General features: G+C 69.3%; 53 protein-coding genes, 1 pseudogene and 1 riboswitch (2 of these 55 only partly in view). Of the genes and pseudogenes, 30 read left to right on the plus strand and 24 right to left on the minus strand.

The window, feature by feature from the left end; all coding sequences use genetic code 11:
• Positions 1–465: the end of a glutathionylspermidine synthase family protein gene (locus DSC_RS00230; protein WP_014159074.1), read on the plus strand. It extends 720 nt beyond the left edge of the window; only the last 465 of its 1,185 coding nucleotides appear in the window; its start codon lies beyond the left edge, outside the window; it ends in the stop codon at positions 463–465.
• Positions 466–525: 60 nt separating this feature from the next.
• Here DSC_RS00230 and atzF read toward each other — a convergent pair whose 3' ends face one another.
• The 7 genes from atzF to DSC_RS00265 all read right to left on the minus strand — a co-directional run bounded on the left by atzF (position 526) and on the right by DSC_RS00265 (position 10,240).
• Complete coding sequence (atzF, locus tag DSC_RS00235) at positions 526–2,304, minus strand: allophanate hydrolase (protein ID WP_014159075.1); 1,779 nt, start codon at positions 2,302–2,304, stop codon at positions 526–528.
• Between the two features lie 2 nt (positions 2,305–2,306).
• The gene (gene uca / locus DSC_RS00240; RefSeq protein ID WP_043290239.1) at positions 2,307–5,894 is read right to left on the minus strand and encodes an urea carboxylase; all 3,588 of its coding nucleotides are present in this window, start codon (positions 5,892–5,894) and stop codon (positions 2,307–2,309) included.
• A gap of 152 nt (positions 5,895–6,046) precedes the next feature.
• Complete coding sequence (locus tag DSC_RS00245; RefSeq protein ID WP_014159077.1) at positions 6,047–6,685, minus strand: urea amidolyase associated protein UAAP2; 639 nt, start codon at positions 6,683–6,685, stop codon at positions 6,047–6,049.
• Entirely contained in the window at positions 6,682–7,419 is a 738-nt protein-coding gene (locus tag DSC_RS00250) for an urea amidolyase associated protein UAAP1 (RefSeq protein ID WP_014159078.1), read from the minus strand. Before DSC_RS00250 ends, DSC_RS00245 begins: the two co-directional genes overlap by 4 nt.
• Before the next feature lie 63 nt (positions 7,420–7,482).
• Complete coding sequence (locus tag DSC_RS00255; protein ID WP_014159079.1) at positions 7,483–8,214, minus strand: ABC transporter ATP-binding protein; 732 nt, start codon at positions 8,212–8,214, stop codon at positions 7,483–7,485.
• Positions 8,211–9,041 (minus strand): ABC transporter permease, encoded by an 831-nt coding sequence (locus tag DSC_RS00260; protein WP_014159080.1) that lies wholly within the window; start codon positions 9,039–9,041, stop codon positions 8,211–8,213. Before DSC_RS00260 ends, DSC_RS00255 begins: the two co-directional genes overlap by 4 nt.
• Before the next feature lie 86 nt (positions 9,042–9,127).
• Complete coding sequence (locus DSC_RS00265; protein WP_014159081.1) at positions 9,128–10,240, minus strand: putative urea ABC transporter substrate-binding protein; 1,113 nt, start codon at positions 10,238–10,240, stop codon at positions 9,128–9,130.
• Positions 10,241–10,317: 77 nt separating this feature from the next.
• Positions 10,318–10,422: riboswitch (guanidine-I (ykkC/yxkD leader) on the minus strand.
• A gap of 257 nt (positions 10,423–10,679) precedes the next feature.
• Here DSC_RS00265 and DSC_RS00270 point away from each other — a divergent pair.
• Positions 10,680–10,970: a YkgJ family cysteine cluster protein gene (locus tag DSC_RS00270; RefSeq protein ID WP_083833416.1), complete on the plus strand. Its 291-nt coding sequence runs from the start codon at positions 10,680–10,682 to the stop codon at positions 10,968–10,970.
• A gap of 79 nt (positions 10,971–11,049) precedes the next feature.
• Here DSC_RS00270 and DSC_RS00275 read toward each other — a convergent pair whose 3' ends face one another.
• Entirely contained in the window at positions 11,050–11,592 is a 543-nt protein-coding gene (locus DSC_RS00275) for a gamma carbonic anhydrase family protein (RefSeq protein WP_014159084.1), read from the minus strand.
• Between the two features lie 76 nt (positions 11,593–11,668).
• Here DSC_RS00275 and xth point away from each other — a divergent pair, with 76 nt between their 5' ends.
• Positions 11,669–12,436, plus strand: a complete 768-nt coding sequence (xth, locus tag DSC_RS00280; protein WP_014159085.1) for an exodeoxyribonuclease III — start codon at positions 11,669–11,671, stop codon at positions 12,434–12,436.
• An 85-nt stretch (positions 12,437–12,521) separates the two neighbouring features.
• On the opposite strand, the gene DSC_RS00285 is transcribed toward xth, so the two are convergent.
• A complete protein-coding gene (locus tag DSC_RS00285; protein WP_014159086.1) occupies positions 12,522–12,773 on the minus strand; it encodes a GlsB/YeaQ/YmgE family stress response membrane protein in 252 nt (83 codons plus the stop codon).
• Positions 12,774–12,988: 215 nt separating this feature from the next.
• Between DSC_RS00285 and DSC_RS00290 the strand changes: the two genes are divergently transcribed.
• From DSC_RS00290 to DSC_RS00305, 4 genes are read left to right on the plus strand one after another with little or no spacing between them, the layout of a single operon-like run.
• The gene (locus DSC_RS00290; RefSeq protein WP_014159087.1) at positions 12,989–13,618 is read left to right on the plus strand and encodes a 4'-phosphopantetheinyl transferase family protein; all 630 of its coding nucleotides are present in this window, start codon (positions 12,989–12,991) and stop codon (positions 13,616–13,618) included.
• A 43-nt stretch (positions 13,619–13,661) separates the two neighbouring features.
• Positions 13,662–14,315 carry a 16S rRNA (guanine(527)-N(7))-methyltransferase RsmG gene (gene rsmG / locus DSC_RS00295; protein ID WP_014159088.1) on the plus strand — a complete coding sequence of 218 codons (654 nt, stop codon included), beginning with the start codon at positions 13,662–13,664 and terminating at the stop codon, positions 14,313–14,315.
• Between the two features lie 37 nt (positions 14,316–14,352).
• On the plus strand, positions 14,353–15,153 hold the full coding sequence (locus DSC_RS00300; RefSeq protein WP_014159089.1) for a ParA family protein: 801 nt from the start codon (positions 14,353–14,355) through the stop codon (positions 15,151–15,153).
• Complete coding sequence (locus DSC_RS00305) at positions 15,153–16,049, plus strand: ParB/RepB/Spo0J family partition protein (RefSeq protein ID WP_014159090.1); 897 nt, start codon at positions 15,153–15,155, stop codon at positions 16,047–16,049. Before DSC_RS00300 ends, DSC_RS00305 begins: the two co-directional genes overlap by 1 nt.
• A 55-nt stretch (positions 16,050–16,104) precedes the next feature.
• Here the strand turns inward: DSC_RS00305 and DSC_RS00310 are convergent, their stop codons facing one another.
• Together DSC_RS00310 and DSC_RS00315 are read right to left on the minus strand one after the other, a co-directional pair.
• The gene (locus DSC_RS00310) at positions 16,105–16,947 is read right to left on the minus strand and encodes an alpha/beta hydrolase family protein (RefSeq protein WP_014159091.1); all 843 of its coding nucleotides are present in this window, start codon (positions 16,945–16,947) and stop codon (positions 16,105–16,107) included.
• Positions 16,931–18,076, minus strand: coding sequence for a DUF3182 family protein (locus DSC_RS00315; RefSeq protein WP_014159092.1), 1,146 nt, complete (start codon positions 18,074–18,076; stop codon positions 16,931–16,933). Before DSC_RS00315 ends, DSC_RS00310 begins: the two co-directional genes overlap by 17 nt.
• A 581-nt stretch (positions 18,077–18,657) precedes the next feature.
• On the opposite strand from DSC_RS00315, the gene DSC_RS00325 reads away from it, so the two are divergent.
• Positions 18,658–18,909, plus strand: coding sequence for a hypothetical protein (locus DSC_RS00325; protein ID WP_043290243.1), 252 nt, complete (start codon positions 18,658–18,660; stop codon positions 18,907–18,909).
• Between the two features lie 252 nt (positions 18,910–19,161).
• Here the strand turns inward: DSC_RS00325 and DSC_RS00330 are convergent, their stop codons facing one another.
• Positions 19,162–19,911, minus strand: coding sequence for a GntR family transcriptional regulator (locus DSC_RS00330; protein WP_014159095.1), 750 nt, complete (start codon positions 19,909–19,911; stop codon positions 19,162–19,164).
• A gap of 142 nt (positions 19,912–20,053) precedes the next feature.
• On the opposite strand from DSC_RS00330, the gene zwf reads away from it, so the two are divergent.
• From zwf to DSC_RS00345, 3 genes are all read left to right on the plus strand, one after another.
• Complete coding sequence (gene zwf / locus DSC_RS00335) at positions 20,054–21,538, plus strand: glucose-6-phosphate dehydrogenase (RefSeq protein WP_014159096.1); 1,485 nt, start codon at positions 20,054–20,056, stop codon at positions 21,536–21,538.
• Positions 21,535–22,251 carry a 6-phosphogluconolactonase gene (pgl, locus tag DSC_RS00340; RefSeq protein ID WP_014159097.1) on the plus strand — a complete coding sequence of 239 codons (717 nt, stop codon included), beginning with the start codon at positions 21,535–21,537 and terminating at the stop codon, positions 22,249–22,251. Before zwf ends, pgl begins: the two co-directional genes overlap by 4 nt.
• Before the next feature lie 255 nt (positions 22,252–22,506).
• On the plus strand, positions 22,507–23,025 hold the full coding sequence (locus DSC_RS00345; protein WP_014159098.1) for a c-type cytochrome: 519 nt from the start codon (positions 22,507–22,509) through the stop codon (positions 23,023–23,025).
• Positions 23,026–23,317: 292 nt separating this feature from the next.
• Here the strand turns inward: DSC_RS00345 and DSC_RS00350 are convergent, their stop codons facing one another.
• The 3 genes from DSC_RS00350 to DSC_RS00360 form a co-directional block, all read right to left on the minus strand.
• On the minus strand, positions 23,318–24,178 hold the full coding sequence (locus DSC_RS00350) for an EamA family transporter (RefSeq protein ID WP_014159099.1): 861 nt from the start codon (positions 24,176–24,178) through the stop codon (positions 23,318–23,320).
• A 132-nt stretch (positions 24,179–24,310) separates the two neighbouring features.
• Entirely contained in the window at positions 24,311–24,643 is a 333-nt protein-coding gene (locus DSC_RS00355; protein ID WP_014159100.1) for an EF-hand domain-containing protein, read from the minus strand.
• 86 nt (positions 24,644–24,729) lie between these two features.
• The gene (locus DSC_RS00360) at positions 24,730–25,929 is read right to left on the minus strand and encodes a DesA family fatty acid desaturase (RefSeq protein ID WP_014159101.1); all 1,200 of its coding nucleotides are present in this window, start codon (positions 25,927–25,929) and stop codon (positions 24,730–24,732) included.
• Between the two features lie 133 nt (positions 25,930–26,062).
• Between DSC_RS00360 and DSC_RS00365 the strand changes: the two genes are divergently transcribed.
• The 4 genes from DSC_RS00365 (at position 26,063) to DSC_RS00380 (ending at position 31,326) form a co-directional block, all read left to right on the plus strand.
• The gene (locus DSC_RS00365) at positions 26,063–26,884 is read left to right on the plus strand and encodes an ABC transporter ATP-binding protein (RefSeq protein WP_014159102.1); all 822 of its coding nucleotides are present in this window, start codon (positions 26,063–26,065) and stop codon (positions 26,882–26,884) included.
• Positions 26,885–26,953: 69 nt separating this feature from the next.
• Positions 26,954–27,766: a bifunctional DNA-formamidopyrimidine glycosylase/DNA-(apurinic or apyrimidinic site) lyase gene (gene mutM, locus DSC_RS00370; RefSeq protein ID WP_014159103.1), complete on the plus strand. Its 813-nt coding sequence runs from the start codon at positions 26,954–26,956 to the stop codon at positions 27,764–27,766.
• A gap of 93 nt (positions 27,767–27,859) precedes the next feature.
• A complete protein-coding gene (locus DSC_RS00375) occupies positions 27,860–28,429 on the plus strand; it encodes an ECF-type sigma factor (protein ID WP_014159104.1) in 570 nt (189 codons plus the stop codon).
• 17 nt (positions 28,430–28,446) lie between these two features.
• The gene (locus DSC_RS00380) at positions 28,447–31,326 is read left to right on the plus strand and encodes a serine/threonine-protein kinase (protein ID WP_014159105.1); all 2,880 of its coding nucleotides are present in this window, start codon (positions 28,447–28,449) and stop codon (positions 31,324–31,326) included.
• On the opposite strand, the gene DSC_RS00385 is transcribed toward DSC_RS00380, so the two are convergent.
• Complete coding sequence (locus tag DSC_RS00385) at positions 31,274–31,894, minus strand: thymidine kinase (protein ID WP_014159106.1); 621 nt, start codon at positions 31,892–31,894, stop codon at positions 31,274–31,276. The genes DSC_RS00380 and DSC_RS00385 overlap by 53 nt on opposite strands.
• A 180-nt stretch (positions 31,895–32,074) precedes the next feature.
• Here DSC_RS00385 and DSC_RS00390 point away from each other — a divergent pair, with 180 nt between their 5' ends.
• Together DSC_RS00390 and DSC_RS15830 are read left to right on the plus strand one after the other, a co-directional pair.
• The gene (locus tag DSC_RS00390; protein ID WP_014159107.1) at positions 32,075–34,054 is read left to right on the plus strand and encodes a UvrD-helicase domain-containing protein; all 1,980 of its coding nucleotides are present in this window, start codon (positions 32,075–32,077) and stop codon (positions 34,052–34,054) included.
• 235 nt (positions 34,055–34,289) lie between these two features.
• A pseudogene (locus tag DSC_RS15830) lies at positions 34,290–34,694 on the plus strand (IS630 family transposase); the annotation flags it as partial.
• Here DSC_RS15830 and DSC_RS16380 read toward each other — a convergent pair.
• Both DSC_RS16380 and DSC_RS00405 read right to left on the minus strand, forming a co-directional pair.
• Positions 34,603–36,054 (minus strand): MliC family protein, encoded by a 1,452-nt coding sequence (locus tag DSC_RS16380; RefSeq protein WP_014159111.1) that lies wholly within the window; start codon positions 36,052–36,054, stop codon positions 34,603–34,605. The pseudogene DSC_RS15830 and the gene DSC_RS16380 sit on opposite strands and share 92 nt — an antisense overlap.
• A gap of 61 nt (positions 36,055–36,115) precedes the next feature.
• A complete protein-coding gene (locus DSC_RS00405; protein ID WP_014159112.1) occupies positions 36,116–36,799 on the minus strand; it encodes a YceH family protein in 684 nt (227 codons plus the stop codon).
• Positions 36,800–36,978: 179 nt separating this feature from the next.
• On the opposite strand from DSC_RS00405, the gene DSC_RS00410 reads away from it, so the two are divergent.
• The 4 genes from DSC_RS00410 (at position 36,979) to plsB (ending at position 42,445) form a co-directional block, all read left to right on the plus strand.
• Complete coding sequence (locus tag DSC_RS00410) at positions 36,979–37,887, plus strand: 5'-nucleotidase, lipoprotein e(P4) family (RefSeq protein ID WP_043290246.1); 909 nt, start codon at positions 36,979–36,981, stop codon at positions 37,885–37,887.
• Positions 37,884–38,606 carry an orotidine-5'-phosphate decarboxylase gene (gene pyrF / locus DSC_RS00415; RefSeq protein WP_014159114.1) on the plus strand — a complete coding sequence of 241 codons (723 nt, stop codon included), beginning with the start codon at positions 37,884–37,886 and terminating at the stop codon, positions 38,604–38,606. The genes DSC_RS00410 and pyrF overlap by 4 nt, the downstream gene beginning before the upstream one ends.
• 181 nt (positions 38,607–38,787) lie before the next feature.
• A complete protein-coding gene (locus tag DSC_RS00420; protein ID WP_014159115.1) occupies positions 38,788–39,726 on the plus strand; it encodes a hypothetical protein in 939 nt (312 codons plus the stop codon).
• Positions 39,727–39,754: 28 nt separating this feature from the next.
• Positions 39,755–42,445: a glycerol-3-phosphate 1-O-acyltransferase PlsB gene (gene plsB / locus DSC_RS00425; RefSeq protein WP_043290247.1), complete on the plus strand. Its 2,691-nt coding sequence runs from the start codon at positions 39,755–39,757 to the stop codon at positions 42,443–42,445.
• Between the two features lie 54 nt (positions 42,446–42,499).
• On the opposite strand, the gene DSC_RS00430 is transcribed toward plsB, so the two are convergent.
• Positions 42,500–43,168: a GNAT family N-acetyltransferase gene (locus DSC_RS00430; RefSeq protein ID WP_014159117.1), complete on the minus strand. Its 669-nt coding sequence runs from the start codon at positions 43,166–43,168 to the stop codon at positions 42,500–42,502.
• Between the two features lie 199 nt (positions 43,169–43,367).
• Positions 43,368–43,574: a YdcH family protein gene (locus DSC_RS00435; RefSeq protein ID WP_043290249.1), complete on the minus strand. Its 207-nt coding sequence runs from the start codon at positions 43,572–43,574 to the stop codon at positions 43,368–43,370.
• Positions 43,575–43,870: 296 nt separating this feature from the next.
• Between DSC_RS00435 and ttcA the strand changes: the two genes are divergently transcribed.
• The 3 genes from ttcA to DSC_RS00450 all read left to right on the plus strand — a co-directional run bounded on the left by ttcA (position 43,871) and on the right by DSC_RS00450 (position 46,760).
• A complete protein-coding gene (gene ttcA, locus DSC_RS00440) occupies positions 43,871–44,749 on the plus strand; it encodes a tRNA 2-thiocytidine(32) synthetase TtcA (protein ID WP_014159119.1) in 879 nt (292 codons plus the stop codon).
• Between the two features lie 249 nt (positions 44,750–44,998).
• Positions 44,999–45,901 (plus strand): recombination-associated protein RdgC, encoded by a 903-nt coding sequence (locus DSC_RS00445; RefSeq protein WP_014159120.1) that lies wholly within the window; start codon positions 44,999–45,001, stop codon positions 45,899–45,901.
• Between the two features lie 76 nt (positions 45,902–45,977).
• Positions 45,978–46,760: a M48 family metallopeptidase gene (locus DSC_RS00450; protein WP_014159121.1), complete on the plus strand. Its 783-nt coding sequence runs from the start codon at positions 45,978–45,980 to the stop codon at positions 46,758–46,760.
• Between the two features lie 27 nt (positions 46,761–46,787).
• Here the strand turns inward: DSC_RS00450 and DSC_RS00455 are convergent, their stop codons facing one another.
• Positions 46,788–47,642 carry an alpha/beta fold hydrolase gene (locus tag DSC_RS00455; RefSeq protein ID WP_014159122.1) on the minus strand — a complete coding sequence of 285 codons (855 nt, stop codon included), beginning with the start codon at positions 47,640–47,642 and terminating at the stop codon, positions 46,788–46,790.
• Positions 47,639–48,661, minus strand: coding sequence for a ferrochelatase (gene hemH / locus DSC_RS00460; protein ID WP_014159123.1), 1,023 nt, complete (start codon positions 48,659–48,661; stop codon positions 47,639–47,641). Before hemH ends, DSC_RS00455 begins: the two co-directional genes overlap by 4 nt.
• A 160-nt stretch (positions 48,662–48,821) precedes the next feature.
• On the opposite strand from hemH, the gene DSC_RS00465 reads away from it, so the two are divergent.
• The 4 genes from DSC_RS00465 (at position 48,822) to tatC (ending at position 51,247) form a co-directional block, all read left to right on the plus strand.
• Complete coding sequence (locus DSC_RS00465; protein WP_014159124.1) at positions 48,822–49,721, plus strand: lipid-binding SYLF domain-containing protein; 900 nt, start codon at positions 48,822–48,824, stop codon at positions 49,719–49,721.
• Between the two features lie 95 nt (positions 49,722–49,816).
• Positions 49,817–50,050 carry a Sec-independent protein translocase subunit TatA gene (gene tatA / locus DSC_RS00470; protein WP_014159125.1) on the plus strand — a complete coding sequence of 78 codons (234 nt, stop codon included), beginning with the start codon at positions 49,817–49,819 and terminating at the stop codon, positions 50,048–50,050.
• Positions 50,051–50,106: 56 nt separating this feature from the next.
• Positions 50,107–50,511 carry a Sec-independent protein translocase protein TatB gene (gene tatB / locus DSC_RS17465; RefSeq protein WP_014159126.1) on the plus strand — a complete coding sequence of 135 codons (405 nt, stop codon included), beginning with the start codon at positions 50,107–50,109 and terminating at the stop codon, positions 50,509–50,511.
• A complete protein-coding gene (tatC, locus tag DSC_RS00480; RefSeq protein WP_014159127.1) occupies positions 50,492–51,247 on the plus strand; it encodes a twin-arginine translocase subunit TatC in 756 nt (251 codons plus the stop codon). The genes tatB and tatC overlap by 20 nt, the downstream gene beginning before the upstream one ends.
• A 171-nt stretch (positions 51,248–51,418) precedes the next feature.
• Here tatC and DSC_RS00485 read toward each other — a convergent pair whose 3' ends face one another.
• Both DSC_RS00485 and DSC_RS00490 read right to left on the minus strand, forming a co-directional pair.
• Positions 51,419–52,312 (minus strand): BPSS1780 family membrane protein, encoded by an 894-nt coding sequence (locus tag DSC_RS00485; protein WP_014159128.1) that lies wholly within the window; start codon positions 52,310–52,312, stop codon positions 51,419–51,421.
• A 327-nt stretch (positions 52,313–52,639) separates the two neighbouring features.
• On the minus strand, positions 52,640–54,445 hold the full coding sequence (locus DSC_RS00490) for a GspE/PulE family protein (protein ID WP_014159129.1): 1,806 nt from the start codon (positions 54,443–54,445) through the stop codon (positions 52,640–52,642).
• A gap of 92 nt (positions 54,446–54,537) precedes the next feature.
• Between DSC_RS00490 and glyQ the strand changes: the two genes are divergently transcribed.
• Together glyQ and DSC_RS00500 are read left to right on the plus strand one after the other, a co-directional pair.
• Positions 54,538–55,482, plus strand: a complete 945-nt coding sequence (gene glyQ, locus DSC_RS00495; protein WP_014159130.1) for a glycine--tRNA ligase subunit alpha — start codon at positions 54,538–54,540, stop codon at positions 55,480–55,482.
• Positions 55,479–55,514: the 5' end (the start) of a glutathione S-transferase family protein gene (locus tag DSC_RS00500; protein ID WP_014159131.1), read on the plus strand. The gene runs 600 nt beyond the window's last position; only the first 36 of its 636 coding nucleotides appear in the window; it begins with the start codon at positions 55,479–55,481; its stop codon lies off the right edge, out of view. Before glyQ ends, DSC_RS00500 begins: the two co-directional genes overlap by 4 nt.

The raw sequence follows: 55,514 nt of genomic DNA on the forward strand, positions 1-55,514 counted from the left end.
GGCGAGGCGTTCGGCCAGGCCCTGCCGGCATCGGGCCTGCAGCTGCTGGAACCGCCATGGAAGGCGGTGCTGAGCAACAAGGGCATCCTGCCGCTGCTGTGGCAGCGCCATCGCGGCCATCCCAACCTGCTGCCGGCCCACTTCGACGATGGCAGCGCCCTGCAGCCCGGCTGGGTGCGCAAGCCGCTGCACTCCCGCGAGGGCGCCAACGTGGCCCTGCACCTGGCCGACGGCAGCTGGCAGGAAAGCCAGGGGCCGTATACCGGCCCGTGCATCATCCAGGCCGCCCATCCGCTGACCGCCTTCGACGGCCGCTATCCGCTGATCGGCTGCTGGGTGATCGGCGAGAGCGCCTGCGGCATCGGCATCCGCGAGGACGACAGCCGCATCACCGGCGACAGCGCCCGCTTCGTGCCCCACGCGATCATCGATGCAGTGGGCATGCCCGGCACGCTGTACGCGTGATGATGCGGGCGGCAGGTGCCGTCAGGGGCCGCCGGCACGGTCGAGCGGCCCCGGAGGCGATCAGCGGCTGGCGCCGGCCAAGTACTGGCGCCAGCCGCCCAGGGCGGTGATGTCCGCGGCACCGCGTTCGCCGATTCCTTCGCAGATGAAGCCGCACACCCAGCGCCCGTCCTCCAGTTCGACCTTGCCGATGCCCAGCGGCGCCGGGATCTCGGCAACGAACCCGCCGAACTGTTCGAGCGGTAGCGACCACAGTTCCATTTCGATGGCAGCGCCGCGCTCGGGATCGCGGATCATGCCCGGTCGCTGCGGCGGGCCACCGGCCAGGGCCATCAGCCGGTAGCGCGGCGCACTGCGTACCTCGGCCACGCGCTGGCCGCCGCGTCCGGTCAGCTGGCCGTTCAGCGGCATCCCGGACAGGTGCGCACCGCAGACGACCACCTCGACCCGGCCCGGCAGCGGCCGGTCCTGGCAGTGCCAGGGCTCGGGGAAGCATCCACCGCCGGCGAAGCCCTCTGCCTGGAGCTGGCGCTGCGCCAGTTCCAGCAGGTAGGCATCGGACCAGGCCGGGCCGATCAGGGTCGTGCCGAACGGCAACCCAGCCGCGGTGAAGCCACTGGGTACGGCCAGTGCGGCCATGTCCAGCAGATTGACGAAGTTGGTGTAGTGCCCCAGGTGGCTGTTCAGCCGCAGCGGATCGGCCTGGACCTCGGCGATGCGGTAGTGCGTGGGCGCGGTGGGCAACAGCAGCGCGTCGATCCCGGCCATCAGCTGCTCGGCCTGGCGCCTGAGTTCCTGCAGCCGGTAGAAGGCGGAAAACACCTGCGTGGCGGACTGGCCCTGGGCCGGGGCGAGAATCTGCCGGATCACCGGCAGCACCGCCTCCGGATCGCGCTGCAGCAGCGGCTGCACGGTCAGCAGGCGCTCGGCCACCCACGGGCCCTCATAGAGCAGCGCCGCGGTCTCGCGCAGCGGCGCCAAATCGATCTCGACCAGTTCGTGCCCCTGCAACTGCCAGCGTTCCAGCGTGCATTGGTATTGCTCGGCATAGGCCCGATCGCCATGGAACTGGCGCTGCTGCTCGCCGGGCACGCCGATGCGCGCCCGCTGCAAGCGTCCGGCCGCAGTACGCCCCGGGCGCGAATAGGGGTCTTCCGGATCCAAGCCATCGAGCACGGCCGCGACCCGCGCAGCATCGTCTGGGTTCAGTGCGAACAGCGAAGGGCAATCCAGCGTGCGACAGGCTGGCACGATGCCGCGGGTGGACCAGCGCCCAGGCGTGGGCTTGACCCCCAGCAGGTTGTTGAAGCCGGCCGGCACCCGCCCGGAACCGGCGGTGTCGGTCCCGAGTGAGAAAGTGACCATGCCGCGCGCCACCGCCACTGCCGATCCGGAACTGGACCCACCACTGACGTACGCCGGATCAAAGGCGTTGGCAACCGCGCCCCAGGGCGAGCGGACGCCAACCAAGCCGGTGGCGAACTGGTCCAGGTTGGTCTTGCCCATGGGCACCGCGCCGGCCGCGACCAGCCGTTCGACCACCCCGGCATGGCGGCCCGGGGTGTAGGCATAGGCCGGGCAGCCCGCGCTGGTGGGTACGCCGGTCAGGTCGATGTTGTCCTTGATCGCAAACGGCACCCCGTACAGCGGCAGGTCGTCTGGGCCCCTGCCTTCCAGCGCCTGCAGATAGGGCCGCAGTTGCGCCTCATCCAGCGTCTGGATCCAGATATTGGACGCCGATTCGACTGTAATGCGCTTGCGCAGTACGGCCACCAGGGTCGCCGGGTCCAGGGCGCCGGCACGGTAGCGCCCGTGCAGGGCATTTATCGAAAGCTGCATCGTCATGGCTCCACCGCTACGATCACCAAGGGCTGCCCCGGGGCGATGGTCTGCCCCGCGGCGCATTGCACGCTGCTCACGCGGCCGCCGTAACGGCTTTCCACCGCGATCTCCATCTTCATGGACTCCAGCACCACCACCGGCTGCCCCGCGTCGACACGCTGGCCCGGCTGCACCAGCACTTTCCACACGCTGCCCGGGACCGTGCCGGCGATCGCGCGCTCGTTTCCGGCCAGTTGCAGAAGTGGCGCCTCCACCGTCTCCTCCACGCCCACCACCTCGTCGTAGCCGGCTTCGGCCCAGCGCTGGCGTTCGGCCTCGAAGGCGGCCTGCTGGCGCTGCTTGAAAGCGGCGATGCTGTCGCCATTGGCGGCCAGGAAGGCGTGGTAGTCGCGTAGCCGGAAGGTCTGTTCCTCGATGCGCAGGCGGTAGCGGCCGCGCGGGAAGTCCTCGCGGATCTGCAGCAGTTCCTCGTGCGAGACTGGGTAGAAGCGCAGCTGGTCGAAGAAGCGCAGCAACCAGGGCTTGCCCTCGGCGAACTCGGCGGTGCGGTGCCAGGCGTTCCACATTTGCAGGGTGCGGCCGACGAACTGGTAGCCACCCGGCCCTTCCATGCCGTAGACGCACAGGTAGGCGCCGCCGATGCCGACCGCATTCTCCGGCGTCCAGGTCCGCGCCGGGTTGTACTTGGTGGTCACCAGCCGGTGCCGCGGGTCCAGCGGCGTGGCCACCGGCGCACCCAGATAAACATCGCCCAGCCCCATCACCAGGTAGCTGGCATCGAAGAAGATCCGGCGGACCTCTTCCACATCGTCCAGGCCGTTGATGCGGCGGATGAACTCCAGGTTGTCCGGGCACCAGGGCGCATCGTGGCGCACCAGCTGCATGTATTTTTCCACCGCTCGCCGGCAGGCCGCATCATCCCAGGAGATCGGCAGGTGGACGATGCGGGTAGGCACTTCCATCTCGGCCACCGCCGGCAGCTGGCGTTCGGCCGCACGTAGCAATGCCAGCACCTCGCGCTGCGGCAACCGCTGATTGTCGTAATGGACCTGCAGCGAACGCACGCCGGGGGTCAATTCCAGCAAATCGCCAATGCGCTGGCGCTGCAGCCAGCTCATCAGCGCATGCACGCGGAAACGCAGGTCCAGGTCCAGCACCATCTGACCGTATTCGACCAGGACGTTGTCTTCGCCCGAGGGCCGGTACACCACCCGGATGCCATCGCGCTCGTCCTCGGCCAGCACTGGGCTGGCCGGCAATGCCCGCCGCGCACCGGCCGGTGCCGGTACGACACGCAGCGAATCGATCATCTGCTGCTGGGCCCGTTCCAGCGCATCGGCGTCATCGACCGTGACCGCGACGAAGCGCAGGCGGTCGCCCGCGCGCAGCTGGCCCAGCTGCCACAGATCGGCCTTGATGATGGTCGCCGGACAGGCGAAGCCGCCTAGGCTCGGTCCATCGGGCCCCAGGATCACCGGCATGTCGCCGGTGAAATCGACCGCGCCCACCGCATAGGCATTGTCGTGCAGGTTGGATGGGTGCAGGCCGGCCTCGCCGCCGTCGGTCCGTGCCCATTGCGGCCGCGGGCCGATCAGGCGTACGCCGGTACGACTGGAGTTGTAGTGCACTTCCCAGGCGGTGGCGAAGAAGGTCTCCACGTCCTGCGCGGTGAAGAAGTCCGGCGCGCCGTGCGGGCCGTAGACGACTCGGAAGATCCACTCAGGGGTGTAGCGCGGCAGGCAGGCCGGATCGCAGGCGGGCTCCTCGGCCACCGCCGCGGCAGCCGGGTGCAGCACGTCGCCAGGCCGCAGCGCGCGCCCACCGTGGCCGCCGAAGCCGCCCAGGGTGAAGGTGCTGGCGCTGCCCAGGTACGGCGGCACGTCAAAGCCGCCGCGTACGCACAGGTAGCAGCGCGCCCCGGCACCCAGGACACTGTCGAACGCCAGCGTCGCTCCCGCCTGGACCTCGTACGGCTGCCACGACCGGATCGCGATCCCATCAAGCGTCGGCGCCATGTCGGCGCCAGCCACCACGATCCGGGCCGCCGAGCGGAATCGCAGCACCGCGCCGGTCAGGGTCATCTCCAGCGCCGTCGCGCCCTGATCGTTGCCGAGCAGGCGATTGCCCAGGCGCAGCGCCAGCGCGTCGAAGGGGCCGGACGGCGGCACCCCGACGTCCCAATAGCCGGTCCGCCCGGGCCAGTCCTGCAACGTACTCTGGGTCCCGGCCTCGACCACCTCGATGCCGCTGGCCGCGTAGGCCAGCCCTGCCAGGGTGGCGGTGGTGTGCCGTGCCTGCACAAACTCGGGTGCAATCAGCACTTGGCGCAGATACTTGAGGTTGCTCTCGATCCCGGCCACCTGGGTCTCGTCCAGCATGGCCAGCAGCCGCGTCCGCGCCTGCTCACGGTCCTCGCCATGGGCGATGAGCTTGGCCAGCATCGGGTCGTAATAGGGCGAAACGGTCGTCCCGGTGGCGATCCAGGTATCGCAGCGCCCGACCTTCGGCATCTGGCTGTGGGTGATGCGGCCGGCCACCGGCTGGAAGTCGCGCGCGGGATCTTCCGCATACAGCCGCGCCTGGATCGCATGCCCGCGCGGGGCGTAGGCGAAGCCCTCCAGGAACCTCGACTCGCCCGCCGCGCAGCGCACCATCCATTCGACCAGGTCCACGCCGGTGGTCTGCTCGGTGACCCCGTGCTCGACCTGCAGCCGGGTGTTGACCTCGAGGAAATAGAATCGCTGTTCGCGATCGTCGTAAATGTATTCCACCGTGCCGGCCGAGCGGTAGCTCACCGTCTCGCCCAGGCGCACCGCGGTGGCCCACATGCGCTCGCGCACCTCCTGCGGCAATCCCGGCGCCGGCGTTTCTTCCACCACTTTTTGGTTGCGTCGCTGCAGCGAGCAATCGCGTTCGCCCAGCGCCACCACCCGACCTCGGCCATCGCCGAAGATCTGTACTTCGATATGGCGCGCCTGTTCTACCAGCTTCTCCAGGAACAGGCCGTCGTTACCGAAGTTGTTGCGCGAGAGCCGCTGCACCGAGGCGTAGGCCTGCTGCAGTGCCTGCGCATCGCCGCAGCGCTGCATGCCGACGCCGCCGCCGCCGGCGGTGCTCTTGAGCATCACCGGATAGCCGATCCTTTCGGCCTGGGCCAAGGCATGCGCCAGTCCCTCCAGCAGCCCGGAGCCGGGCAACATCGGCACGCCACAACTGGCGGCCAGCTCGCGCGCGGTGTGCTTGAGTCCGAAGGCCCGGATCTGCTCGGGTGAGGGCCCGATGAAGACCAGGCCTGCCGCCTCACAGGCCGCGGCGAACTCCAGACTCTCGCTGAGAAAACCGTAGCCGGGATGGATCGCCTGGGCACCGCTGACACGCGCGGCCTGGACCACCTTGGCGATGTCCAGGTAACTGGAGGCGGCCTGTGCTTGGCCCACGCAGATCGCCTGGTCGGCATCGCGCACGTGCAGGGAATCGGCATCGGCCTGGGTATGGATCGCCACCGAGGCGATGCCCATGCGGCGCAGGGTGCGCTGAATGCGGCAGGCGATGGCGCCGCGGTTGGCGATCAGGATCTTGCTGAACATGATTTGCACTACTTGCTCAAAGCGGGTCGTCCCGCTGGAAAAGATCATCCGCAGGTCGTCCTGCGGGCGATCGCACCGAATACCCTGGCCACCTGCCGCACCCTTTGCTGCGCGTGATCCAGGACAGCCGGGCAGCTGCCGTAAAGCCCCGCTCAATCCCAGATCAGCATCTCGATCGGGGTAGGGTCGTAGCCGTTGCACGGGTTGTTGAGCTGCGGGCAGTTGGACACCAGGGCGAGCACATCCATCTGCGCGCGCAGCTCCACGTACTTGCCCGGCGCGGAGATGCCGTCCTCGAAGGTCAGACCGCCGTCGCTGGTCACCGGCACGTTCATGAAGAAATTGATGTTGTGGGTGATGTCGCGCTTGCCCAGGCCGTAGTGCGCATGCTCGGCAAGCGCCAGCAGATATGAATCGCGGCAGGCGTGCATGCACCGCTTTTCCAGCGCGTAGCGCACCGTATTGCTCTCGGTGGAGCAGGCCCCGCCCAGGGTGTCGTGGCGGCCGCAGGTGTCGGCGACGATCTCCAGCAGCACGTTGCCGCCGGTGGACAGCAGCCGCGTCCCCGCGCCCAGGTAGACATTGCCCTGCTCACGGATGGTGTCCACCGCGCTGTAGCGATCAGCGACATCGTCCACGTTGTAGAACAACGTATCGGCAGCCTGGTTGCCCTTCAGGTCGACGATGCGCAGGGTCTGGCCGCGCCGGATCTCGTGCAGCCAATAGTCCCCGGCCCCCACCACCTCTCGGTAGACGGCGCGGCCCGGGTCCAGCGCACTCTCCACGATCATGCCCGGACCTCCGCCTGGCATTGGCAGTACAGCGTGTTGTTGAAGAAACCGCGCTGGTTTTCCGGGCGCGCGTCGCGGCAGCCATCGTGCTCGCCCAGCGGCGCGGCGGCCATGCGCAGTTCCCAGGCCACTGGTCTTGCCGGCCACTGCTCGGCCGGGTCCAGCGGATGCGGCGCAGTGCTCATCACCACCAGCGTGTCCATCTCGAAGCGCAGCTGCACCTGCGCTCCGGCCGGCGAGGCACCCGGGACATAGCGCAGACGGCCCTGCGCGTCGGTGGCCACCTTGCTGAAGAAATTCACATTGGCAGCCAGGTCGCGCCGGCCCAGGCCGTACTTTCCCAGTTCCACCAGGAACCCGTCGATGCCGTTGCGATGCATGTCGTTGCGCGCGCGCTGGTAGTCCAGCCGGCCCCAGCGCCGCTCCACCAGCGCGCGGCTGGCGGCGCCGCATGCGGCATCGTGCCAGCCGGCTGTATCGCGCACGATGGAGCAGAACACCCGCCCCATGTCCGAGTACAGGCAATGGCCCTGGGTCAGTCGAAAAGTGTGCTGGCACTTGAGCGTATCTGGCAGGTTCAAGCGCTCCAGCAGGTTCTCCGGGTTGTAGAGCAACATGCCGAGATTGGCCCCGCCCTCCACGTCAGTCAGCTGCAGCAGGCTGCCGCGGCGCACGTGCAGCGACCAGTGGCAGCCCGGTGCGAGGATGTCTCCATGCAGGGGGATAGTGTTCATCGTGGACCTCGTTGGTTTTCTTAGATGTAGTTGCGGTGGCCGCGCCGGGTTACGCGGGCCTCGCTATGCCGCAGCGGGCCGGGCGATCGGCAAGTCGTAGGTGATGCCGGCGCCGTAGCGTTGCGGGGCCTGCGGGTCGCGGCGCAGTTTGTCGAACACCAGCATCCGGGTCCCAAGGTGGAATGCTTCCTTCAGGTCGTGGGTGACCATGAAGATGGTCAGCCGGTGTTCGCGCCACAGTTCCAGCACCAGCGCATGCATGTCGGCGCGGATGCCCGGGTCCAGCGCGCCGAACGGCTCGTCGAGCAGCAGGATGCGTGGCCGGTTGACCAGTGCCTGGGCGATCGCCAGCCGCTGCTGCATGCCGCCGGACAATGCATCCGGATAGCGGTCCAGCGCATGCGCCAGCCCCACCCGCTCCAGCAGCGCGGCGGCCTGTTCCCTGTTGCTCCGCCGCTGCGCTCCGAACGAGCGCCCGGTCCAGCGATTGCGGGCAAACTCCAGACCCACCACCACGTTGTCCAGCACCTTCAAGTGCGGGAACACCGAATAGCGCTGGAAAACGACGCCGCGGTTCGGCCCCGGTTCGTCCGGCAGCTCGTGCTTGTCCAGTAGCAGCTGGCCGCGGCTCGGCCGCTCCTGGCCCAGCAGCAACCTCAGGAACGTGGTCTTGCCGCAGCCGGAGGCACCGACGATGGTGCAGAACTCGCCTTCCTCCACCGCGAAGTTGAGGTTCTCAAGGATGATGCTGCCGCCGTATTCCTTCCACACGTGGCGCACTTCGAGCAGGCTCATGCGCCATCCTCCCGGTGTGCCGGATGGAACCACGGGAAGGCCTTGATCGAGACCAGGCGCAAGCCGGCGTCCATCGCGAACGCCAGCAAGGTGATCCAGGCCACGTACGGCAGGATCAGATCCATGGACAGGTAGCGCCGCACCAGGAAGATCCGGTACCCCAGCCCCGACTCGGCCGAAATCGCCTCGGCCGAGATCAGGAACAGGAACGCCGAGCCCAGCGCCAGCCGCAGCGAGACCAGCAACTGCGGCAGGGCCTGCGGCAGGGCCACCCGCAACAGGATCTGCCAGGTGCCCGCACCCAGCGTCTGCGCCTTGACCAGCTGTTCGCGTGGCAGTTGCATCACCCGCAGGGTCAGCTCGCGTGTCATCGCCGGGGTGATTCCGATGACGATCAGAACGATCTTGGACAGCTCGTCCAGGCCGAAGACGATGAACAGGATCGGCAGGATCGCCATCGGCGGTACCATGGCCAAGGCCGCCAGCGCCGGGCTGAACGCCGTGTTCAACACCGGCAGCAGGCCCAGCAGCAGTCCGCACGTCAACGCCACCAACGTGGCGACCACCAGCCCCATCGCCAGGCGCCTCAGGCTGGACGCGGTGTCCTGCCAGAAAATGCGTTGCCCGCTGCGTCGATCCGGCTCGATCGCAGCCTGCTTGAACGCGCTGGCCATCATCGACGGCGTCGGCAGCAGCTTCTCGCTCGGGTTCAGCGCGTGCCGGTGCGAGGAGGCCAGCAGATAGACCAGGGCCAGCAGCGCAAACGGCAGCAGGGCCAGCCCCCAGCGCTGCCGACGCTGGGGTAGGTAATTGATCAGCCTTGGCATACGGGCTCCGTCTGCGGCGGGCCGGCTTGCGCCTGGTCGCGATGGAGAAGGGAATGGCGGCATCGGCCTTCCCGGCTCGACGCAATTCAAAGCTTGCCGTCGGCGGCCAATTCGACGTACTGCGGATCGAAGCGCAGCTTGATGTTGGCGGGATCGCCCAGCGTGCTGCCGTCGCCCAGTGCGATGCCCACGAAGTCCTTGTCCTTGGCATCGGCACCGAACAGGCCATGGTCGAAGGAGAACGTGCGCACCCGATCGATCGATTCCTTCAACGCAGGATCGCGCATGAACGCCAGCGCCTTCTGCGGCGTATCCAGCAGATAGGTGCTGCGCAGTTGCGCCTGGTATCCGTCCAGGTCGGTCCCCGACATGCGCGCCATCGCCTCGCGCGCGGCCTTGCCTTGGGGGCTGTCTGCCACCAGCAGCGCAGCGGTCTCGTACCAGATGCCGGTCAGTGCCTTGCCCAGCTCGGGATGCTGTTTCAGAGTCTCGGTATTGACCACCAGCAGATCGAGGATTTCACCGGGGATCTTCGATGAATCGAACACCAGCTTCGCATCGGGCGATGCGAGGATCGCGGCAAGCTGGGGGTTCCAGGTCGACACCGCGGTGGTGCCCTGCGCCTGGTAGGCGGCGACGATGTCGGCATCAGAGGTGTTGACCACCGTCACATCGCGCTCACTCAGCCCTGCAGACTGCAGCGCGCGTGCCAGCAGATAATGGGAGACGGACAGTTCGGGAAGGTTGACGCGCTGGCCCTTGATGTCGGCAAGACTGGACTTGCCCTTCAACACCACGCCATCGTTGCCGTTGGAGTAGTCGCCGATGATCAGCGCCGTCGTATCCACGCCGCCGGCGGCCGGGATCGTCAGCGCATCCATGCTGGCCGCGGTGACACCGTCGAACTTGCCGGCCGTGTACTGGTTCACCGATTCGACGTAATCGTTGATCTGCACCAGTTTCAGGTCGATGCCGTACTTGCCGGCCCACTTGTCCACGATGCCGGCGTCCTGCGCATAGCCCCAGGGCATCCAGCCCACATAGATCGACCAGGCCACGCGAAAGCTGGCCCGCGAAGCGGCTTTATCGGAAGACTGCGACGGCTTGTCCGGGCCACAGGCGGACAGCCCCAACATACAGACGATCAGCACCAGGGCCCAGCCACGCGCCACGGTCACGAAGGGGGAGAACGACTTCATCGGGGAGACCTCGCACTGTCAGTTACACGGAACGAACCAGATCATGGCCACAGGCCCTGTGGACCTGGCCTGCGCGTGTCTCCCGGGCTTTTATCCCGCCGTGTAACCTCCTATCGGAGGTCCGCCGCTCTCGGACCAGCACCGGCAATCGATGTCCGGTCGGAACCCTAGCGTCGCTTTTTCGGAAAGCTATCACAGGCCTGGCTTGTTTTGTCAACCATCGTGATCGCAAGCGCAGCAAGACCATCGATTTGCCCTTCCAAGGGCGCAGCGCCCTCGAACGACGATGCACCGGCTTGGAGCAAGTCAGGCGCATCAACGCCGCGTGAGCCTTCGTGAAAGTGATGCTGGGGTTGCGGTCCTGGGCGCACGGCCCGGTGCCTGCTCCGAGAGCGGCGGACCTCCGACAGGGTTATAACCGAGATACTAAACTGCCGCGATGTCGCCGCCTTCCACCCTGGCCTGCCGCAGCGGCTGCGCCGCCTGCTGCATCGCGCCTTCGATCAGTTCGCCGATTCCCGGCATGCCGCAAGGCAAGCCGGCCGGCGTTGCCTGCGTACAGCTGGATGCGCACCTGCGTTGCCGGCTCTTCGGCCAGCCCGAGCGCCCGGCGGTGTGCGTGCGCCTGCGTCCGGAGGCGGCCATGTGCGGGGCCTCGCGCAGCCAGGCGCTGGCCTATCTGACCGCGTTGGAAACCGCCACGCGCCCGGCCAGCCAGGGGCCCGGCTGATCTTTCAGCCGCTGGGACGACCCTGGTCGGTGTCGCCGGCGCCGGCCCCGAACCCGGTGATCGGCAACCGGGCGGCTCATCAGTCTTCGGGCTGGGCCAGGTACTGGTCCTTCAGGCGCACGTAGTGCCGGGCCGAATACAGCAGGCCCTCGATGTCCTTCTCCGAAAGTTGCCGCGCCGGGCGCGCCGGATTGCCGACCCACAGTTCGCCGCTGCCGACCTTCTTGCCCGGGCCGACCACCGCGCCGGCACCGATGAAGGCGTTCTTTTCGAGCACCGCACCATCCAGGACGCACGCGCCCATGCCGATCAGGCAGGCATCGCCGATGGTGCAGGCGTGGAGGATGGTGCCGTGGCCGACGGTCACGTCCTCGCCGATCAGGGTCGGATAGCCGCCCTTGTTGTAGGGACTTGCGTGGCTGACGTGGATGATGGTGCCGTCCTGCACGTTGCTGCGCGCACCGATGCGCACGTGGTTGACGTCGCCGCGGATCACCGTGCCCGGCCAGACCGACACGTCATCGCCCAGCACCACATCGCCAATGACCGTGCAGGCCGGGTCCACGTACACCCGTTGCCCCAGCACGGGGCGCTTGTCCAGGTAAGGGCGCAGGGCTTTCATGCGGCCAGTGTAGCGCTGCGCCTGCGCCGATCCGGCGGGTTAGGCTGTGCCGCCTTCGCACACGCCCGCCTTGCCCATGAAGATCGCCAGCTGGAACGTCAACTCGCTCAACGTGCGCCTGCCGCACCTGGAACAGTGGCTGGGCCAGTTCGGGCCGGACATCGTGGGCCTGCAGGAAACCAAGCTGGAAGACCACAGGTTTCCCGACGTGGCGCTGCTGGCGGCCGGCTATCGCAGCGTGTTCGCCGGGCAGAAGACCTACAACGGCGTGGCGCTGCTGGCGCGCAGCGCGATCGAGGATGTGCAGATCGGCATTCCCGGTTTCGAGGACGTGCAGAAGCGGGTCATCGCCGGCACCGTCGATGGCATCCGGGTGATCAACCTCTACGTGGTCAACGGCCAGGACGTGGGCAGCGAGAAATATGGCTACAAGCTGCGCTGGCTGGAGGCGGCGCGCGAATGGATCAAGGCCGAGCTGGCGTTGCATCCGCAGCTGGTGGTGCTGGGCGATTTCAACATCGCCCCCGATGCGCGCGACGTGCACGATCCGGCGCTGTGGGATGACACCCACATCCTCACCTCGGCGGCCGAGCGCGAGGCACTGCAGGCGATCCTGGACCTTGGCCTGCACGATGCCTTGCGCCTGCACCATGATCAGGCCGGGATCTTCAGCTGGTGGGATTACCGGATGGCCGGCTTCCGCCGCAACCTGGGCCTGCGCATCGACCTGACCCTGGTCTCCGATGCGTTGAAGGCGCGCGCCACTGCCGCCGGGATCGACCGGCAGCCACGCACGCTGGAACGCCCCAGCGATCACGCCCCGGCCTGGACCCAGCTCGATTAGCCAGCCACCGCATCTCGTGCCGCGCACGAAAAAGCCCGGGACATGCCCGGGCTTTGGCTTTCGATCCGCCACAACCGCTGATGCGTTAGCGCACGCTCTTGCGGGTGAACAGGTTGACGATGGCCAGCAGGACCACCGCGCCAAGCAGCGACCACAGGAACGTGCCGACGGTGACGGCCTGGTTGATGCTGCCGCCGCCGAGGAAACCGGCGATGGCGGCACCGACGATGCCGACCACGATGTTGAGGATGATGCCCTGCTGGGCGTCACGACGCATGATGATGCTGGCCAGCCAGCCAACCACGCCACCCACGATCAACCAGATGATGATGCCCATAGCCGTTCTCCTTGTTCGATGATTCGGATGCCCCGCGCTTTGGGGTGCGCGATGATTTGGCCGGTCACGCCGTGAAACCGCCGTATACACAACCGGCCGGTACATGATGAAGACCGCTCCAGCAAAGACGTGTCTCGCCCGCATGGCGGCGCCGCCTTCACGCGCGCAAGGCCACCTGGCCGGCACCTGCTTGGCTCACCCGGTGCCACCTGCACATGACTGAACTGCGCGAAACCTTTTCCGCGTCCCAGCGCATCGGACCGCTGCAGGTGTGGTGGACGACCCATCCGCCGCGCAGTTCAGGCGAACTCACCGCCCGTCCGCTGCTGGAATCGTGGTTCCAGCTGGCCCCGGGCACGCTGCCGCTGCAGCGCGATGCGCGCGGCAAGCCGCACCTGGAAGGCGCGCTGCAACGCCATGACGTCAGCTGGAGCCACAGCGGGCAGGCGCTGCTGCTGACCACCGGGCCGGACGTGCAAGTCGGTGCCGACATCGAGCGCCTGCGCCCGCGGCCGCGCGCGCTGGAGCTGGCCCAGCGCTATTTCGCGCCGGAGGAAACAACGGCCCTGCGCGCCCTGCCCGAAGCCGGGCGCCCGCTGGCCTTCCTGCGCCTGTGGTGCGCCAAGGAAGCGGTGCTCAAGGCGCACGGGCACGGGATCTCGTTCGGGCTGCAGCGGCTGGTGTTCGCGCCAGCGGCGGCGATGCACACCCAAGCCTGGGGCCCGTTGCGACTGGTGGCCTGCGACCGGCGCCTGGGCGCGCCGCCCGATTGGACCCTGCACCAGTGGCAGCCGCACCCGAAATACCTGGCCGCGGTGGCCTGGCGCGCGCGGCCGCCGGGCTGAAAGCCCAAGCGACCCCGCGCCGGGCTGCGCTAAGCTGCGGCCAATGACCCACGATGCCCTGCCCCCTGGCCTGGACGCGCCACTGCGCCACGGGCTGGCCGAACTCGGCCTGTCGCCGGACCTGGCGCCGCCGCTGCTGGCCTACCTGGCCCTGCTGGTGCGCTGGAACGGCACCTACAACCTCACCGCCGTGCGTGACCCGCGGCAGATGGTCACCCGCCACCTGCTCGATTCGCTGGCCATGCACCGTTTCGTGTCCACCGGCACCCTGGCCGACCTGGGCTCCGGTCCCGGCCTGCCCGGCATCCCGCTGGCCATCGCCCACCCGCAGCTGCAGGTGACCCTGGTGGAGAGCAACGGCAAGAAGGCCCGCTTCCTGCGCCAGGCCGTGCGCCAGCTCGGGCTGGACAATGCGGAAGTGGCCGAAAGCCGCGCCGAGGCGCTGGACGCACCGGCTGCCTACGACCACCTGACCGCGCGCGCGCTGGACACCCTGGCCGGCATCGTCGCCGTCGGCGGACACCTGCTCAAGCCCGGCGGCACGTTGCTGGCGATGAAGGGCGTGATCCCGCACGAGGAGATCGCCGCGCTGCCGCCGGGCTGGGCCCTGGTCCAGGCCACGCCGCTGTCGGTGCCCGGCCTGGACGGCCAGCGCCACCTGGTCACGGTGGGACGGGTCGCGGCGAAACCCGCATAATCCCCGGTCCCGCCCCTTTCCCCAAAGAGCCGACTGCATGGCCCGCATCATCGCCATCGCCAACCAGAAAGGGGGCGTCGGCAAGACCACCACCGCCGTCAACCTGGCCGCCGCGCTCGCCCGCACGCCCCAGCGCGTGCTGCTGGTGGACCTGGATGCCCAGGGCAACGCCACCATGGGCAGCGGGGTGGACAAGCGCCAGATCGAGACCTCCACCTTCGAGGTGCTGCTGCAGGAAAGCCAGGCGCGCGCGGCGATCGTGCGCACCGCAGAAGATTTCGACCTGATGCCGGCCAACATCGACCTGACCGCTGCCGAGATCCAGCTGATGGATGCACCGGCGCGCGAGCAGCGCCTGAAGTCCGCGCTGGAGCCACTGCGCCCGGACTACGACTGGATCCTCATCGACTGCCCGCCGGCGCTGTCGGTGATGACCCTCAACGCGCTGACCGCGGCCGATTCGGTGCTGATCCCGATGCAGTGCGAGTACTACGCGCTGGAGGGCTTGAGCGCGCTGATGGAGACGGTCTCGGCCATCCGCGGCCGGCTCAACCCGACGCTGGAGATCGAAGGCGTGCTGCGGACCATGTTCGATGTGCGCAACAACCTGGCCAACGCGGTCTCGGCCGAGCTGACCGAGCACTTCGGCGAGCAGGTGTTCCGCACCATCGTGCCGCGCAACGTGCGCGTGGCCGAAGCGCCCAGCCATGGCCAGAGCATCGTCGGCTACGACCGGGCCTCGCGCGGGGGCGTGGCCTACCTGGGCCTGGCCGGCGAGCTCATCCGCCGCCAGCAGGAACGCAGCCGACCCGCGCCCCCCCGCATGGAGACCCATTGATGCCCGCCCCGAAGAAGCGCGGCCTCGGCCGCGGCCTGGAAGCGCTGCTCGGCCCCAAGGGCGCCGAAACCCCGCCGACCGAAGCCCAGCCCGGTGAAGCCCTGCGCAACGTCCCGGTTGGCCAGCTGCAGCCTGGCAAGTACCAGCCGCGCATGGCGATGGACCCGGCCAAGCTGGACGAGCTGGCCGACTCGATCCGCGCCCAGGGTGTGATCCAGCCGATCGTGGTGCGCGCCAGCGGCAGCGGCGGTTACGAGATCGTCGCCGGCGAACGCCGCTGGCGCGCCGCCCAGCTGGCCGGCCTGGCCCAGGTGCCGGTGGTGGTGCGCGAACTGGACGACCGCACCGTCATCGCCATGGCGCTGATCGAGAATATCCAGCGCGAGGACCTCAACCCGCTGGAAGAAGCGCAATCGCTGCAGCGGCTGATCAGCGAATTCTCCCTGACCCACGGCCAGGCCGCCGAAGCGGTCGGCCGCTCGCGCGCGGCGGTGTCCAACCTGCTGCGCCTGCTGGAACTGCCGCCGGCCATCCGCGCCCTGCTCGAGGCGCGCCGCCTGGAAATGGGCCACGCCCGCGCCCTGCTCACGCTCTCGCCGGAACTGGCCAGCAAGCTGGCCGGCGAAGCGGCCGACGGCGGCTGGTCGGTGCGCGAGGTCGAACACCGCGCCTCGCAGTTCGCCGCCGGCCGCGTCCCGGTCAATGGCAAGCACAAACCCGCCAGGGCCGCGCCGCAGGCCGACATCGCCTCGCTGCAGACCGAGCTGTCCGAGACCCTGGGCACCACCGTCAACATCGCCCACGGCCGCAACGGCAAGGGCAAGCTGGTGATCCATTACACCGATCTGGATACGCTGGATGGCGTGCTGGAGCGGTTGCGGGGCAAGCGCGCATAAACCGGCAGGATCGGCCGATGGCCGCGATGGGCATCACCGGGAATGCCCATCGCTCCTACCGCGTCATCGCATCGCCCGCCGCCACCGCGTGTGCCGACGGCGCCGAGGATTGCCCATCGCGCGCGCGCTTGCGTTCGGAGACCTTTTCGCGCGCAGCGTGTTCGCGGGCACCGACCACCATCTCGGTCAGCCACCTGACCAGCACCGCGGTGTAGGTGCGCTGCGCCGGCTTTTCCGAAAACGCATGGTCCGCCCCGGCGATCACCCGCGCGGTGCGCGAGCGGGCGCGGGTGAAGGCGGCCACGTAGTTCTCGATGACCTGGTGCGGAATGATCTGGTCCAGCTCGGCTTCGACGATCAGCGCATCGCCGGTGAATTCGGCGCAGGCGCGCAGCGCGCGGTTGTCCTTCCATGCCACCTGGCGATGGCGGAAGGGAATCAGGTCCGGGTCCTGGTGCAGCTGGCGCTTGGGCAGTTCCCAGCCCTGGTCCTTGTACAGCGCCGGGGTCCGCAGCGCCAGCCAGCGCACCGGCCGCAACGAGGACAGGATCGCCGCCAGATAGGCGCCATAGCTGATGCCGACCACGGCAATGGCGTTCTCATCGACATTGGGCTGCTGCACGAACCAGTCATAGGCGGCCAGCAGATCGTCCAGGTTCTGCTGGCGACTGACGCGTTCGAGCATCTGCGCATCGCCTTCATGGCCGCGCAGGTCGAAGGTCAGGCAGACGCAGCCCAGGCCCGCGGCGTCGCGGGCCCGCGCCAGGTCATGGTCCTGGCTGCCGCCCCAGCCATGCACGAACAGCACGCCGGGCAGCGCGCGCGCCGGTGCCAGCAAAGTGCCGGACAGCTGAACGCTTTCGACCGGAAAACCGATGTGTTCAAGGGTCACGTCCATCAGCGGTGACCCTAGCGTATTTGGTCAGACGGCCAAGTGAAGCCACCTGATCCTGGAAATACACCAGCGCATCGCCGGGCACCGGTTCGTCCTCGTAGGTTTCGTAGGTCATCGCATCCAGCCACGGCACCTCCGGCTCGGCGCAAAGCACTTCCAGCGCGAGGATTTCGGCCGGGCTGGCACCACCGAAGCGCCAGGATTGCTCGAGCACACCGCAGCGCTCAATGCCTTTCGCATCGCGGCCATGGACCACGTCGTAATTGCGGCGCGAGGCGAAGAAGCCCGGATAGGCCTGCACGATCGTGCTTTCGTAATGCTGCACCCTGGCGATGGCATCGCCGGCATGGCGCGGCAATGGTACGTGCCGGAGCTGGTCCAGGCCCCCGCGTGCCACGCGCAGGACCGAGCCGCCGTAGACCACCTCGCCGCTGGGCGTGCCGATGGTGCGCTGGGTGCCGAAGTAGGCGATCGACGCGCCGCCCACCTCCACGCAGCCGATGCTGAAGGTCAGTGCCGACTCCAGGTTCAGCTCGATCACCACCCCGTCGGCGATTTCCGCGTCGCTGACCTGCGCCAGCCAGGCCTCGAGGTCTGCCTGCGAGGCCATCACCCGCTGGCCGTGACCGCCGCGGGCATGGGCCAGCTTGCCGCGCACCTTGCCCAGCGGCAGCAGCGCCGCCAGCGCGCGGCGCGCATCATCGGCGCTGAAGACCGAATACCCAGGCAATACCGCATCGCCGAGCGCGGCGCCCAGCTGCGGCGCCCAGCCCTGTGGCGCGCCCGCACCGTCTGCGACCAGGCCGTGGCTGACCAGCTTGCTGGCCACGAACGCATGCGGCACCACGCCGCCAAACAGATCCTGCGCGCAGGTGATGCCGCGCATCGCCGCTTCCTCGCAGGTCAGTGTGTCCAGCGGAATGAAATAGCCTGGCAGGCCAGGCAGCGCCTGATCGCGGAATGGGCGGCCCAGCAGCGTGGCCAGGCGCCTCCCGAAGTACTCGACGCTGGCGCACTCGTGGCGCGCGCGCGCAGGGTCGGTATACAGCGGCGTCACCGCAGGTGGGGCCAGCGGTACAAGGCTGGTGGGATTGCCGGTCGGCAGCGGTTGAAGGTCGAGGATGGCGGCCATGTGTGGGTTCCCCTTGCTGCGCGGATGGAACGGCGGTGCGGACACGCGCGAGGCGGTCCGAGGCGTTTGGTTCGACAGGACGCAGGGCATCGCGGGACTGCATGCAGCGCTTGCAGGTGATTGCCGGATGGGCCGGCACATGGGCGCAACGGGTGGCTGCGGTAGGGCTTACAGCGTCATGCGGGGATGCTGGGTCGCCGGCTGGTACGGCCGGCTGCACCAGCAGCCAATTGATGGCGGTCTGCAGGTGCGGTGAGACCACCCAACTGCGTTTCAAGTTTCATGAACAGCGCCGGGCAATTCGTGATCAGCGGTCCTTGCTGACCTGGCGGTGGTGCCCGGCGCGCCGTCATGGACGAGTCTTAGCACGCCGCCGTGAATCCGGCGCGAAACAATCGTTTCCCGGCCGCTCACGATGCCGCAACGCCGGCGCCGGCACCTTGGTCCCTGCATGCGATGGGCATGGCGCCTGATCATGACCGTCCTGTGCGGACTGTGCGACCCATTCCAGCCCGCCCGCCGATTGCGGACAGGCATTCGCAGCAGTGCCCTTCCTGCCGGGCACGATCGAGAGGCGCGCCATGCACCAGAAACTTCTTGAGCAGCAGCTGAACCAGCTGCAGGACAAGGTCACCGCCGGCGTAGAGGTGCCGCTGGAGCAGGCCTTCTTCGACGATTGCGCCGCCGATGCCGCGGCGATCCTGGCGCAGGTGCGCGATGCCACGCAGGCGCGCCATGCGATCGAGCGGATCGGCGAGATCTTCGATGCGGTGGGCGTGGACGCGCAGCGTCTGCTGTCGGCTGGACAGCGCGGACCACTGGCGGTCGACTGAGAGGCTGAGAAAAAATCGCCCGCCTACTGCGACCGTCGCCAAACGCCCGTGCCGGCGGCGCGCTGCGGGCAAATCCGGGTCATTTGGCCCACCAAACTCCCCGGATTTGCCCCCAACGCACCTTGTCACGAACGCTTGGCGGCGCTCTCGCTACGGCGGTCGAATTTTTCTCAGCCTCTGAGCACGATGCCCGCGGGCGTCGCACCGATCGCGCGATGGGGTGAAGGCGCCAGTTGGTGGCTTTGCTGACGCTCAATCGCTCTGCAGTTCTGCCACGAAATCGTAGGCATCGCCGCGATAGAACGAGCGGGTGAATTCCACCACGCGGCCATCGGCTAGGAACGCACGCCGCTCGACCAGCAGGCCGGGGGCGCCGGCTTCCAGCTGCAACAGTTGCGCCGCTTCCTGTTCCAGCGCCACCGCGCGCAGGCGCTGCAGGGCGCGGCGCGGGCGATGGCCGTAGGTATCCAGTGCTTCGTAAAGCGAGCCGCCGATGCACTGCGGATCGGGCAGCAGGCTGTGCGGCACCAGGGTGCGTTCGGCCGCGATCGGCGCGCCATCGACATGGCGCAGGCGGGACAGGCGTACCACCCCGCTGCCGGGCGAAAGATTCAGCGCCATCGCCTCTTCCGGCGTGACCTCGCCGATGCCGCGTTCCAGGAAGGTCACCTGCGGATTGAGCCCGCGCTCGCGCAGGTCGTCGGTGAAGCTGGTCAGGCGCGAGAAGCTGCGCACGATCCGCTCGGACACGAACGTCCCTGCGCCCTGGCGCTGGCTGAGCAGGCCCTGGTCGATCAGACCGGACAACGCCTTGCGCACGGTCACCCGCGACAGTTGCAGGCCACCGGCCAGGTCGCGCTCGCTGGGCAGGCCGTGGCCAGGGCCGAGCACGCCGGTGTCGATCAGGTGCTGGATGGCGCGGCGCAGGCGCAGGTAGGCCAGGGTACGGCTGGTTTCGGCCGACTGCAGGCGCAGGTATTCGGTGGCGATGGCGGAAAGCATGCCCGTGAAAGTACCAATGAGATACCAAAGTTGCAATGTACGCGCCATGGTGGGCACGGTCAGGTGCAGGACTGGGAGGCGTGGTAGCGCGGTGGTATCGTCTTGCCCGTTTCCCCAACCGCTTCCGACGAGGCCTTGCCCCGTGACAGCCAAGACCGTTCCCGTGGACAGCTTCGACCTGGTGATCTTCGGCGGCACCGGAGACCTGGCCCTGCGCAAGCTGCTGCCTGGCCTGCTGCGCCGTTATGCCGACGGGCAGATTCCCCAGGACAGCCGCATCATCGGCGTGGCCCGCGACCGGCAGAACGGCGCCGAGTACCGCGCCCGGATCGGCGAGGCGCTGGAAAAAATCACCGAAGCCGAGCCACTGCTGCGCGCGCGGCTGCCGGCTTTCCTGCAGCTGCTGGACTACCGCCCGCTGGATGCAACCAGAGAAGAGGGCTGGGAGGAGTTCGGCGAGCTGCTCAAGACCACCGGCCCGGACCGTATTCGCGTGTTCTACCTGTCCACCAGCCCCAACCTGTTCGTGGACCTGTGCTCGCGCCTGCGCGATGCCGGGCTGAACACCGGCAACGCACGGGTGGTGGTGGAAAAGCCGATCGGCCGGGATTCGGCCAGCGCCGCGGCGATCAACGATGCCGTCGGCGCGGCCTTCGCCGAACACCAGACCTTCCGCATCGACCACTACCTGGGCAAGGAGACGGTGCAGAACCTGTTGGCGCTGCGTTTTGCCAACATCCTGTTCGAGCCGCTGTGGAACGCCGGCCGGATCGACCACGTGCAGATCACCGTGGCCGAAACCGTTGGACTGGAAAAGCGCGCCGGCTACTACGACAGCTCCGGCGCACTGCGCGACATGGTCCAGAACCACCTGCTGCAGCTGCTGTGCATGGTGGCGATGGAGCCGCCGGCCACGCTGCAGGCCGACGCGCTGCGCGATGAAAAGTTGAAGGTGCTGCGTTCGCTCAAGCCGATCACCGCCACCGAGGTCAGCCATGTCACCGTGCGCGGCCAGTATCGCGCCGGCGCCTCGGGTGGCGCGGCGGTGCCGGGTTATCTGGACGAGCTGGGCCGCCCGGATTCGCGCACCGAGACCTTCGTGGCGATCAAGGCCGAGGTGGCCAACTGGCGCTGGGCCGGCGCGCCGTTCTACCTGCGCACCGGCAAGCGCCTGCCCGAGCGGGTGTCGGAGATCGTGGTGGCATTCCGCCCGGTGCCACACTCGATCTTCGATGCCAGCGCCGGCCCGGCCCAGCCCAACCGCCTGGTCCTGCGCCTGCAGCCGGACGAGGGCGTCAAGCTGTGGCTGATGATCAAGGATCCCGGTCCGGGCGGGCTGCGCATGAAGTACGTGCCGCTGGACATGAGCTTTGCCGAGGCCTTCGGCGTGCACCAGCCCGAAGCCTATGAGCGCCTGCTGATGGACGTGGTCCGCGGCAACCAGTCGCTGTTCATGCGCCGCGACGAAGTCGAGGCCGCCTGGGCCTGGATCGATCCGATCCTGGAAGCCTGGGAACAGCTGCCCGAAGCACCCAAGCCCTACACCGCCGGCTCCTGGGGACCCAATGCCGCCGTGGCCCTGATCGAACGCGACGGCCGTACCTGGCACGAGGACACCGGCACATGAGCCTGAGCCTTCCCGACGAACTCGCCCACGTCCACGCCTGTCCCAACCGCGAGCTACTGGCCCAGGCGCTGGCCGCCGCGGTCGCCGACGACCTGCGCGCGGCGCTGGCCGAGCGCGGCCGCGCGGTGCTGGCCCTGTCCGGCGGGACCACGCCGGTGCGCTTCTTCCAGGCCCTGGCCGAACAGCCGCTGCCGTGGAAGCAGGTCGCCGTGACCCTGGTCGACGAGCGCTGGGTCGACGAAACCAGCGCGCGCTCCAACGCCGCATTGGTGCGCCAGCACCTGATGTATGGCGCGGCCGCGGTCGCCAGCTTCCTGCCGCTGTACCGCGCCTACGGCCACGGCCCGGAACAGGCCCTGCCCGAACTGGAAGAGGAGCTGGCCCAGCTGCCGCTGCCGCTGGACGTGGCGGTGCTGGGCATGGGCAACGATGGCCACACCGCCTCGTTGTTCCCGGGCGGCGACTGGCTCGAACGGGCCCTGGACCCGGCCGGCAGTGCGCGCGTGCTGCCCATGCACGCCGAGGCCGCCGGCGAACCGCGCATCACCCTGACCCTGCCGGTGCTGGCAGCCGCGCGCCATCTGTACCTGCACATCGAAGGCGAGCACAAAGCCCAGGTGTTGCAGCAGGCGCTGGCTGCCGAGGCCGGTCCGCCGATCGCCACGGTGCTGCGCGCGGCCAGGACTCCGGTGCAGATCTACTGGTGTCCCTGAAGGGACATCCGCGACCCTCGGGCCGGGTGCCGGCGCGGGGCGCAGCGACGCATGTCCGGCACCGGATCGCCCGCTGCGTCTGCGCTGCCCGGCTCTCATCCCAAGGTGGGGATGCGCGTCCGGCGCTCCTGCTTATAATGCGGGCAGCCGCTTCCGGAACGGGGGCAGCGACCGGGCGCCCCCACGACCGGAACATTCGTTGGATACCCGAGTGTTTTTCAGCCACGCCGGCGACGGCGCTGCCAAAGGTGGACTGTGCGCAACTATGACCTGGAGTTTCTCAAGCGCTTCTCGATGGTGATCGGCTTGCTGCTGCTGGTCACGGTGGGGTTGGCGATCGGGGCGTTTTTCCTGTCCAAGGCGATTCCGCCGGAAGTCTCGCCGGTGGCCGCCAGGCAGACCCAGGCCCGGATCGCACCGGTCGGTGCAGTCTATGCCGGCAGCACCGGCGCCGCCGCCCAGGCCGCCGCCGCGGCGGCGGCGGCCGCTGCCCAGGCCGCCCAGGGCGCCTACGGCGGCACCCTGGACGGCAAGACGATCTACGACCAGCTGTGCACCGCCTGCCATACCACGGGCGTGGGCTTGGCCCCGATGCTGACCCCGGCGGGCCTCGGCGCGCGCCTGTCCAAGGGCAAGGACACCCTGTACAAGCATGCCATCGAAGGCTTCACCGGCCCCGATGGCGGGGTGATGCCGCCCAAGGGCGGCAATCCCGGCCTGAGCGAGGAACAGATCCGCGCCACGGTCGACTGGATGCTGGAGCAATCGAAGTAATCACCGTCACCAGCGCCTGTGCCGACGCCGCCTGCGGGCGGCGTCGTCGTTTACGCCCGTTTCCTCCCCGGCTCGGAAATGGAGCGGTGCGCATGCCCGCCAATCGCCTGCTGCGATCCTGCCGTTCTGGCCGCCGCGTGCCTGCACCAGTGCGCCCAGGCCGGCGCTGGGCAGGGCGGTACGGTCAAAGGCACAATGTCGAGGTGCCCGGCACCGACCAGGAGCGCAACGGCGAGGGCCGGTGGCGCAGCGCCGACCACGCCCCGCCGCTGCTGGGATTTGATCTTTAGGCTCAGCCCATCCCGCGCCCGATCAGGGCGATGGCCAGGATCGCCAGCGGGATCGCCAGCAGGTTGAGCCGGCCCAGGCGTTCGCCGAAGGCCAGCGCGCCGACCAGCGTGCCCAGCAGCACCACGCCGATGTTCATGCTGGCAAACACCGTGGCTGGCGCGCCTGGCAGCGCGCGGTGCGCGGCCAGGTAGAAGCCGATGTTGCCGAAGTTGAGCAGGCCCAGCAGCAGTCCGCCGGCCAGACTGCGCAGGTCCAGGTGCACGCCCCCGCGCAGCTGGCGCCACAGCTGCCAGGCCAGCATCGGCACGAAGGCGACGGTGAAGGTGGCCAGCAGCGAGGCCGACAGCGGGGCGCCGTCGGCGGCGATGCGCTTGAACAACACGTCGGTCGTGGCCCAACCCACCAGCACCACCAGCGGCAGGCGCCAGTCGGTCGCAGCGGCCGCCGCCGCGGCGCGCGGCCGCGCCAGCAGGCAGGCAATGGCCGCCAGGCCCAGCACCAGCCCGGCGATCTGCCAGCCGCCGGCGCGCTGGCCGAACAGGGTGAAGGCCGCGAGCAGCGACAGCAGCAGCGACAGGCGCTGGGCGATGTCGGTGCGCACGATCCCGGCCCGGCGCACCGAGGCGGCCAGCACCAGAAACAGGCCCGGCAGCAGCAGTCCCAGCGGCAGCCACCAGCGCCAGGGCGCATGTTCGCCGTGCAGGGCCTGCAGCGGCGGGTCCAGCAGGCCCAGCGCCAGCAGCGCGCCAACCAGGTAGTTCCAGGTCACCGCCTGCGGCAGGTCCAGCCGCAGACGCGGCGCCAGGCGGAACAGGACCGACACGGCCACGCTGCACAGCACGGCCAAGGCAACAAACCACATGGGGCGCAGACCCTTGGGCAAAGAGGACGCGCGCATTATCCCGGCCGGCGCATCGATCAGGGACGCGGGAATCGACCTCAAGAACCCGGAACCCTGGGAAGCTGCGGGCCGCAGGCCCCCCTGATTCCGGCCTCACTGCGGCGGGGCGGCCAGCTCCCTGGCATCCAGCAGGCCGTCCTGGCTGCGGTCCTGCCTGGCAAAGCGCTGGCGCAGCTGCAGGACCAGCGCGGCGCGCGTGATCGGCTTGCCGCGGCGACCCGGCAGTTCAGCGCCTTCGAGCACGCCGTTGTGGTCGCCATCGCGCTGGTCGAAGGCGTAGCTCATCCAGGCGATGTATTCGTCCACCCCGACGCGGCCGTCGTGGTCGCTGTCCATGCGGGCCAGGTAGTCGGCGGTGCCGGTCGGGACCTGCGCCAGGATCGGCGCGGCCCAGCAGCCCAGGACCAGGGCCATCAGCCAGCGCATGTGCCCGGTGTGCAGCAGGGCCCGGTCTGCGAATGACGCCGCGGACGGGCCAGGGGCAGGTGCGCCATTGCAGTGCGATCGGCAGGTCAATGCGCCAGCGCGTAACCCTTCAGGCGCTGCGAATAGGCCTGCAGCGCGGCGATTCCGCTTTCCTCGGCCTCCTTGCACCAGGCCTGCAACTGGCGCAGGCGCTCGGCCGCATCGTGCGAACGCGTCTCCAGCAGCACCGCCAGGCGCTTGCGGTGTTCGACCAGGGCCTGCATGCGCGGGCGCTGGGCGACCCAGCGGTTGAGCGCATCGCGTGCCTCGGGCTTGAGCCAGCGGCCGTCATCGACCAGGCCGCGGCGCATGCGGCCGGGCAGCAGCTGGCGCAGCTTCTGCCCGGCGATGGCCGCTTCCTCGGCCAGGGCCGGCCTGAACACGTTGCGCTGGTAGTCGGTCATGGCCTGGAAACGATGCGACAGCAGTGCCCTGAGGGTGTCGGCGTCGGGCACGGCGATGTTGGGGCGGATGTCCAGGCGCGGGGCCACCCGCAGCACCTTGGCCAGGCGCAGCGCTTCCAGGCCCTTGATCGCGGCCCAGCCGATGTCCAGCTCCCAGCGGCGCATCGCAAAGCGCGCCGAGCTGGGGAAGGCATGGTGGTTGTTGTGCAGTTCCTCACCGCCGATCCAGAACCCCCACGGGGTCAGGTTGGTCGAGGTGTCGGCCGATTCGAAGTTGCGGTAGCCCCACCAGTGGCCCAGGCCGTTGATCACGCCGGCGGCCCAGAACGGGATCCATGCCATCTGGATCGCCCACAGCGCGATGCCCGGCAGGCCGAACAGCGCGAACTGCACCGCCAGCAGCGTCACCGGGCCCCAGCTGGCCAGCGGCGTGTAGAGCCGGCGTTCGATCCAGTCTTCCGGCGCGCCGCGGCCGTACTGGGCAATATCCTCGCGCTGCCGGCGCGCTTGGCGGTACAGCTCCACGCCTTGCCAGAACACCTTGCCGATGCCCTTGGCCTGCGGGCTGTGCGGGTCCTGGTCGGTCTCGACCTTGGCGTGGTGCTTGCGATGGATGGCCACCCACTCCTTGGTGATCATGGAGGTGGTCAACCACGTCCAGAACCGGAAGAAATGGTTGAGCAGCGGGTGGAAATCCACGCCCCGGTGCGCCTGGCTGCGATGCAGGTACAGGGTCACCGAGAAGATGGTCAGCTGGGTGCATACCAGCAGCACCAGCAGCAGTTGCCACCAGCCGAACTGCAGCAGGCCACCGGTGAGCAGGTCAATCAGGGACGGATGCATGAAGTTCCCCCTCCAGGGAAGACGGCGCCGGGCAAGGACCCGCCGCACCCGGCCATAATGGCGGCTCTGCCCGCAAACTTCACCCGTGGCGCCCGATGGTGTTCAGGCGAGCGCACGGTGTGCCCAGGACCCCATGCTGCCCGTCACCGCTTCCGACCCCGCAACCGAGCCCCTGATCGAACTGGACCGCGCCACCGTGGTGCGCGGCGAAACCACCGTGCTCGACCAGCTGAGCCTGCGCATCGCGCTGGGCCAGAACACCGCGCTGCTGGGCCCCAACGGCTGCGGCAAATCCACCTTCATCAAGCTGATCAACCGCGAGCTGTATCCGCTGGCGCGCCCGGGCCAGGCGCCGGTCAAGGTGTTCGGCCAGGACCGCTGGAACGTGGCCCAGCTGCGCACGCGCCTGGGACTGGTCACCAGCGATGCCACCGGCGACCTGCAGCAGATGCCGCAGCTGCGCGTGGATGACGCGATTGTCACCGGCTTCTTCGCCAGTTTCGTCCTGCCGATCGACCAGCAGGTCACCCCCGCGATGCGCGAGCGCGCCGCCCAGGCGCTGGCGCGGGTCGGCGGACAGGGCCTGTCCGGCCGTCTGGTGGCCGAGCTGTCCACCGGCCAGATGCGCCGGGTGCTGATCGCCCGCGCGCTGGTGCACCAGCCGCAGGCGCTGCTGCTGGACGAACCCACTGCTGGCCTGGACCTGGTGGCCCAGCAGCAGTTCTGCACGCTGATGCGCGCGCTGGCCGGGCAGGGCATCACCCTGGTGCTGGTGACCCATCACTTGGAAGAAATCGTGCCGGAGATCGACCGGGTGGTGCTGCTGCAGGACGGGCGCATCGCCGGCGACGGCACGCGCGCGCAGACCCTCACCTCCAGCCTGCTCTCGCAGGTCTATGGCGGCCCGATTCACGTCCACCTGGACCAGGGCGTCTACCGCGCCGCGGCGCAGTGAGCCGGCCGCCGCGCCTGACATTCCGACCCTCGGCTCCACCCGAGCGCTGACCCCTCCAGGCCCGCCGCCATGCCCGAACTGCCCGAAGTCGAAACCACCCGCCGCGGCCTGGCCCCGCACCTGGAAGGGGTGATCGTGCGCGCAGTCCTGCAGCGCCGCGACGACCTGCGCTGGCCGATCCCCGACCAGATCCGCGCGCACCTGCCCGGGGCGCGGATCGAGGCGGTGCGTCGCCGCGCCAAGTACCTGCTGCTGGACACCCTGGCCGGCAGCGCGCTGCTGCACCTGGGCATGAGCGGCAGCCTGCGGGTGCTGCCGGCGGCCACGCCGGTGAAGGCGCACGACCATGTCGACCTGGCCCTGGATGGCGGGCGGGTGCTGCGCTTCAACGATCCGCGCCGCTTCGGCAGCCTGCTGTGGCAGGCGCCGGGCACCACCCACCCGCTGCTGCAGGGGCTGGGACCGGAGCCGCTGTCGGAGGAGTTCGATGGTGCATGGCTGTTTGCACGCAGCCGCGGCCGCAGCGCCCCGGTCAAGAGCTTCCTGATGGACCAGCGGATCGTGGTCGGGGTGGGCAACATCTACGCGGCCGAAAGCCTGTTCAGGGCCAGGATCCACCCGCTGCGCGCGGCCGGCAGGGTCTCCCGCGAACGCTATGAAGCCCTGGCGATGGCGGTAAAGGACATCCTGGCCCACGCCATCCAGCGCGGGGGCACCACCTTGCGCGATTTCATCAGCCCCGATGGCGTGCCGGGCTATTTCGAGCAGGAACTGTGGGTCTACGGCCGCGGCGGCCTGCCCTGCAAGCGGTGCGCGGCCGCCCTGAAGCAAGCCCAGGTCGGCCAGCGCACCACGGTCTGGTGCCCGCACTGCCAGCGCTGAAAGCAGTGATGCCGCATCGCACCAGCGGGAGATACACCCGTCACGTTTGCAGGCGGTATAGTCGGCCCCTGCAGCAATGCAAGGAGGGGGTTCATGGAGGGGGGGGGTGATATCACGGTCTGGTTGGATGCCGCGCGTTCGGGCGACCGCGCCGCGCTGGATCGGGTGCTGTCCACGCTCTACCAGGAACTGCATTCGATGGCCCGGCGCCAGCTGGCCGGCCACCAGGGCCACACCCTGGACGCCACCGCGCTGGTCCACGAGTCCTACCTGAAACTGCTTGGCGCCCAGGGCGGGGCCAAGTTCGACGACCGCGCGCATTTCTTCGCCTATGCCGCCTCCTCGATGCGCTCGGTGGTGGTGGACTACGCCCGCAGCCGCCTGGCCCGCAAGCGCGGCGGCGACCTCAAGCGCGTGGCGGAGATCCCCGAGGACGTGGAAAGCAACCTGCTGCGCCTGGACGAAACCACCCTGGCGCTCAATACCGCGCTGGACCAGCTCTTCGACGCCGATCCACGCCTGGCCAAGGTCGTGGAGATGCGCTATTTCGCCGGCCTGTCCGAGCTGGAGATCGCCGAGCTGATGCAGCGCTCCGAGCGCAGCGTGCGCCGCGACTGGCAGAAGGCCCGGCTGTTCCTGCTGGCCGCGATGCAGGACGAGTAAAGCGGAGCGCCTGCGCGATGGACGCCGCCCAGTGGCAACGCCTGTCGCCGATGCTGGACCTGCTGCTGGACATGAATCCGGAGCAGCGTACCTACCAGCTGCAACTGATCGCCCTTGAAGATGCCGGGCTGGCCGAGGAGATTGTCGGCCTGCTGGCGCTGGAAGCCGCCGCCGAAGGCGCCTGGCCGCCGCCCCTGCACGAAGCCCCGGCCGCGCTCTGCGAAGGCGCGCGCCTGGGTCCCTATCGCCTGGAGTGGCTGCTGGGCGAAGGCGGCATGGGCATGGTCTGGGCGGCCAAGCGCGCCGGCAGCGGCTACCAGCGCCGGGTGGCCCTGAAGCTGCTGCATGCGGGCATCGCCGATCACCGCCTGCGGGTGCGTTTCTCGCGTGAGCGCGACATCCTGGCGCGGCTGGAACACCCGCACATCGCGCGCCTGCTCGATGCCGGGGTCGGCGAGCAGGGCCAGCCCTACCTGGCGCTGGAATACGTCGAAGGCATTTCCATCACCGACTATTGCCAGCAGCATGCCCTGGCCATCGAGGCGCGGCTGGTACTGTTCCGCCAGGTCTGCCAGGCGGTCAGCCACGCGCATGCCAACCTGATCGTCCACCGCGACCTGAAGCCTTCCAACATCCTGGTCACCGCCAGCGGCGAAACCCGGCTGCTGGACTTCGGCATCGCCAAGCTGCTCGATGCGCCCGATGGCAGCGGCGCGCGCACCGAGTTGCGCGCCTTCACCCTGCACTACGCCGCGCCCGAGCAGGTCCGCGGCGAGCCGGTGACCACCCGCACCGATGTGTATTCGCTGGGCGTGGTGCTATTCGAACTGCTGGCCGGCACCAAGCCCTATCGCCTGCAGGGCGACAATGTGCTGGCCTGGGAACAGGCCATCATCGACGCCGAACCGATGCGCCCATCGCAGGCGCTGCTGCAGGGCGCGCCTGACCGGGCGGCGCAACCGGACCTGCGCCGCCAGGCCAGGCGCCTGCGCGGCGACCTGGACCGGATCGTGCTCAAGGCCCTGGCCAAGAAGCCCGAGCACCGCTATCCTTCGGTCGAAGCGCTGTCGGCTGACCTGCGCCGCTACCTGGAAGGCATGCCGGTCCAGGCACAGCGGCAGAGCGTGGGCTACCGGCTGGGCAAGTACGCGCTGCGCCATCGCTGGTGGCTGCTGGCCGGATCGATGATGTCGCTGGTGCTGCTGGGCGCGGCGGCCATCAGCCTGCGCCAGGCCCGCGAGGCGGTGCACGAGGCCCAGCGCGCGCAGGCGATGCAGGATTTCGTGATCGGCCTGTTCGACAACGCCGGCGCCGCACCGCGCGGCGATGCATTCGATAGCCGCAAGCTGCTCGACGCCGGGGTGGCGCGCGGCGCGCGCGAGCTGGCCAACCAGCCGCTGGCCCATGCCGAGCTGCTGGGCGTGGTCGCGCGGCTGCGCATCGGCCTGGGCGATTATGCGCAGGCGCTGGCGTTGCTGGAACGCGCCGACGGCCTGCTCAACGGCCGCGGCGATGTCTCCGCGCAGCTGCGCCTGCAGATCGCTGCCCAGCACGGACGCGCGCTGCGCATGCTCGATCGCGGCCAGGCCTGCGCCAGCCAGCTGGCGCCGCTGGAACCGCTGACGCGCACCCTGATTGGCCATGAGGCCGAAACCGCCGAGTTCCTGTCCCAGTACGGCCGCTGCCTGCGCCAGCAGGGCGACCTGGTGCCGGCGCATAGCCTGTTCCAGCGCGCCCTGGCGCGCCGCCAGGCGCTGGGCGACGATGCCGGTGTGGCCGAGAACATGCTGGACCTGGCCTTGCTGGACACCGACCGGGGCCGGGAACAGGACGCGCTGAACGGCTACCGCGCCGCGCTGGATTACCTGTATCGCCATGTCGGCCACGAACATCCGCTGGCGGTGGAAATCCTGCGTGCGCGGGGCGCCGCACAGCGCGCCGGCGGCGACACGATCAACGCCCAGGCCGGCTTCCGACAGGCGCTGCGGGTGTCCGAACAGATCCACGGCTCGGACCATCCCCTCACCCTGGGCCTGCGCCGGCAGCTGGTGGCGTTGCAGGTGGATCTGGGCCAGTACGCCCTGGCCGCCGAGCAGATGGAATCGCTGCTGGCGCGCACCCGCCAGGTCATGGGCGAGCGGCACCGCGAGACCGGCCTGGCCTGGAACACCACCGGCGTCATCGCCTGGGAACGTGGCGAGCTGGCCACCGCCCAGCGCGATATCGCCCGGGCCGTGGCCATCTGGCGCCAGCCCGAAGGCGCGCGGCAGCTGGCGGGCGGGCTGGCCAACTACGGCAGGGTCCTGCATGCGGCCGGCCATGACAGCCAGGCGTTGGCCGCCCTGCAGGAAGCGCGCGCGCTGCGCGTCGCCAATTTCGGTGCCTCCCACCCACTGGTCGGCGACACCGACCGCATGATCGGCGAGGTCATCGCCGACCAGGGCGATGCGCGGGGCGCGCAGCCCTGGTTCGAAACGGCGGTCGCGCTGACCCGGCGCGGCTATCCGGCCGATCATCCGCGGCGGCTGTTCGCCGAACTGTCGCTGGCCCGCAACCGCGGGCGCCTCGGCCAGCCCGACGCCGCGCTGGCCATGCTGGATCGGCTGGCGCGGCACGGCGGCGACGGCAGTGAAGCGGCCAAGCTGCGCTGGCGCGCCCGTGCCTACGCAGCCGAAACCCGCTGCACCGCCAGCCCTTCACAGGGCACGTTGCAACAGCTTGACGCCCTGCTGGCGCAGCTGGCCACCGTCCAGCCCGATGGCGGGGTGATTCCACGCGAGGTGCGGGCCATCCGCGAGCGGTGCGCCGAACGCCTGCTGGCGGCGCCCGCGGCGCGGCGACCGCTCAAAACGGCAGCAAGGCCTGCTGCGGCGCCATCGTCGACTCGCCGCGGGTGATCTTCTTGTACTCGGCGCGGCTGACCGAGACATAGCGCTGGTTGCCGCCGATCTCCACCTGCGGCCCGTCCTGGACCACGCGCCCGGCTGCATCCACGCGCACGGTCATCGTCGCCTTGGCCCCGGTATGGCAGATGGTCTTGATCTCGCTGAGTTCGTCGGCCCAGGCCAGCAGATACTGGCTGCCCTCGAACAGCTCACCGCGAAAATCGGTGCGCAACCCGTAGCACAGCACCGGGATGCCGCGCTGGTCCACCACCTCGCTCAGCTGCCAGACCTGCGCACGGCTGAGGAACTGCGCCTCGTCCACCAGCACGCAGTGCAGCCGGCCGGACTCGGCCAACTCGCCATCGACCAGGCGCAGCAGGTCATCATCGCCGGTGAAGGTGGTGCCTTCGGCCTGCAAGCCGATCCGCGAGGCCACCACGCCGGGGCCGGCGCGATCATCCAGCCCCGGGGTCAGGATCAGCACGCGCATGCCGCGTTCGCGATAGTTGTGCGCCGACTGCAGCAGCGTGGTGGTCTTGCCGGCGTTCATCGCCGAATAATAGAAATAGAGCTTGGCCATGGAGCGAGGAGTGAGAAACGAGCAGCGAGGAGTGAGAAGTGAGAAGTGAGCGCAGTGCGGAGCGGGTGCAAGTGCGCCGCGGCCAGCTGCCGGTGACAGAATACCCGCCCTGCCAGACGCAGCTGGCTTTGCTCGCTTCTCGTTTCGCATTCATTCTTCCCCCTCACTTCCCGCCTGCCGATGGATTTGCTCAACCCCCCGCAGCGCGCCGCGGTGCTGCACGTGCACGGTCCACTGCTGGTGCTGGCCGGCGCCGGCAGTGGCAAGACCCGGGTGATCATCGAGAAGATCGCGCACCTGATCGCCTCCAGGCGGATGCCGGCCAAGCGCATCGCGGCGATCACCTTCACCAACAAGTCGGCCCGGGAAATGCGCGAGCGCCTGGCCAGGCGGGTCAGGGGCGAGGCGGCCGAAGGCTTGACCCTGTGCACCTTCCACGCGCTGGGGCTGAAGTTCCTGCAGATCGAGCACGCCGCGGCCGGGCTGAAGCGCAATTTCTCGATCTTTGACGCCGACGATGCCAACGCGCAGTTCAAGGACCTGATGCCCGGGGCCAAGCCCGATGCGATCGAGCTGATGAAGTCGCTGGTCTCGCGCGCCAAGAACGCAGGCCTCTCGCCCGAACAAGCAGCCGAACGGGCGCGCAGCCCGCGCGAGCTGGAAGCGGCCGCGCTGTACGCGCGCTACCAGGCGCGGCTGGGCAGCTTCAACGCGGTGGACTTCGATGACCTGATCCGCCTGCCGGTGCAGATCCTGGAACACGATCGGCAGATCACCGCCGGCTGGCGCGAGCGGATCGGCTACCTGCTGGTGGACGAAGCGCAGGACACCAACGATGCCCAGTACCGCCTGCTCAAGGCGATCGCCGGGCCGGGCGGCCACTTCACCTGCGTGGGCGATGACGACCAGTCGATCTATTCCTGGCGCGGGGCCAACCCGGAAAACCTGCTGCAGATGGCGCAGGACTATCCGGCGCTGGAAGTGATCAAGCTGGAGCAGAACTACCGCTGCTCCAACCGCGTGCTGCGCGCGGCCAACGCGTTGATCGCCCACAACCCGCACACCCATCCCAAGCAGCTGTGGTCCGACCAGGCCGATGGCGAGCGCATCCGCGTGTGGGAGTGTCGCGACAACGAGCACGAGGCCGAAAAGGTCGCCGCCGAGATCGCCTACCTGCAGGCCGCCAGGCGGGTGCCGTGGAGCGAGTTCTGCATCCTGTTCCGCGGCAACTTCCAGTCGCGGGTGATCGAAAAGGCGCTGCAGCTGCTGCGTATTCCGTATCACCTCACCGGCGGCACCGCGTTCCTGGAGCGCCAGGAAGTCAAGGATGCCCTGAGCTGGCTGCGGCTGGTGGCCAATCCGGACGACGATGCAGCGTTCCTGCGCGCGGTGCAGAGTCCCAAGCGCGAAGTCGGCGCGACCTCGCTGGCCAGGCTCGCCGAGCTGGCCCAGGCCCGGCACCTGCCGATGGCGCGCGTGGCCGAGATTCCCGGCGCCCTGCAGGCCTTGCCGGCGCGCGCGGCCAACGGCCTGGCCGGCTTCAATGATGCGCTGCAGGAACTGCGCGCGCAGGCGCCCAGGCTGCCGGCGGCCGAGCTGGTGCGGCTGCTGGCCGAACGCTCGGGCCTGCTGGCCGAGCTTCGCGTGCAGTGCAAGGACCAAGCCTCCTTCCAGCGGCGCAAGGCCAACCTGGAGGAACTGGCCGACTGGTTCAGTGGTGGCCCGCGTGGCGCCAGCGCCGGCGACCTGGCCGCGCAGCTGGCGCTGCTGTCGCGCAATGACAAGGACGACGGCGGCAACCAGGTGCGGATGATGACCCTGCACGCGGCCAAGGGGCTGGAGTTTGGCTACGTGTTCATCGTCGGCTGCCAGGACGGCGTGCTGCCGCACGAAGCGGCGCTGGAGGAAGGTGCGCTGGAGGAGGAGCGGCGGCTGATGTACGTGGGCATCACCCGCGCCAAGCAAGGGCTTTACCTGAGCCACAGCCGGACCACGCGCAAGTTCGGCGAGCTGATGCGGCTCAAGCCCAGCCGTTTCATCGACGAGCTGCCGCAGGCCGAACTGCAGCGCGACGGCGCCGATCCGGTCCTGGACGCGGCCAGCAAGCAGGCACGTGCCAAGGCCGGGCTGGCGGCGATCCAGGCGTTGTTCGACGACTGAAGCGGTGGCTGTCCTACGCGCGGCGAAGGCCGCGCGCACAGGCCTAGTGTACTGTTCTATTCTTGATGGAACTTATATGAAATCCATCGTTCCAACACTCTACGAGGACGAAGAGTGGAGAGTGCAAGTGCGAGTTGCCCCTGACCCCTGAGATTGTGCTGAGCGACGAGGAGCGAGCCGAGAAGGTCTCGCGCGACCCGCAGTTCGTCGAGAAGCTCGAAGACATCAGATCGGGCGCCACACCCACGTCGAATGGCTGAAGTTCCTGCGCCAGATCGACCGCCAGACGCCCAAGGACAAGACGCTGCATCTGATCGCCGACAACTACGCCACCCACAAGCATCCCAATGTCCAGAAGTGGCTAGCCAAGCACCCGCGCTTCACCATGCACTTCACGCCTACCTCCGCCTCGTGGCTGAACATGGTTGAGCGCTTCTTCCGCGACATCACCGCCGAGCGGCTGCGCCGCGGGGTGTTCACCAGCGTGCCCGAATTGATCGCCGCCATCGACGAGTACCTCGCGCATCACAACACCAAACCCAAGCCGTTCATCTGGACCAGAAGCGCCCGCGACATCCTGCAGAAGGTGATCCGCGCCAATCAGCGCTTAAGTTCCAAACAGAATGGAACACTACACTAGGAGTCTGTCGGGCTTTGGCGGTCGAGGCGAAAATTCGGCTGCGCGAGGACAGATTTTCGCCGATTCGCCGCCCCATACATAGTGGTTCTATGGGGCAAGAAGCGACGGAAATATGGACCGCACAGCCGGATTTGCAGCCCGGCCGGCCAAAGTCCGACAGGCTCCTAGGGTCTGGCCTCGGCAGGCGCCGGCGCGGTGCTGGTGGGTGCGTCGGTGCGCGCAGCTGCCGGTGACCCCTGCGCGCAGGCGGCCTTGGTGCCGGCGAGAGGGTTTGCCGGACCAGCGCATCGGTGGCCTGCGCCGCGGCGTCCCTGGCGGGCGCGCCCGGGGCGACCGGCGAGCGCACCGCTGCACGCGGCGCTGGCGCTGGCGAGGCGAGCGGCCCGGTGGGCGCATCGGCCACGGGTGCGGAGGCGGTCACCGGCGCTTGGACAGAGGCGGGCCAGGGTGCAGACGTCGGCGCCGTCGGCGCGCCCTGCCTGACCGGCGCCTGCACCACCGGCGCGGCGGTCGCGACTTCTGCCGCGTTGGCAGAGCCCGACGATGGCGGCGCGTTCGGGACCGGTGATGCCGACGTGGATGCCGACGTGGTCCGGCTCACCTGTTCGACCAGCGCATCGGTGGCCTGCGCGGCGAGCCTCGTTGGCGCTTCTTCCGCGGGGCGCCAGGTCGGCGACCTGCAGGCCAGCGCGCGGCCGTAGAAGTCGGCCGTCACCTGTCCCTTGCGCACGAAGAAATCCACGCCGGTGCGGCCGTATTTGAGTCCCGAATGGGTGGGCTCGGCGAACACGATGGCCTGCTGGTCGCCGAAGCCGAGCACCGCGAAGGCCGGCTTCAGCTGGCTGTAGAAGGCCGCGGTGAGCGGGGTGGCCGTGCCCTTGCAGGCGAAATCCAGCCGGGTGCGCGCCACCGTCGCCGGATCCTGCAGGGCCAGCTCGACCAGGCGCGTGCGGCTGGTCTCGGCCGCGCAGGCGCGCGGGTCGGGCGCCTTCAGGCAAACCTTGCGATTGTCCTGCCACTGCCGTTCGGCCCTGGACAGGCCCGCGCGGTCCACGCCACGGCGCAGGCGCGCGGCCAGGTAGGCCTGGTGCGCCTGGCGGTCGAGCAGCGCCAGTTCAGGCTCGTCGCAGATCAGCTTCTGCAGGTCGGTCAGGGGCGCGTCCAGCGGCAGCTGGGGCTCGCCTTCGACCACCGGCCTGGGGCATTGGAACGAGGGTTTGATCGTGATCGGCGGGGCCGGCCCGTCCGGGGTGGTGTCCAGGGCCGAGCGCACGGCCGCCGGGGCACGCGGTGGTGGCGGGCGATCGCAGCCGGCCACCGCGGCCAGCAGCAACAGCGTGGCGGGCAAGGTCATCCGCATGGGTGGGGATCCGCGTCGGCGCCTGCAGGCTTCATCAGCGTTTACGCCGAAGGCACCGGGCTCAGGACAGCTGCGGGGCCGCCGGCGGCGCGGCACCGCCATCTTCCAGGCGCGACAGGCGGGCTTCCAGTTCGGCCACGCGCGCTTCCAGATCGGCCAGGCGGTGGTCCAGTTCGCTGCTGCCGCTCGTGGCGGGGGATGAAGAAGCGCCGGTGCGTGCGCTGATCGCTTCCACATCCACCGGGCCACACAGCAGGTGCATCCAGCGGTCCTCGCGCTGGCCGGGGCCGCGCGGGATCTGGACCACCAGCGCCGGGTTGCGCTGGGCCAGGCGTTCCAGGTGATGGCGGGCATCATCGGCATCGCTGAACCTGGCCAGCCGTTCGGCCCGGCTGAGCAGTTCGTTGACCGTCTGTGCGCCGCGCAGCAGCAGCAGGCCCAGCAGCGCGACCTGCTGGTCGGGCAGGCTGAAGGCCTTGCCCGCCAGGTGCTCGTAGCGATCGGCGCGCGAGGAGAACTGCTGGCGCGCCAGGCCCAGCTGTTCCAGCGCGCGCAGGCCGTGCTGCACGGCGCCGGCCTGCAGGTTCATGAGCGGGTCGCGCGCGGTCTTCTGGTTGGCGGCGGTGACCGCGGCATTGACCGTCAGCGGATAGACATCCGGCGTGGTGGCCTGCTTTTCGATCAGGCAGCCCAGCAGGCGCGCCTGGGTGGCGTCGAGCACGGGCAGGGCGGGGGCGTCGCTCATGAAGTCGATCCGGTACGGCGGGTGGACAGGATAGCCGCGGCTCGCCGCTGGTGCGGCATGGCCAGGAGCGGGCGCGTCATCGGCGGCATCGTCGATGCCGCACCCATGGTCGATTGAAGTCCGCCAATGACGCCCAGCCGCTAAACTGCCGCTTCCCTTCGCGTCGATTGCCTGCTTCCGTGACCCCACTTCGTGCGTTGCTCCTGAGCGTGTGCACCTTGCTGGCCCTGTCTGCCTGCAAGAGCATTGAACCGGCCACGACCGCCGGAATGCCGGCCACTTCCACCCCGGCGGCCACGCCCGCCGTCGGCGTGGTCGCCGACGACAACCTCAACGCAGTGCTGTGGGTGCAGCGCGCGGCCGAGTACAAGGCGCTGTCCGAGCAGACCTACCGCGCCGCGGCCGGCCGGCTGGATGCCGCGCTCAAGGCCAGCAGCTGGGATGCGCTGGTACCCGAGGAGCGCGGCAACGCCGCCACCGGGCTCAAGCCGGCCGTGATCCTGGACGTGGACGAAACGGTGCTGGACAACTCCCCCTACCAGGCGCGCCTGATCGCCGACCACGCCCAGTACGACCAAGTCAGCTGGGATCAGTGGGTCGCCGAGAAGAAGGCCAGGGCCGTGCCCGGCGTGGTCGCTTTTGCCAGGGCCGCCGACGCCAGGGGGGTGACCCTGCTGTACATCTCCAACCGCGCCGTGCACCTCAAGGACGCCACCATCGCCAACCTCAGGGCCGTTGGCCTGCCGGTGGCCGATGACAGCGTGTTCCTGGGCCTGGGCACCCAGGTGCCGGGCTGCGAGCAGAACGGCACCGAGAAGAACTGCCGCCGCAAGCTGGCCGGCCAGCAGTACCGCGTGCTGATGCAGTTCGGCGACCAGCTCGGCGACTTCGTCCAGGTCACCGCCAACACGCAAGCCGGCCGCCAGCAGCTGCTCGACCAGCACCACCACTGGTTCGGCGAGCGCTGGTGGATGCTGGCCGGCCCGACCTACGGCTCGTGGGAGCCGGCACTGTTCAACAACGACTGGGCGCAACCGGTCCAGGCCCGTCGCGCGGCCAAGCAGGCCGCGCTGGACCTGGCCCGATGAGCCCACGCGGGCCGCTGCGGCTGGGCGCGCACGAGCGCCTGATCGTGGCCCTGGACGAACCCACCGGCGCGCAGGCGCTGGCCTGGGTGGAGCGGCTGGGCGATGCGGTGTCCTTCTACAAGATCGGCATGGAGCTGCTGGCCTCGGGCGATTACTTCACCGTGCTCGACGCGCTGGCCCGGCGCGACAAGAAGGTCTTCGTCGACCTGAAGTTCTTCGACATCCCGGCCACCGTGGCCGGGGTGATCGCCGGGCTCTCGCGCTGGCCGGTGACTTTTGCCACCCTCCACGGCTGGCACGGCCCGATGATGGAAGCGGCCGCCGATGCCCGCAGCGGCCAGCTGCGCCTGCTGGCGGTGACGGTGCTGACCTCGATGGACCGCGGTGACCTGCAGGCCCTGGGCATCGACGCCGATCCGCGCCAGGTGGTGGTCCAGCGCGCGCTGGCCGCCCAGGCCGCCGGAATCGACGGGGTGATCTGCTCGGGCCAGGAAGCCGCGCCGGTGCGCGCGGCGACCGGCGCGGGTTTCGAGATCGTCTGCCCGGGCATCCGCCCGGCCGGCAGCGCGGTCGGCGATCAGAAGCGGGTGATGGGGGTGGCCGAGGCCTTTGCCGCTGGCGCCGATGCCATCGTGGTCGGCCGGCCGATCCGCCAGGCGCCAGATCCGCGTGCGGCGGCCGAGGCCATGCAGGCGGAAATCGCAAGGCTTTTGAAATAACACAACGCCTCGTATCGCACACCAACGTATCGCCTCGTTTCCGTTCAGGCACCAGGCGGTGCGGGTCCGGCTTCGATCGGCCTGTTCCACCACCGCTGTCCTGCAGGCCGGTCGTCGCCGGGCCGGTTTTGTTGCCGAGCCCGGCCGGCTGCGGCCAAGATGGCGCCTCACAGGGGGACCCATGCATCTGGCCCAGCGCATCACCGCCGCCGTTTTCGCCTGCGCCCTGGTGGCGCTGGTCGCCTGTCACCCAGGCCAGGCCCCGCAGGTGGCCGCCACGCCCGATGGCCCGGCCGCCACCGTGCGCCAGCTGGCGCAGCTGCTCCGGCACAACGACCTGTCCGGCTTCGCCCGTGCGGCGGTGCCGGCGCAGGACTACCGGACCTTTTCCGATGCCTGGCAGCAGGACCTGAGCCGCTGGCCGCTGAGCGAACTGCCGCTGCCGGACAAGCTGGTGCCGATGCTGGCGGCGCTGTCGGCCAACGATGCCGAACGCCAGCTCGGCCAGGACTACGACCGCCACCTGGCCGGACAGACCGCCGACCTTCGCAATGCGGCGCAGACCCTGGGCCTGTTCGTCGGCCAGTACGTGCGCAACCAGGGCGACTTCAACCCCGGCCAGCGCGCCCATCTGGCCCAGGTCGTGCCGGTGCTGGCCGCCTGGGCGCAGAGCGCCCCGCTGGCCGATGCGGCCCGCGCCCACACCGCCCTGCGCACGCTGGTGGCCGCCGCCCGCACCACCGGGATCGACAGCGATGCCGACCTGAAGGCCGCCGGCATGGAGGCCTCGCTGCGGCAGCTGCAGCCGTTCCTGGCCGCCTTCACCGGCGTGCTGTCCGACTACGGCCTGTCCCTGGCCGACAGCCTGGACAAGCTGCAGACCGGCACGGTCACCGAAAAGGACGGCCTGGCCATGGTCGCGGTGACCTATCCGCTGGCCGGCAAGCCGATCCAGCTCACTGTCACCCTGCGCCGCCAGGCGGACCGCTGGTACGTGGCCGACTACATGGACCAGGCCGAAGACCTGCGCAAACTGCTCCGGCAGACCCCGCCGCCGGCGCCCGATCCGGCCCCGCCGCAGGCCCCGCTGCAGGCTGACGGCAAGGTCGCCGCGCAATGAGGACGACCGTCAGCGGCCATTGGGCATAATGCCGACGATGCCCGAACAGAATCCCCTGCCCTTCCCGGACGGCCAAGGCCCCGACGGTTCGCGTCCGCCCGAAGGCGGGACGCCACCGCCGCCTGCGGCCGGAGCGGCGCCCGACCAGGCGACCCCGCCGCTGCCGATTCCGGTGTCCGCGCCGAACGGCCGGCCCGGCAAGACCCCGCTGTGGGCGCAGCTGATGCACAAGCTGATCGACCCGTGGGTCAACCTGGACATCGAGCCCGAGGCTCCCGGCGCGCTGATCGACAGCCGCCCGGTCTGCTACGTGCTGGAAGACTACGGCCTGTCCAACGCGCTGATCCTGGACCGCGCCTGCCAGCTGGCGGGCCTGCCCTCGCCGCTGCTGCCCCTGCCGGGTGACCCGATCCGGCGCAAGCGCGCCTACCTGGCGCTGTCGCGGCGCAACGCCAGCACCCTGATCCCCGAGGCCGGTGCTACCAAGACCCATTCGGACTCGCTGGCGCGCCTGCTCCAGGCCCACCGCCACAACCTGAGCCTGGACGTGCAGCTGGTGCCGGTGTCGATCTTCGTCGGCCGCGCGCCGGACAAGGCCAGCGGCTGGTTCGCGGTGCTGTTCTCGGAAAACTGGGCGCTGGTGGGCCGCTTCCGCCGGCTGCTGGCGATCCTGCTCAACGGCCGCAGCACGATCGTGCGGTTCTCACCGCCGGTCTCGATCCGCGATTCGATCGACGAAGCACTGCCGCCCGAGCGCACGGTGCGCAAGCTCTCGCGGGTGCTGCGCACCCACTTCCACCGCATCCGCGAATCGGTGATCGGCCCGGACCTGTCCACCCGGCGCCTGCTGGTGGACCAGGTGCTGGCCGCCGAGCCGGTCAAGGAGGCCATCGCCGACCAGGCCCGCCGCGACCACACCAGGCCCGAGGACGCCTGGAAGAAAGCCCACGCCATGGCCTGGGAAATCGCCGCGGACTATTCCAACCCGGTGGTGCGCTCGGCCAGCTTCCTGCTGAGCCATGTCTGGAACCGGATCTACGCCGGCGTGCTGATCCACCACCTGGACAGGTTCAAGGAAGCCGCGCCCGGGCACGAAGTGGTCTACGTGCCCAGCCACCGCAGCCACATGGACTACCTGCTGCTGTCCTACCTGCTGTACGAGCGCGGGATCGTGCCGCCGCACATCGCCGCCGGGATCAACCTCAACCTGCCGGTGATCGGCACGCTGCTGCGCAAGGGCGGGGCGTTCTTCATGCGCCGCTCCTTCCGCGGCAATCCGCTGTATTCGGCGGTGTTCACCGAGTACGTGGCCCAGCTGGTGTCCGGCGGCTATTCACTGGAGTACTTCATCGAAGGCGGGCGCTCGCGCACCGGCCGGCTGGTCCCGCCCAAGGGCGGCATGATCTCGATGACCGTGCGCGCCTACCTGCGCCAGCCGCGCAAGCCGGTGCTGTTCCAGCCGGTCTACATCGGCTACGAGAAGCTGATCGAGGGCAACAGCTACCTGGACGAACTCTCCGGCCGGCCCAAGCAGAAGGAATCGATCTGGGCCCTGCTGCGGAACATCCCCAGGATCCTGCGCCGCAACTACGGCCAGGTGGTGGTGAACTTCGGCGAGCCCATCGCCCTGAGCCAGGTCCTGGCCGAGCGCGCGCCGGAATGGGACGGCAAGCCGCTGAAGGAAGACGACAAGCCGGCCTGGCTGGGCGAGGTGGTGTCCTGCCTGGCCACCGACATCCACACCCGCATCAACGGCGCCGCCGACGTCAACCCGATCAACCTGCTGGCCCTGGCGCTGCTGTCCACGCCCAAGCACGCGATGGCCGAGGCCGACCTGATCGCCCAGATCGACCTGTCCAAGGCGCTGCTGGCGCAGCTGCCGTATTCGGACCGGGTCACCGTCACCCCGCACAGCCCCGAGCGGATCATCGCCCACGGCCTGGAGATCAACGTCCTGCGCCGCATCTCCCACCCGCTGGGCGATGTGCTGGACGTGGTCGACGAAGACACCGCGGTGCTGCTGAGCTACTACCGCAACAACGTGCTGCACCTGTTCACCGCCGCGGCCTGGATTGCCTGCTGCTTCCAGAACAACCGGCGCATGTCGCGCCAGCGCCTGGTCGGGCTGGGGATGCAGCTGTATCCGTTCCTGCAGGCCGAGCTGTTCCTGCCGTGGACGGCCGAACAGTTCGGCACGCGCATCGAACGCACCATCGAGGTGTTCATCGCCTCGCGCCTGCTCGAACAGAGCCTGCCCCCGGCCCGATCGGGGGTCGGCGAGGACGACGGCGGCATGCTGGCGCGCAACGCCGGCCAGACCGACGAGGTGTTCCGCCTGCGCGCGATCGGCCACTCGCTGCAGCAGGCCTTCGAGCGTTATTACATCGCCATCAGCGTGCTGGTAAAGAACGGCCCGGGCACGCTGGGCACGGCCGAGCTGGAAAGCCTGTGCCAGCAGGCCGCCCAGCGCCTGAGCCTGCTGTATGCGCCGGCCGCGCCGGAGTTCTTCGACAAGACCCTGTTCCGCGGCTTCATCCAGAAGCTGCGCGAGCTCGGGCTGGTGTGGCCGGACGAGCACAGCAAGCTGCGCTTCGATGCGCGCCTGGATGCCTGGGCGCGCGATGCCAAGGTGATCCTGGGCCGCGAACTGCGCCACACCATCGAACGGGTCAGCCCCGAGGCGGCGCGTCCGGAGCCGGTCCCCGAGCCTTCCGAATGAGCGCCAGGAGACAGCCGCCACCAGCACGCCTTTCCGGCCCGCTGTCGGACGCTCTCAGGCCAGCATCGGAAAGGCCTGCACCAGCCAGGCATGGCCCGCTTGGCCCAGCTCCGGCTGCTGGACCAGGTCCAGCAGCGGCGAGCCGCAGGCGCGAAAGCCGGTGGCGTATTCGCACACCAGCGCCATGCGCAGCACCGCGTTGCCGCCGGGCAGGATCGCCGGTGGCAGGTATTCGTGGAAACCGTAGAAGGCAAACAGCGCCTGCAGCTCCGGCGCGCAGTTGATCAGGCCGAACCGCACGCCCGAGTCGCGCACCAGTCTGTAAGTCTCGCGCAGCATCGTGTCCATCACCGGGCGGATGCGGTAATCGGCCAGCACGTTCAGGCGCGAACCGACCACGATGGTCTCGGCCGGCCAGATGCCGGCAAAGCGCTCCAGGTGCAGCAGCGTGCCCAGGTCACGGCGCAGCGGTGGGGTGTCGGCTGCATGCAGGCGCAGCGCGGCCACCGCCTGGCCGCCCTCGACCACCGCCACCGTGGTGGCGCTCATTTCCAGGGCGTCGTCCTCCACCCCGACCGGCTCGCCCTGTTCGTCGCGCAGACGCTGGCGCAGCGCGCGCAGTGCGGCACCGCCCTGGCCAGGGCCGAAACGGGCGGTTTGCAGCCCTGTGCCGGTGCTGGACGGGAACGGACTGACAGCAGCGCTGGAGACAGCGGAGTACATCGAAGACCGGTGCACCATGGCGCCCGGACAGCCCGGGTCGAATATGACTGCCCATGCAAGCATCGGGCCAACGGTGCGCCCGGGCCCAAGCCCGGGACCTGCAACGCTCATGCGCAGTCTCCAGTCGCCGGGCCGGACTGCCACGGTGACGCCAGGCGTCACAAGGCGTCAAACAGCGCCCGAACCCTGCACGCCTGGCTCAGGCCGGCTCGTCCGGGATCAGCGCGCTTTCCAGCCGGGCGATGCAATCCTTGAGCCACAGCTTGCGCTTCTTCAGGCGCTTGACGGTCAGCTCGTCGGCCTGCAGATCGGCCACGCGCTGCTCGATCTCCGCATCCAGGTCGCGGTGCTCGCGGCGCAGGGCGGCAAGCCGGGAGACGACCTCGCTTGGATTGATGGGGTCCACGCTCCCCAGCATACCCGCGGCCGGCGTCGGCGGGGAGACCGAGGCCGGCTCAAAAGACGCTCCCGGCGCTGGCCGCTCTGCGAGCGCGCCGGGCCACGCTCGGCACTGGCCCGGGCAACGACAGGCTCCTAGGAGCCTGTCGGACTTTCCAAAAGATGGGCCACGTACGTGAATTCTAGAGACCTCGCGTCCTGCAAACTCCGCTTTATGCACGTACGCGGACGGTTTTGGCGATTTTTTGACCAATTTTCGGTCCGTGCATCGAAAGCCCGACAGACTCCTAGACTAGCCAGCCCATGTCCGCCTCCCTGCCCCTGCAGCTCATCGCCGATCCGGCCCGGTCCGGGTCCGCGCGCCAGCTTGCCGCGCTCGGCGCGCGCCTGCGCCGCCAGGTGGGCCAGGCGATCGCCGACTACGCGATGATCCAGGCCGGCGACAAGGTGATGGTCTGCCTGTCCGGCGGCAAGGACAGCTACACCCTGCTGGACATGCTGCTGCAGCTGCAAAACAAGGCACCGGTGCACTTCGAACTGGTCGCGGTCAATCTGGACCAGAAGCAGCCCGGCTTTCCCGCACACGTGCTGCCTGATTACCTGCCCGCGCGCGGCGTGCCGTATCAGATCATCGAGCAGGACACCTATTCGGTGGTCAGCCGGGTGGTGCCGCAGGGCAAGGCCCTGTGCAGCCTGTGTTCGCGCCTGCGCCGCGGTGCGCTGTACGCGCATGCGGCAAGGCACCGGTTCACCAAGATCGCACTGGGCCATCACCGCGACGACCTGGTCGCGACCTTCTTCATGAACCTGTTCCACCACGCCAGGCTGGCGGCGATGGCGCCCAAGCTGCGCTCGGACGACGGCCGCCACGTGGTGATCCGGCCGCTGGCCACCGTGCGCGAGGCCGACATCGCCCGCTACGCCGCTGCGCGCGGCTTCCCGATCATTCCCTGCACGCTGTGCGGCAGCCAGGAGAACCTGCAGCGCCGCCAGGTCGGGCAGATGCTGGCCCAGTGGGACCGCGACAGTCCCGGGCGCGTGGACCAGATCGCCCGCGCCCTGGCCGACGTGCGCCCGGCGCAGCTGGCCGATCCGCGCCTGTTCGACTTCGCCGCGCTCGGCGCGCCGGCCGCACCCGTGCCTGCGAACAGTCGCCCCGGCCAGGACCCTGCCGGCGACTGAGCTGCGACAGACCCGTGCCGGCGACCCTCGACCAGGCCGGGGCGTGCGCCCGATCCTTGCCAGCCCTGCCCTGCAATCGGGTCTGGATCGAGGCGGTGCGGCCGTTCGGCCGGTCAGCGGACGATCCCGGACCGCTCCCGGTCGGCCCTGTCAAGGCTGTCCGGGGCGACGCCAGCGGCGATAATCCCCGGTCCATCTTCCGCGCCGGACGCTGCCTGGATCGCGCCGCGCCTCCCACCTGGCCCCCGCATGTTCTTCCGCAACCTGACCCTGTTCCGTTTTCCCACCTCGCTGGATTTTTCCGACCTCGACGCACAGCTGGCGCAGGCCCCGCTCAAGCCGGTCGGCCCGCTGGAAATGAGCTCGCGCGGCTTCATCAATCCGTTCGGCCGCAGCGAGCAGGTCGCCAGCCACCGCGTCGAGGACGCGATCTGGGTCAGCGTCGGCGGCGAGGACAAGATCCTGCCCGGGGCGGTGGTCAACGACCTGCTGGCACGCAAGCTGGACGAAATCGAAGCCAGGGAAGGCCGTCGCCCCGGCGGCAAGACCCGCAAGCGGCTCAAGGACGACCTGCTGCACGAACTGCTGCCGCGCGCCTTCGTCAAGCCCTCGCGCATCGACGCGCTGCTGGACCTCAAGGCCGGCTTCATCGCCGTGGACGCCTCCTCGCGCAAGAGCGCCGAGAACGTGGTGTCCGAACTGCGCGGGGTGATGGGCAGCTTCCCGGCCATGCCGGTCAATGCCGAAGTGGCGCCACGCGCGATCCTCACCGGCTGGATCGCCGGCGAGCCCCTGCCCGAGGGCCTGAGCCTGGGCGAGGAATGCGAGATGAAGGATCCCATCGACGGCGGCGCCATCGTCAAGTGCCAGCACCAGCAGCTGCGTTGCGAGGAGATCGACAAGCACCTGGAAGCGGGCAAGCAGGTCACCAAGCTGGCGTTGATCCTGGACGAGCACGTGTCCTTGGTCCTGGGCGAGGACCTGATCATCCGCAAGCTCAAGTTCCTCGAAGGGGCGGTGGATGCGCTGGAAAACGGCGGCAACGACGACCTGCGCGCCGAGCTGGACGCACGCTTCGCGCTGATGAGCGCCGAGGTGCGCCGGCTGTTCTTCGTCCTGGAAGGCGCGCTGAAGCTGAGCAAGGTCGAGTAGGCCGCGCCAGCGCACGCCGGCAGCGGCGCGTGGAAACCGTCAAACCCGCGCCATCTGCACCCGTACAATGCGCGGCATGTTGCTGCGCCGGCTCATCGCCAAACCGCCCCAGAGTGTCGAACGCGACACGGTCCTGGTGGCCGGCGCCGATGGGCTGGCGCCGATCCAGGTCCAGCGCGTGCGCGACCCGCGTGCACGCCGCATCCGCCTGAGCGTGGACGAACGCGGCGCGCGCCTGACCCTGCCGGTCCGCGCCAGCCTGAGCGCCGGCGAACGGTTCCTCGAACTGCATCGCCCCTGGCTGCTCGAGCAGCTCGCGCGCAGCGCCGTGCCGGCCTCGGTGCAGCCATTGCAGCCGGGCGTCACCACGACCCTGCCGTTGCGCGGACAGGAGCTGCCGTTGCACTGGCAGCCCGGACGCTACACGCGCCTGGAACTGGCCGGCGACGGGATTCACCTGCAGTGGCCACAGCGCGCCAGCGCGGCGATGCTGGCGCGCGCCCTGCGCGAGTTCTACGAGGCCCAGGGCCGGGCCGACATCGGTCGCTGGATGCCAGGCCACCTGGCCGGGCTGCCGCGCGTGCCGGGCCGGATCCGGTTCAAGGTGATGTCCTCGCAGTGGGGCTCGCTGAGCGCCGATGGCGCCATGGCGCTGGACCTGTCGCTGATCCTGGCCCGGCCGCGCGCGTTCGAGTACGTGCTGGTCCACGAGCTGTGCCACCTGGCCCAGGCCAACCACTCGGCCGCGTTCTGGCATGAAGTGCAATGCCGCTTCCCCGATTGGCGCGCCGAGCGCGCGTACTTCCACGACCAGGGCCGGCGGCTCAAGGCGCAGCTGCGCGCGCTGTTGCAGGACTGAGCGTTGCCGGGCCGCACCGCGGCCGGCTCAATCCTCGCCCAGGAACCGGCCGATCACCGCGGCCACGGCCGGGGCCTGGTCCATGTGCAGGTGGTGGCGGCCGGGCAGCACGACGGTGCGGCCCTGGCGCAGGCGCGCGGCGCGCTGGCTGCGCAGGGGTTCGGGAAAGTACGGCTGGGCCGGCTCGGCCAGGATCACCAGCGCCGGGCACGCGATGGCCGCCACCAGCGCATCGACCTGGTCGTTGCTGGCCCGATACAGTGACGGCAGCGCCAGGCGCGGATCGGTGCTCCACACCCAGCCGCCGTCCACCGCGCGCACGCCGCGTTCGACCAGCAGCCGGGCGCTGGCTTCACTCAGGCCGTTGACCTGCATCCGCGCCCGCACCGGCACGGCCAGGCTGGGAAACACCCGCGGCCCGCGCCGCGGCACGGCGCGCGCGGCCGCGATCGCCGTGCGCATCCGGGTCGGCGCGTGGGCCGCATCCTCGCCCAGCCCGCCCAGCGCCTCGATGCACACCAGCCGGCGCACGCGCTGCGGGCAGGCCGCCGCGAGCATGCTGGAAATCCCCGCGCCCATCGAATGGCCCAGCAGCGCGAAGCGCTCCCAGCCCAGTGCGTCGGCCACATCCAGCACCGCGTTGATGGCCACGTGGGCCGAATACTCCGCGCCCGGTCCCAGGTGCGCGCTGCGGCCCTGACCGGGCAGATCCAGCGCCAGCACCTCCAGCGGCTGCGGCAGCAGGCCCAGCAGCGGGATCCAGCTGGCGGCGTTGTCCAGCCAGCCATGCACGGCGATGACCTTGGCACCGTCCGGATCGCCGCCGCGCAGCGCGTGCAGTTCGCCCAGCGCCGCGGGCAGGACGCACTCGCCCAGGATCATGCCTGCATCGGGCCGAACTGGCGTTCCAGCATGGCCACCAGCGCCCGCGCATGGGCGGGGCTGTCGTTGAGGCAGGGGATATAGCGCAGGGTGCCGCCGGCGTGGGCGAAGCCCTCGGCGAACTGCATGCCCACTTCCTCCAGGGTCTCCAGGCAATCCACTGCAAACCCCGGGCAGACCACGTCCACCAGGTGCAGGCCGCGCCCGGCCATGGCCTTGAGTTCGGCATCGGTGGCCGGTTGCAGCCAGCGCTCCTTGCCGAAGCGCGACTGGTAGGTCAGGGTCCAGGCGTCGGCGGCCAGGCCCAGCGCCTGGGCGATCAGCGCGGCGCTGCGCTGGCAGCGCTGCGGGTAGGGGTCGCCGTTGTTGGCCACCCGCTGCGGCAGGCCATGGAAGGAGAACAGCAGGTGCTGACCGGCGCCATTGGCCTGGCGCCACTGCGCGATCGAGTCAGCCACCGCGGCAATCCAGTCCGGATCATCCGAATAATCCTCCACCCAGGTCAGCTGCGGTGCGGTGGCGTTGGGAAACACCTCGCGCACCACGTCCTGCACCGAGGCGGTGGTGGTGGTCGAATACTGCGGATACAGCGGCAGCACGCGCAGCGGCGCGCCTTCGCCCTGGAGCCGATGCAGCAAGGTGCGCAGCGCCGGCTGGCCATAGCGCATCGCCGGCAGCACCCGCCAGCCGGGCAGCAAGGCATGCACCTGCGCGGCCAGGCCATGGGTATAGACCGACAGGGGCGAGCCGCCTTCCAGCCAGATCCTGGCGTACTTCTCGGCCGACCTGGGGCTGCGCAGCGGCAGGATCAGCCCGCGCAGCAGCGGCTTCCACAGCACTCCCGGGATGGACACCACCCGCGGATCGGTGAGGAATTCGTCCAGGTAATCGCGCACCGCCGGCGCGGTCGGTGCCTGCGGCGTGCCCAGGTTGACCAGGACCAGGGTGCCGGCAAAGGCCGGAGGAGCGTGCGGGTGAGGGGTGAGGGCGGGGGCGGCCGCTGGGTTGGGCTCGGACATGGGTGGCATGATGACAGATGGTCCGGCCGCCGCGCCTGCAACTCATGGCCGATTCACCCGGCCATCCATAGGCTCGCGCCGTTGCATTGCCGGCGTCAGCGGCGATGCCGGCGTGCCGCCATCGTTGCCACGCTTCATCCTTATCATCGGAGTCGACTGCATGTCCCTGTCCCGTTTGGCGCCGCGTCGCGGCCTGCTTCGCCTGGGCGTCCTGATGCTGGCCAGCCTGGCCACCCTGCAGGCCCTGGCCGGCACCGAGGAGGACGCGCGCGCCGGCAACGCCGTGCGCGTGCTGCGCGACATCCAGCGCATCCCGGAGGAATCCATTCCCGAGAAGCTGCTTGACGAAGGCAAGGCGATCATCGTCGTCCCCGATTCGCTCAAGGTCGGGCTGGTGTTCGGCGGGCGCAGCGGCCACGGCCTGATGTCGGTCAAGAATCCGGACGGCACCTGGTCGCAGCCGGTGTTCGTCAAGCTCACCGGCGGCAGCGTCGGCTTCCAGGCCGGCGTGCAGTCCTCGGACATCGTGCTGGTGTTCCGCAACGACCGCTCGCTCAACAACATCGTCAACGGCAAGGTCACCCTGGGGGCCGATGCCGGGGTGGCCGCCGGCCCGGTCGGCCGCAATGCATCGGCCGCCACTGACGGCCAGCTCAAGGCCGAGATCTGGTCCTGGTCGCGCGCGCGCGGCCTGTTTGCCGGCGTCGCCCTGGACGGGGCGGTGCTGTCCATCGACCACGACGCCAACGCCGCTGTCTACGGACCCGGCGCCACCCCGCGCGCGATCTTCGAAGGTCGCGCCGGCCGCCCGACCGCGCAGGTGGTGTCCTTCCGCGATGAACTGGAGGAAGCCACCGCCAGCGCGCGTGCCAACCGCGGCACCGACGCCCGCCCGGTGGTGACCACCGGGCGACCGACGGCTCCGCCGAGCCCAGCGCCCAGCGCGCCTCCACCTGTGGAAACCGCTCCGCTCAACGGCCAGCCAGCCACCGAGCCGGCGCCGCAGCAGGGCTTCCAGCCGGTGGGCGAAGGTGAAGTGCGCACCGAACAACTGAACTGATCGGCCGCCACGGCCGATTCTTGGGCCGATCCGCGTCCGCACGGCCCGGGGCGGTGCGTTATCCTGAAAGTCCATTCTTCCCCGGCGAGTGCATCATGGGCGGTTTAAGCATCTGGCACTGGATCATCGTTCTGGCCATCGTCCTGCTGGTGTTCGGCACCAAGCGGTTGACCAGCGGCGCCAAGGACCTGGGCAGCGCGGTGAAGGAATTCAAGAAAGGCATGCGTGAGGAGGACAAGCCGGCCGCGCGCCTGTCCGAGGAAGCGCGTGGCGCCGATGAGGCGGCCGCCAAGGAACGCGAGCGCGAGCGTAGCGGCGACGCCCGCTGATCGCCAGGCGGATCGTGTCACCCTCCCACGCGCCCGCCTGAGGGGCGCCTGCTGCCATGTTCGATGTCGGCTTTCCCGAACTGATCGTCATCGCCGTTGTCGCCCTGGTGGTGCTCGGCCCCGAGCGCCTGCCCAAGGCGGCGCGCTTTGCCGGGCTGTGGGTGCGCCGGGCGCGCAACCAGTGGGATTCGGTCAAGAGCGAGCTGGAACGCGAACTGGCCGCCGAGGAACTCAAGCGCAACCTGCACCAGGCCCAGGAAGCCCTGCGCCGCACCGATCAGGCCATGCGCCGCAGTCACGACCAGGCCGAGCGCGGCTTCAACGAGGTCCGCGATCAGGTGCGTGGCACCGGCACCGGCGAGGACACGGTCGCCGACGTGACGGCCGCCGCGGCGCCCGAGCCGGGCCACATGCCGCCGGCGACGCGCCAGGATGTCGATGATGAACGCCCCAGTGCCTGACCAGGAGGCCGAAAGCAGCCTGATGGAGCACCTGATCGAGCTGCGCATGCGGCTGATCCGGGGCATGGCCGGGGTGGCGATCGTGCTGGTGGTGGCGGTGCCGTTCGCCAAGCGCATCTTCGAGCACCTGGCCATGCCGCTGCTGGCCGCGCTGCCGGTGGACCAGGCCCAGAAGATGATCGCGGCCGATCCGACCTCGGGCTTCTTCGCACCGATCAAGCTGGCCTTCTATCTGTCCCTGTTCGTGTCCTCGCCGTGGCTGATCTACCAGGCCTGGTGCTTCGTCGCCCCGGGCCTGTACAGGCACGAAAAGCGCCTGGCCGTGCCGCTGCTGGTGTCCTCGATCGCGCTGTTCTTTGTCGGCTGCGCGTTTGCCTATTTCGCGGTGCTGCCGGCGGTGTTCCATGCACTGACCCTGTTCACCCCCGATGTGGTGACCCTGGCGCCGGATCCGGCCAAATACCTGGATTTTGTGATCGTGATCTTCCTGGCGTTCGGCCTGAGCTTCGAGCTGCCGGTGGCGATGGTGATCGTGGTGGCCCTGGGCCTGGTCACTCCGCAGCAGCTCAAGGCGTCGCGCGGCTACGCGATCGTGGGCGTGTTCGTCGTGGCCGCGGTGATCACCCCGCCGGACGTGGTGTCCCAGCTGATGCTGGCCCTGCCGATGTGCCTGCTCTACGAACTGGGCATCCTGGCCAGCCGCTGGGCGCTGCCGCGCAAGCGCGCCCAGGCCTGAGAGGCTGAGCCCGGCGCGCTGTGCGTGGGAGCCGCTTCAGCGGCGAGGGGTCTTACCGGAAATGCTTCATCGCCGCTGAAGCGGCTCCCACGTGGAGCACGGTGGATCTGCGCGCTGCGCCGATCCGGATGACACAGCACCGTCCGCGCGGCCGCATCGGCCCTGCCGCGCTCAGGCGGCAAAGGTGGCCGGTGGGGATGGTGGCGGGGGGACTGCCGAGGCTTGTTCGCTTGCCTGACCCAGCATCTGGCGCCAGGCGCTGCTCACGCAGCCGGCGATCAGCGGCAGCATTGCCCCCATCAGCAGCATGTTGATGAAAAACAGGCCTGCGAACTGCCCCAGCACCATGGAGACCGCCTGGCCCAGCAGCGAGACCACCAGGATCAGGGGAATGGCCACCACCAGGAGCAGCACGTAGAACAGGATCACTGCCGGCAGGTTCCGAAGCCCGGCCTTCAGGCTGTTGAGCATGGCCTGGGTACCGCGCCTCCCACCAAAAAGCACATCCGGCACGGACACAAAATTCACCAATGCAACCAGCACCATGCCCAGGATGAAGGCGCCGAAGCAGATGAACAGCCCCGCGACCGGGACGGTCTGGAGCAGTTCCGGGCTCGGCGTTTGACCGGCGGCAGCCTGGCTCTCGAGCGTGTTCATCGTGTCCTGCACACGGTGCAATTCCTCCGGGCCACCGACCAGGGCCCACACCAGGAAGAACATCACCGCGATCAGCACCACCTGCGGAATCAAGGTCGCAATCAGGTCGGGAATTCGACCGCTGCGGAATCCGGAAAACAGGTCGCCGGCCCGGATCGGCTGGGCTGCCCTGACTTTCAGGACCGCACCCAGGACGCCTGCCCACAGGACCGGCCCAACCAGCATGAAAAAGGCCTGCAGCAGCGTCCCGAAAACGGGGACCTGCGAGAGCACCAGCATGAAGCCCATCAGCAATGCCCACAGCGCGCCCAGCGCACCGAGCTGCAGCGGTGCCTGGCGCAGGGTGGCCAGTCCGTCCAGCAGCCATTGCGCGCCGGCGCTGGCCGGTACCTTGTTGATTGTCGACATCGAGGGACATCCGGATAAAACAGCGGGGGAAAACAGCGTGGAGCGGCCGCGGCGCGGCCGGTTCAGCGGGCGCGTGCCTGGCGGGCGTGGCGCACGAATCGGCGCAATAGTGTGCGCGCCTGCGGGGCGGCCGTCACCTCGCGCTGGATCCGGACGCTCTTGCGTGCGTGGCCGCCGTCTGCGATGGCGGGTCAAGACCCGCCCTACAACCCGGCGTTGCGCGTAGGGCGGGTCTCGACCCGCCGCTTTTGGCTAGTGGCCATCACCCGCCGTGGCGCCTGAGCGAGCGCAGCGGGTGGCCGGTTTCGACGATCAGGAAAGGGGCATTCATTCCCGTGGCGGCAGGACCGAGACCACTTCCTCGATGGTCGTCAGACCGCGCGCCACCATGTCAAGGCCGGCATCGCGCAGGGTACGCATGCCCTGGATGCGCGCGGCGCGGGTGAAGGCGGCCAGGTCCATGTCGGCGCGGATCATGCTGCGCAGCTGCGGGGTCAGCGGCATCAGCTCGTACAGGCCGACCCGGCCCATGTAGCCGGTGCGGCGACATTCCAGGCAGCCAACCGCGCGGTGCGGGTGGGCATCCTCGGGCACGCTGCGGCCGGTCTCCAGCAGGATCTCCCAGGCATGCGCCGGCACCGCGGCGGGCACCTTGCAGTGCGGGCACAGGGTGCGCACCAGGCGCTGGGCCAGCACCCCGGTCAGGGTCGAGGCGACCAGGTAATGGGCCACGCCCAGGTCGAGCAGGCGGGTGATGGCCGAGGGCGCGTCGTTGGTGTGCAGCGTGGACAGCACCAGGTGGCCGGTCAGCGAAGCCTGGACCGCCATCTGCGCGGTCTCCAGGTCGCGGATCTCGCCGATCATGATGATGTCCGGGTCCTGGCGCAGCAGGGTGCGCACGCCAGAGGCGAAATCCAGGTCGATGTTGGTCTGCACCTGCATCTGGTTGAACTCGGGCGAGATCATTTCGATCGGGTCTTCGACGCTGCACACGTTCACGTCGGCCGTGGCCAGCTTGCGCAGGGTCGAATACAGCGTGGTGGTCTTGCCCGAGCCGGTCGGCCCGGTCACCAGCACGATCCCGTGCGGCTGCTCCACCAGCGCATTCCAGCCGGCCGCCTCGGTCGGGCTGAAGCCCAGTTCGGCGATCGGCTTGAACGCGGTGTCCGGGTCGAAAATGCGCATCACGCACTTCTCGCCGAAGGCGGTGGGCATGGTCGACAGGCGCATCTCCACCTCGCGCCCGCCCGGCGAACGGGTCTTGATCCGGCCGTCCTGCGGGCGCCGGCGCTCGGCCAGGTCCATCCGGCCCAGCACCTTGATCCGCGAGACCACCGCGGTCATCACCGGCGGCGGCAGTTCGAACACCTTGTGCAGCACCCCGTCGATGCGGAAGCGGATCCGGCCCAGTTCGCGCCGCGGCTCCAGGTGGATGTCCGAGGCGCGCTGCTCGTAGGCGTACTGCAGCATCCAGTCCACGATCTGGACCACGTGGTGATCGTCGGCGCCGACTTCGCCGCTTTGCCCCAGGTCGACCAGCTGTTCGAAGCTGGGCATGACCGAACCCTGCTCGCGCTCGCGCATGTCCCTGGCCCCGCGCACCGAGCGGGTCACGCCGAAAAACTCCATCGTGTAGCGATGCAGGTCCAGCGGATTGATCAGGACCAGCTCGATGTTGCGCCGGGTCAGGTGGGTCAGGTCCGGCTTCCAGGTGGTGTCCAGCGGCTCGCTGGTGGCGATCAGGACCCGGTCCGGCTCGACCGCGATCGGCAGGATCCGGTGCCGGCGCGCGTAGGCCTGGCTGACCACCGCGGTGACGCTGGCCACGTCCACCCGGGTCGGATCCACGCGCAGGTAGCGCACGCCGATGCGCAGGGCCAGCCACTCGGTCAGCCGTTCCAGGCTCAGTTCACCGCCACGGGCATCGGCCAGCTTCAGGTTGGCCAGCAGCACCAGCGGATGGACCTCGCTGGCGCTGCGCGCGCCGGCGGCCGACATCTGGATGCGGCCGGTGTCGGCCTCGGCCACCAGGCCGTCGGCCAGCAGCGCGCGGGTGACCTGGGCAAAGTCCAGCCGGCCTGAGCCCAGCACCGTGGAATCGGGAGAAAAATCGGCCTTGCGCTGCTGCTCCATCGAAGATCCAGGCCCTGGCAACGGCTCGTGCGGCCGAAGGCGGCCGCAGCACGCTGCGTATACTAGCCCACCCCTTTTTCCGCCTTCGCCGCATGACTGTCCCGACGGCACCACCGACCACCGTCCAGCCCCTGACGTTCCAGGGCCTGATCCAGACGCTCAACCAGTACTGGGCCGGGCAGGGCTGCGTGCTGGTCCAGCCGCTGGACCTGGAAGTGGGCGCCGGCACCTTCCATCCGGCGACCTTCCTGCGCGCGCTGGGCCCGGAGCCGTGGAACGCGGCCTACGTCCAGCCCAGCCGCCGTCCCACCGACGGCCGCTACGGCCAGAACCCCAACCGCCTGCAGCACTACTACCAGTACCAGGTGGCGATGAAGCCCAACCCGGACAACCTCCAGCAGCTGTACCTGGATTCGCTCAAGGCGCTGGGCATCGATCCGCGCGTGCACGACCTGCGCTTTGTCGAGGACAACTGGGAATCGCCGACCCTGGGCGCCTGGGGCCTGGGCTGGGAAGTGTGGCTGAACGGCATGGAGGTCACCCAGTTCACCTATTTCCAGCAGGCCGGCGGCATCGAGTGCAGGCCGGTGCTGGGCGAGATCACCTACGGGCTTGAACGCCTGTGCATGTACCTGCAGGCCTGCGATAACGTCTACGACCTGATCTGGACCTATGGCCCGGACGGCACGCCGGTGACCTACGGCGATGTGTTCCATCAGAACGAAGTCGAGCAGAGCAGCTACAACTTCGAGCACGCCAACGTCGCCGAGCTGTTTCACCGCTTCGACGCCTGCGAGGCCGAGTCGCAGGCGCTGGTCCAGGCCGGGCTGCCGCTGCCGGCCTACGAGCAGGTCTGCAAGGCCAGCCACTGCTTCAACCTGCTCGATGCGCGCCGGGCGATCAGCGTGACCGAACGCCAGCGCTACATCCTGCGCGTGCGCGCGCTGGCCCAGGCGGTGGCCAAGGCCTACTACGCCCAGCGCGAGAAGCTGGGCTTCCCCGGCCTCAAGCGCGGCCAGATCAAGGTCGCCGCGTGATCCTGATCGGCGTGTTCGATTCGCCGTTCGTG

This window comes from Pseudoxanthomonas spadix BD-a59 (assembly GCF_000233915.3).
Lineage (GTDB): Bacteria > Pseudomonadota > Gammaproteobacteria > Xanthomonadales > Xanthomonadaceae > Pseudoxanthomonas_A > Pseudoxanthomonas_A spadix.

Coding starts and splice junctions, on each gene's coding strand:
- DSC_RS00420 (WP_014159115.1), top strand. CDS start 38,788: ATGCATCTGGCCCAGCGCATCACCGCCGCCGTTTTCGCCTGCGCCCTG.
- mutM (WP_014159103.1), top strand. CDS start 26,954: ATGCCCGAACTGCCCGAAGTCGAAACCACCCGCCGCGGCCTGGCCCCG.
- pyrF (WP_014159114.1), top strand. CDS start 37,884: ATGAGCCCACGCGGGCCGCTGCGGCTGGGCGCGCACGAGCGCCTGATC.
- DSC_RS00385 (WP_014159106.1), bottom strand. CDS start 31,894: ATGGCCAAGCTCTATTTCTATTATTCGGCGATGAACGCCGGCAAGACC.
- uca (WP_043290239.1), bottom strand. CDS start 5,894: ATGTTCAGCAAGATCCTGATCGCCAACCGCGGCGCCATCGCCTGCCGC.
- DSC_RS00305 (WP_014159090.1), top strand. CDS start 15,153: ATGCCCGCCCCGAAGAAGCGCGGCCTCGGCCGCGGCCTGGAAGCGCTG.
- DSC_RS00380 (WP_014159105.1), top strand. CDS start 28,447: ATGGACGCCGCCCAGTGGCAACGCCTGTCGCCGATGCTGGACCTGCTG.
- DSC_RS00265 (WP_014159081.1), bottom strand. CDS start 10,240: ATGAAGTCGTTCTCCCCCTTCGTGACCGTGGCGCGTGGCTGGGCCCTG.
- DSC_RS00310 (WP_014159091.1), bottom strand. CDS start 16,947: ATGGACGTGACCCTTGAACACATCGGTTTTCCGGTCGAAAGCGTTCAG.
- tatC (WP_014159127.1), top strand. CDS start 50,492: ATGAACGCCCCAGTGCCTGACCAGGAGGCCGAAAGCAGCCTGATGGAG.
- DSC_RS00450 (WP_014159121.1), top strand. CDS start 45,978: ATGTTGCTGCGCCGGCTCATCGCCAAACCGCCCCAGAGTGTCGAACGC.
- plsB (WP_043290247.1), top strand. CDS start 39,755: ATGCCGACGATGCCCGAACAGAATCCCCTGCCCTTCCCGGACGGCCAA.
- DSC_RS00325 (WP_043290243.1), top strand. CDS start 18,658: ATGCACCAGAAACTTCTTGAGCAGCAGCTGAACCAGCTGCAGGACAAG.
- DSC_RS00430 (WP_014159117.1), bottom strand. CDS start 43,168: ATGTACTCCGCTGTCTCCAGCGCTGCTGTCAGTCCGTTCCCGTCCAGC.
- pgl (WP_014159097.1), top strand. CDS start 21,535: ATGAGCCTGAGCCTTCCCGACGAACTCGCCCACGTCCACGCCTGTCCC.
- rsmG (WP_014159088.1), top strand. CDS start 13,662: ATGACCCACGATGCCCTGCCCCCTGGCCTGGACGCGCCACTGCGCCAC.
- DSC_RS00290 (WP_014159087.1), top strand. CDS start 12,989: ATGACTGAACTGCGCGAAACCTTTTCCGCGTCCCAGCGCATCGGACCG.
- glyQ (WP_014159130.1), top strand. CDS start 54,538: ATGACTGTCCCGACGGCACCACCGACCACCGTCCAGCCCCTGACGTTC.
- DSC_RS00350 (WP_014159099.1), bottom strand. CDS start 24,178: ATGTGGTTTGTTGCCTTGGCCGTGCTGTGCAGCGTGGCCGTGTCGGTC.
- DSC_RS00255 (WP_014159079.1), bottom strand. CDS start 8,214: ATGAGCCTGCTCGAAGTGCGCCACGTGTGGAAGGAATACGGCGGCAGC.
- DSC_RS16380 (WP_014159111.1), bottom strand. CDS start 36,054: ATGCGGATGACCTTGCCCGCCACGCTGTTGCTGCTGGCCGCGGTGGCC.
- DSC_RS00315 (WP_014159092.1), bottom strand. CDS start 18,076: ATGGCCGCCATCCTCGACCTTCAACCGCTGCCGACCGGCAATCCCACC.
- DSC_RS00245 (WP_014159077.1), bottom strand. CDS start 6,685: ATGATCGTGGAGAGTGCGCTGGACCCGGGCCGCGCCGTCTACCGAGAG.
- DSC_RS00485 (WP_014159128.1), bottom strand. CDS start 52,312: ATGTCGACAATCAACAAGGTACCGGCCAGCGCCGGCGCGCAATGGCTG.
- xth (WP_014159085.1), top strand. CDS start 11,669: ATGAAGATCGCCAGCTGGAACGTCAACTCGCTCAACGTGCGCCTGCCG.
- DSC_RS00405 (WP_014159112.1), bottom strand. CDS start 36,799: ATGAGCGACGCCCCCGCCCTGCCCGTGCTCGACGCCACCCAGGCGCGC.
- DSC_RS00285 (WP_014159086.1), bottom strand. CDS start 12,773: ATGGGCATCATCATCTGGTTGATCGTGGGTGGCGTGGTTGGCTGGCTG.
- DSC_RS00375 (WP_014159104.1), top strand. CDS start 27,860: ATGGAGGGGGGGGGTGATATCACGGTCTGGTTGGATGCCGCGCGTTCG.
- atzF (WP_014159075.1), bottom strand. CDS start 2,304: ATGCAGCTTTCGATAAATGCCCTGCACGGGCGCTACCGTGCCGGCGCC.
- DSC_RS00365 (WP_014159102.1), top strand. CDS start 26,063: ATGCTGCCCGTCACCGCTTCCGACCCCGCAACCGAGCCCCTGATCGAA.
- hemH (WP_014159123.1), bottom strand. CDS start 48,661: ATGTCCGAGCCCAACCCAGCGGCCGCCCCCGCCCTCACCCCTCACCCG.
- DSC_RS00275 (WP_014159084.1), bottom strand. CDS start 11,592: ATGAAAGCCCTGCGCCCTTACCTGGACAAGCGCCCCGTGCTGGGGCAA.
- DSC_RS00260 (WP_014159080.1), bottom strand. CDS start 9,041: ATGCCAAGGCTGATCAATTACCTACCCCAGCGTCGGCAGCGCTGGGGG.
- DSC_RS00270 (WP_083833416.1), top strand. CDS start 10,680: ATGTCGCCGCCTTCCACCCTGGCCTGCCGCAGCGGCTGCGCCGCCTGC.
- DSC_RS00330 (WP_014159095.1), bottom strand. CDS start 19,911: ATGCTTTCCGCCATCGCCACCGAATACCTGCGCCTGCAGTCGGCCGAA.
- DSC_RS00250 (WP_014159078.1), bottom strand. CDS start 7,419: ATGAACACTATCCCCCTGCATGGAGACATCCTCGCACCGGGCTGCCAC.
- DSC_RS00445 (WP_014159120.1), top strand. CDS start 44,999: ATGTTCTTCCGCAACCTGACCCTGTTCCGTTTTCCCACCTCGCTGGAT.
- DSC_RS00360 (WP_014159101.1), bottom strand. CDS start 25,929: ATGCATCCGTCCCTGATTGACCTGCTCACCGGTGGCCTGCTGCAGTTC.
- tatA (WP_014159125.1), top strand. CDS start 49,817: ATGGGCGGTTTAAGCATCTGGCACTGGATCATCGTTCTGGCCATCGTC.
- DSC_RS00465 (WP_014159124.1), top strand. CDS start 48,822: ATGTCCCTGTCCCGTTTGGCGCCGCGTCGCGGCCTGCTTCGCCTGGGC.
- tatB (WP_014159126.1), top strand. CDS start 50,107: ATGTTCGATGTCGGCTTTCCCGAACTGATCGTCATCGCCGTTGTCGCC.
- DSC_RS00355 (WP_014159100.1), bottom strand. CDS start 24,643: ATGCGCTGGCTGATGGCCCTGGTCCTGGGCTGCTGGGCCGCGCCGATC.
- DSC_RS00300 (WP_014159089.1), top strand. CDS start 14,353: ATGGCCCGCATCATCGCCATCGCCAACCAGAAAGGGGGCGTCGGCAAG.
- DSC_RS00455 (WP_014159122.1), bottom strand. CDS start 47,642: ATGATCCTGGGCGAGTGCGTCCTGCCCGCGGCGCTGGGCGAACTGCAC.
- DSC_RS00490 (WP_014159129.1), bottom strand. CDS start 54,445: ATGGAGCAGCAGCGCAAGGCCGATTTTTCTCCCGATTCCACGGTGCTG.
- ttcA (WP_014159119.1), top strand. CDS start 43,871: ATGTCCGCCTCCCTGCCCCTGCAGCTCATCGCCGATCCGGCCCGGTCC.
- DSC_RS00390 (WP_014159107.1), top strand. CDS start 32,075: ATGGATTTGCTCAACCCCCCGCAGCGCGCCGCGGTGCTGCACGTGCAC.